This is a genomic window from Chromohalobacter beijerinckii (genome assembly GCF_023061185.1).
In the GTDB taxonomy this organism is placed as follows: Bacteria; Pseudomonadota; Gammaproteobacteria; order Pseudomonadales; family Halomonadaceae; genus Chromohalobacter; species Chromohalobacter beijerinckii.
Map to the genome: position 1 here is coordinate 1 of NZ_JAKGAK010000012.1, position 57,152 is coordinate 57,152.

Below are 57,152 nucleotides of genomic sequence, written 5' to 3' on the forward strand. Positions count from 1 at the left end.
ATGGCGAGTCCCGGCGCGCCGCCCCGAGTATCGTCAGGCATTTCTTTTAAAACCCCAGCGTCGAAAGAGGCTGGGGTTTTATCGTTTATGGGGCTCTACCCACATGCCTGTCTAAACAGTACAATTCGCGGCAAGAATCCATTCTTTTCAGTCAGATGCTTGATCAGCGCCGACTGCCGCAAATCAGCGAAGTATATCGATGTCAGATACTCAAGTGGCTCAAGAAGCAGAATTACGCCGGACCTTCGCCATTATCTCGCACCCCGACGCCGGCAAGACCACCATTACCGAAAAAATGCTGCTGTTCGGTAACGCTATTCAGCTCGCCGGCTCGGTCAAGAGTAAGCGCGATGAACGTCATGCGACCTCCGATTGGATGAAGATGGAGCAGGAGCGTGGCATCTCGGTGACGACTTCCGTGATGCAGTTTCCGTATAACGGTCGGATCGTCAATCTGCTCGATACGCCTGGCCACGAAGATTTCTCCGAGGACACCTACCGCACGCTGACGGCCGTGGATTCAGCATTGATGGTGATCGATGGCGCCAAAGGGGTCGAGGACCGTACCATCAAGTTGATGGATGTCTGTCGTTTGCGCACGACACCAATTTTGACATTCATCAATAAGATGGACCGTGATACCCGTGATCCGGTCGAGGTGATGGATGAAGTCGAAACGGTACTGAACATTCAGTGTGCTCCGATGACTTGGCCGGTGGGGATGGGGCGCCATTTTCGTGGTGTCTATCATCTCTACAATGATGTCATTCACCTTTACAAACAGGGCCAGGGCAACCGGATCCCGGAAGATTTGCGCATCGAAGGGCTCGATAGCCTCGAGGTCGATGAAACGTTGGGTAAGGATGCTGCGGAGGAATTACGGGCGGAAGTCGAGTTGGTTCGCGGCGCATCTCATACTTTCGATCTTGATGCGTATCGCCGCGGCGAGCTTACCCCGGTGTATTTTGGAACCGCGATGGGGAATTTCGGTGTGCGTGAAATGCTCGATGGCTTCGTCGAATATGCGCCCTCGCCATTAGCGCGCGACACCGATAAACGCACCGTAGAAGCAAGCGATGAACGTTTCACCGGTTTCGTGTTCAAGATCCAGGCCAACATGGATCCTAAGCACCGTGACCGCATTGCCTTCTTGCGGGTGTGTTCGGGCAAGTATGACAAGAACATGAAAATGCGCCACGTACGCATTGGCAAAGATGTCAAAATTGCCGATGCACTGACTTTTATGGCATCCGACCGTTCTCATGTCGAAGAAGCCTGGCCTGGCGACATTATCGGCTTACATAACCATGGTACGATTCAGATCGGTGATACCTTCACGCTGAACGAGGATATGCGCTTCACGGGTATTCCGCACTTTGCGCCCGAGCTGTTCAAGCGTGTGCGGTTGCGTGATCCGCTCAAGATGAAGGCCCTGCAAAAGGGGTTGAAGCAGCTCTCGGAGGAGGGCGCGACGCAGGTGTTCATGCCGATGGATAACAACGACTTGATTGTCGGGGCCGTTGGATCGCTGCAGTTCGATGTCGTCGCGCATCGCTTGAAGCAGGAGTACAAAGTCGATTGTCTTTATGAGCCGGTCAATGTACAAACCGCTCGCTGGGTGTATTGCAACGACGCCAAGATGCTTGATGAGCTAAAGCGCAAGGCCAGCACGAACCTTGCCTGGGACGGTGGAGACTACCTTACTTATCTAGCGCCAACGCGCGTCAACCTGCAGATGACACAGGAGCGTTGGCCGGATGTTGAGTTCCGGGCTACGCGCGAACACTAAGCCCCCGCTAGCATTTCGTCTTCGCCGACTCATCCCCATCGTATGCGTCGGCGAGAGAGGCACACCATGTCTGCGACTCTGATCGATGCCCATTGTCATCTCGATTTCGATGTCTTCGATGAAGACCGCGATGCTGTACTGGCGCGTGCGGCCAAGGCTGGAGTGGGACATTACATTGTTCCGGGGACGACGCGTGAGCGTTGGCCACAGGTAGCCGCTCTTGGGCGACGTTCAGAGATCAGTGTCTGCTATGGGCTGCACCCTTACTTTCTTCAGGCCCATACGCCCGAAGATACTAACGCTCTTGAAGCCCAGCTCGACGCCTACCCGGATACCGTCGCCCTCGGCGAATGTGGCATCGACGCGCGTCTTGATGATCTCGATCGCCAATGGCAACTCTTCGATGCGCAATTACGCATCGCTAAGCGGCGCCACCTGCCGGTTGTGATTCACTGTGTCCAGGCCAACGATCAAGTGGTAAAGCGCTTGCGCCAGCTCGCATTGCCTGCCGGTGGCCTGATACACGCGTTCTCGGGGAGCCCCGAACAGGCTCAAGGCTTCCTGGAGGCGGGCTTCGTTCTGGGGATCGGCGGGGGCGCGACCTATGCACGCGCTAAGCGCCTACGGCGCGCTATACGTTCGCTGCCCGACGATGGTTATGTCCTCGAGACCGATAGCCCGGATATGCCGCTGTACGGCGAGCAAGGGCGACGCAATGAGCCAGCCCGAGTTCATGCTGTGTGTGAAACGGTGTCTGAGCTCCGAGAACAGTCCTATGCCGCGGTGGCAATGCAGAGCACCGCCACCGCGCGCCGCCTATTCGGATTGGTGCCACATCAAGCCTGAAGAGACATACTTTCTGGATCGACGCGTTCGATCGCATAGGGTAACGCTAGACGCTTGAGCGGAACGCCATCGATGTTGAGCTCGCGAGGTTCATCGCGCTGCGTAATGATAGCGAGTACTTCGGCTTTTCCGTCAGCGTTTAGGGCAGCGCACACGACGTCGCCTTGAGATTTGCCGTTAGTGTCGTGCACGGGCGTTCCGAGCGTCGGTAGCGTGTCGCTTTCCAGTTGAGCACGCAGCAGACGTTTCTTGACCTGGCCACGGAAATGCGCCCGCGCGACCACTTCTTGTCCGGTGTAACACCCTTTGCGAAAGCTGATACCACCCAAGGCTTCCCAGTTGATCATCTGCGGGAGATAACTATCACGTTGCGCATCGCCCAACCAGGCGAGGCCGGCTTGGATATCCTGCAGACGCCATACGGCGTTGCCGACGGGCGTTGCGATGTTCTCGAAAGCCTTCCATAGGGACAAGGCCGTAGCCTCGGGAGCGACGATCATGAAGCGAGGCATCGGGCCTGGGTGGTGTAGTATGACCGCTGCATGGCTTTGAGCCATAGCCCATGTGGCGGGGGCAGCTACATCGAGCTGAGTCTCGACCTGAGCAGCTGCGTCTTCGCCCAGTACACCGAATACCCGCGTTGCCGGCCGCGTGATCTCGACCTTGTAAAAGGGCGCGTATTTCGCGAGGTGCGCGTGCAACGGGTCTACTACGCCGATATCCAGCAGGAGCCAATAGCGTGTCTCGTCCACACGCATCAATTGGCCGTTGGCCAGCATGCGCCCCTTGGGCGAGCAAAATGCCGTTAAAGGCGCGAACTCGCCATTGACAAGTTCAACCTGGGCGCTGGTCTGCCCCTGGAGAAAACGTTCGGCATCGGGACCGGCAATTTCCATGATCGAGTACTGTGGCAACGGGGCAATTGCCGTGGACGACAAAGGCACGCGAGCCTGGGACACGGCCTCGCCGAAGTGCCACTCATTCTCTGCTGCGCGCACTAGCCCTTGCGTTTCAAGATGACTAATCCAATCGTTCATGGAATAACTCCGTATCGCGAACGCGGCGGTCGCTCGACTGTATTCAAATGTCACCCTCGAATATCAGGGCGGGCAAGGGATTTTCCAACCACCGCGGCACCGTCGTTGTGCCATGATAAACTCCCCGGCAAACGAATGAACGAATGGAGAAGACCCCATGGCGCGTATAGCACTGACCTTCGAGCAGGTCGACAGTGCCGAGGATGTCAATCGCATCACCACGGCCCTGATGGAGATGGACGGCGTCGAGGAGGCCGAGGTCGGCCGTCATGGCGCCGACGTGGAAGGGCGCGTGCGGCGCGAGGCGTTGCTGCAAACCATCCAGGCGCTGGGGTACAAGGCACACTGACTGTCACACGAGAGGTAGCCATGACGATCACGGTCATCACGCAGCGCGACGGCTCGCTTCGCCAGCAGGCGACGGTAAAGGAATTTTCGGCGTTGGCGGTGGATGCTCCGCGAGAGGTGGGTGGGGATGAAAGTGCGCCTGATCCGCACGACTATTTCGATCTGTCGCTCGGTGCGTGCAAGGCCATGACGGCCCTGATGTACGCGCGGCGTAAGCAATTGCCCGTGGAAACGATCACCGCGACCGTCGAGCGCGACGCCAGCGATGAGGCTCGGGGTCATTATCGGCTTACCGTGACCCTGGCGTTCGAGGGCATCGATGATCCTGAAACGCTGAACCGTCTGCTCGAGATTGCCGATCGCTGCCCGATACAACGCCTGATGACCGCCAGCGAGGTGGACATCACTACGCGCCCGGCCTGACCGCAACCGCGGTCAAGGCTTGAACGGCCCTTACCTCGCCCTTATGTGAGACTCATGAGCAAACCCTTTCGCATTCAGTCGCAATTCCAGCCTGCAGGCGATCAGCCGGCGGCTATTGAAGGCCTGATACATGGCTACAATGCTGGACTTGCGCATCAAACACTGCTCGGTGTCACCGGGTCCGGGAAAACGTTCACCATGGCCAACGTGGTGGAGCGCCTACAGCGTCCGACCATTGTCATGGCCCCGAACAAGACGCTAGCCGCCCAGCTTTACGGCGAGTTCAAGAGCTTTTTCCCCGATAACGCGGTCGAGTATTTCGTTTCGTATTACGACTACTATCAGCCGGAAGCCTATGTGCCGTCGTCGGACACCTTCATCGAGAAGGATGCCTCGATCAACGACCATATCGAGCAGATGCGTCTCTCGGCGACCAAAGCGCTTCTGGAGCGTCGTGATTCGCTGATCGTGGTGTCCGTCTCGGCCATTTACGGCTTGGGGGATCCCGATCAGTACTTGAAGATGCGCTTGCACTTCAACCGTGGCGAACTGATCGATCAGCGTACCTTCCTGCGGCGCCTCGCCGAACTGCAATATACCCGCAACGACATGGATTTTCGCCGCGGGACCTATCGGGTTCGGGGCGATGTCATCGACGTTTTCCCAGCGGATGCGGAAGACGAAGCGGTGAGAGTGGAGCTGTTCGATGACGAGATCGAGACCATCAGCCTGTTCGACCCGCTGACCGGCGAGGTGCGTGGCAAGGTGCCGCGCATGACGATTTATCCCAAAAGCCACTACGTGACACCGCGCGAGACGATTCTCGGCGCCGTGGATGACATCAAGGCTGAGCTGGCCGAGCGGTTGGAGTGGTTGCGCAAGAACGACAAGCTCGTCGAAGCTCAGCGTCTCGAGCAGCGTACGCTTTATGACATCGAAATGATGCTCGAACTGGGATATTGCAACGGCATAGAGAACTACTCGCGCTATCTATCGGGGCGCGCGCCGGGTGAGGCTCCCCCGACGTTCTTCGATTACCTTCCGGACGACGCGCTGTTGTTCATCGATGAATCCCACGTCAGCGTTCCCCAGGTCGGCGGAATGTATAAAGGGGACCGTTCACGCAAGGAAACATTGGTCGAATACGGGTTCCGATTGCCCTCGGCGCTGGACAACCGTCCCATGAAATTCGAGGAATGGGAACGCATTTGCCCGCAGGCAACCTTCGTTTCCGCAACACCGGGCAAGTATGAGGCCGAACATGCCGGTCAGGTCGTTGAACAGGTCGTACGTCCCACCGGCTTGGTCGACCCCGAAATTGAAGTGCGGCCGGCGGGTACGCAGGTAGATGATCTACTCTCCGAGATTCGGCTGCGCACTGACGTGGGGGAGCGCGTTCTGGTCACCACGTTGACCAAGCGCATGGCCGAGGATCTCACCGAGTATCTCGGCGAGCACGATATTCGGGTCCGCTACCTGCACTCCGATATCGACACCGTCGAGCGCATAGAGATCATTCGCGATCTGCGCCTGGGTAAATTCGACGTCCTCGTAGGTATCAACTTGCTGCGCGAGGGACTGGACATACCAGAAGTCTCGTTGGTGGCGATTCTCGATGCCGATAAAGAAGGCTTCCTGCGCGCCGAGCGGTCGTTGATCCAGACTATCGGGCGTGCGGCGCGTAACGCACACGGCAAAGCGATTCTTTACGGTGATCGGATAACGGATTCGATGCGTCGGGCGATGGATGAAACCGAGCGCCGTCGTGATAAGCAGATCGCGTTCAACGAAGAGCATGGCATCACGCCCAAGACGGTAACGAAGTCGGTTGCCGACATCATGGAAGGGGCTCAGACACCAGGTAAGAAAGTAGGACACAAGCGTCCCGACAAGCGTGTTGCCGAAGCACCGGGCGACTATAGTGCCGAGCAGCTCAACCAGATGGATGCCGCAGGCTTGACGCGGGAAATCGGCAAGCTCGAGGACGCCATGCACGAAGCCGCGCAAAATCTGGAGTTCGAAGAAGCCACGCGCCTGCGCGATCAGTTGCAATCCCTGAAGTCACGGTTGATTGAGTTAGGATAACGCCAGTTTATACCGTTATCTTTCTGCAAAAACTCAAAATAAAATAGATCGTCACGCAGCCTTTGAGCGATCCACCTTAAGCGTGATCGCTCATTTTCGGTATAATCCCACGTTTGTGTTTCTCGCGATGTTTCTTACGGAACCTCGCGAGGTATAGACCATAATAAGGAGTCTCTTTCATGACCGTGATACGCCAGGATGATGTAATCCAGAGCGTGGCTGATGCCTTGCAGTTTATTTCTTATTACCATCCCAAAGACTTCATCGACGCCATGCACGAGGCGTATCAGCGTGAGGAGAATCCCGCCGCTCGCGATGCTATCGCTCAGATTCTGATCAACTCTCGAATGTGTGCCGAGGGTCATCGACCGATCTGTCAGGATACAGGCATCGTGACAGTATTCGTCGAGATCGGTATGAACGTGCGCTGGGAAGCCGATATGAGCCTCGACGACATGATCAACGAGGGCGTTCGCCAGGCATATAAGCTCCCCGACAATGTCTTGCGTGCCTCGGTATTGGCCGATCCTGATGGCAAGCGTCAGAATACCGGCGACAATACGCCAGCCGTCATCCATCACAAGCTGGTCCCCGGTGATAAGGTCGAGGTCCACGTCGCAGCAAAAGGGGGCGGTAGCGAGGCTAAGTCCAAGTTCGCGATGCTCAATCCTTCCGACAATGTCGCCGAGTGGGTCCTGGAGCAGTTGCCCAAGATGGGAGCGGGTTGGTGCCCGCCAGGTATGCTGGGCATCGGCATCGGTGGCACCGCCGAAAAAGCCATGCAACTCGCCAAGGAAGCCTTGCTCGATCCCATCGATATTCAGGATCTCAAGGCACGTGGTGCCGAGAATCGTGCCGAAGAACTGCGTCTTGAGCTCTTCGAGCAAGTCAACCGGACCGGTATCGGCGCACAAGGGTTGGGCGGGCTGACCACTGTACTCGATATCAAGGTCAAAGATTATCCCACCCACGCTGCCAACAAGCCGGTCGCTATCATTCCCAATTGCGCAGCCACGCGGCATGTGCATTTCACGTTGGACGGTAGCGGTACAGCGTCACTGCCCGTTCCGACGCTGGAAGACTGGCCGCAAATCACGCGTGAAGCGGGTGACAATGTTAAGCGGGTAAATCTGGATACGGTCACGGCTGAAGAGGCGGCTTCCTGGCAACCGGGCGATACGCTGCTACTCAATGGAAAGCTGCTGACAGGGCGTGATGCCGCGCACAAACGCATGGTCGATATGCTGGCCAAAGGCGAGTCTCTGCCGGTCGACCTGCGTGGGCGCTTCATCTATTACGTAGGGCCTGTCGATCCGGTTGGTGACGAAGTCGTCGGGCCTGCTGGCCCCACGACGGCTACGCGCATGGACAAATTCACACGGACTATGCTCGAGCAGACCGGTCTCCAGGGAATGGTTGGCAAAGCCGAGCGGGGACCGATGGCGATCGAGGCAATCCGTGACAACGGGGCCGTTTACCTGATGGCAGTGGGAGGTGCTGCGTACTTGGTGGCGCAAGCGATCAAGAAATCCCGCGTGGTCGCCTTCGAGGATCTCGGAATGGAAGCGATTTATGAGTTCGACGTCGAAGACATGCCGGTGACCGTTGCCGTCGATAGTCAAGGCGAGTCGGTCCACCAGATCGGTCCGGCGAAGTGGAAAGAGATTATCGCCGCGAGTGCATGATCATGCGATGATCGTCGCTTCAGGCCCCGTTCCACGCGGGGCCTGATTTTTAACCAGCGAGCGCTTCGAAGGTTTCAGGGAGGAACCGACATGACATCCGGACTGATCGGTATCCTGATCGTGACGATCCATGTGCTGGGCGTGTTGTCCGCCGTCATGGCATTGATGTCGAGTCGTACCTCGCAAGGGGCGGTTGCCTGGATCGTTACGCTTTTGACCTTTCCCTACCTGGCCGTTCCCATCTACTGGATCTTCGGACGTCCGCGTTTTTATGGTTACACCTCTGCGCGCGGCGAACGCGACACCGTACTACGTCAGGTCCTATTGCGTTTCAGGCCCCGGCTCGAGCCTTTCTTTTCTCGTCCCTCATTTGACACCACGCGCATTCAGGCCGTCGAGCGTCTGGCCATGATGCCCATGAGCACGGGCAATCGCGCCGAACTGCTCATCGATGGGGAAGAAACCTTCCAGAGCTTACTAGAGGGAATCGATGCCGCGCGCGAATACATCCTCGTGCAGTTTTTCATTTTCCGCGCCGATGAAATAGGCACCTTGTTCAAGCAGCACTTGATGCGTCGGGCAGAGCAGGGGATTCGGGTTTGCTTGCTTTACGACGAAATCGGCAGCCGCAGTCTACCCAATGACTACTTGCACGAGTTATCGCAAGCGGGCATCGAGGTCACGGCCTTCAACTCGTCGCGCGGCTGGCGTCACCGTTTCCAGATCAATTTCCGCAATCATCGCAAGATCGTGGTCGTCGACGGGCGTGAGGGGTGGACCGGTGGCTTCAATGTGGCCGATGAATATCTAGGGCGGGTGGCGCGTTACGGCCCCTGGCGCGATACTCATCTCAAGCTCACCGGACCGAGCGTCATGGGATTGCAGGAAGCCTTCTGGGAAGACTGGTACTGGGCCACTGAAGAAATACTGCCCTTGAACTGGGAACCGTCGATTACCTGCGATGAGTGCCAGCACGTGGTGATTGTGCCTTCCGGGCCGGCTGATAACTGCGAGACGGCAAGCCTATTGATTCAACATGTCATCCACGGGGCCCATGAACGACTGTGGGTGACCAGTCCATACTTCGTCCCGGATCAGGGAGTGCAAGATGCCTTGAAGCTTGCCGCCTTGCGTGGTGTCGATGTACGCGTGATGATTCCCGAGCGTCCCGATCACTTACTGGTTTTCCTATCGGCTTTTTCCTTCTTGCCCGAGATGATTCGTCACGGCGTACGTATTTTTCGCTATCAGCCGGGGTTCCTGCACCAGAAAGTCGTCCTGGTCGACGACGAGACAGCGCTGGTCGGTTCAGTCAACCTCGATAACCGTTCGTTTCGGCTCAATTTCGAGATTACTGCGTATGTACCCGATGCGGTATTTGCCGGCCAGGTAGAGGACATGCTACGTCGGGATTTTGCGGCATGCCGCGAGGTATCGCTGGACGAACTCAACAATCGCCCCATCTGGCGTAAACTCGTCTCGCGGGCGGCCTATCTGCTAGCCCCCATACAATGACATCCGTTGCGTATCGAGACGCGATGTTCGTATGCTCGCGGCTGTCGTACATTTATTGCGTGACCACCAGGAGTGCCGGTGAATCTTGAAACCAAGTGGCTCGAAGATTTCGTTGCCCTCGCCAATACACGCAGTTTTTCCGCGTCGGCGAGACAACGGCATGTCACCCAGCCTGCTTTTAGCCGACGCATCCGCTCCTTGGAACAAGCCGTGGGTGCCACCTTGGTCGATCGTTCCACGACGCCTATCGGGTTGACCCCGGAAGGGCAGTTATTCCTGGTCACGGCACGCAGTATGGTCGAGCAGTTGAGCGAATGCCTTGCCCATTTGCGCGGTCTGTCGATGGCCAACGAAGCACTCGATATCGTCGCCGCGCATTCGCTGGCGTTGACGTTTTTCCCGCGCTGGATTTCACGTTTACAAAAGGGCGTGGGTGAACTTCCGACGCGGCTGGTCGCCATGAACGTCGGGGATGCCATTCATGTGTTGCGCGAAGGCAACTGCGATCTGATGCTGGCCTATTACGATCCCTACGCTAGCATGCAGCTCGACGGCGAGGCCTTTCCTTCATTTTCCATCGGCCAGGTGAAAATGCTGCCGGTTTGCGTACCTAACGCCGATGGCACCCCACGCTTTGCACTGGACGATGAGGCGGGTATCCCGTTTCTCGCCTATACCCAGGGCGCCTTTCTGGGACGTAGCGTACGCATGCTGCTCAAGAACGATCCGCTACGCATGCGCCTCAAGACCGTCTATGAGACCGCCATGGCGGAAGGCCTCAAGGGTATGGCCCTGCAGGGGGTCGGTATGGCATGGATTCCCGATTTTTGCATACGAGAAGAACTCGCCGCAGGGCGCTTGATCCGCGCGGGAGATCCGCAGTGGGACATTCCACTCGAGATACGTCTTTACCGGTGTTCGCTGGTACACAAGCCCGGCGTCGAGAAGCTCTGGCGACAGATGATGAAGTTACCGCGCGACTTCCTGCAGGCATGAATAGGTGGCAGCGACTTGCGTCATGGCGTGGCCATGCCGGCCGGCAAGCCCAGAAAGTTCTGAATGATGAAGAAATGGTCCTCGAACAACGCCTCGGGATCGAGGTCGGCCAATGCTACCCAATGGGCTTGCTCGCCACTGCGTGAAGGCTTGAGCTGGGGCAGTTGCTGTTCGGGTCGCAGGGCAAAATAGAAAGCCTGCGCCAAGGTGCGCCCTCGCCAGCTGCGATGGGGATCATCGAACAAGCGCTGACCACGTAGCGAACCTTTGAGCACGGCTTCGGGGATCTTGAGGCGCACACGCTCACGCAGCTCGCGCAAGCAAGCATCAAGCAAGCGCTCCTGGGGCTGAATGAAACCTCCCGGCAAGGCAAGTAACCCCTTTCCGGGTGCCGCTCGACGCTCGACCAGCAGCACATGCCCGGACTGCACCACGACGGCATCGACGGTCACGAATACCGGCGGATAAGGCGCCTGCGCCCAGGCTTTACGATACTCTTCGAGTAGGTGCTGTTCTTCCCACAGTTGCGCACATTCCGGCGTTTCAAGAAAACGCCGCAACACGTCGCGGACCGGTTCCGACAGGCCGCTACGTTCCCCGCGCGCCAAATAATCGTCTGCCAATGCCGGTTGGCCAAACAACGCTTCGCGAATTCGACTGGCCGAGACATCACTGACTAGCGGGACGCTGACCGACTCCCATTGCGGAAACAGCGTGAGATAGTAGCTAGACTGACCGCGACTGGCACCGATCAAGCCGATTCGGGGTAACCGCCCCTGTTGGGGGACGACCACGTCGCGCACCCGACGCTGCACATCGCGTACCCAGACATCGTTGTTGTAGAGCGCATCCAATAACGGCGTGATTTCGAGTCGCGCGTTATCATCGTCATCGAAGCATTCGCGCAGCATGTCTCGACGCTCCGCGAAGCGCCAGGGATTGCGCAGCGAACGGGCCTGCCAAGCGGACCCCACCATGACGATCACCTGCCGCGCTTGTTGCAACGCCTCGCGAATGACAGTGATATGCCCCAGGTGCGGCGGCTGAAAACGCCCGATGAAGACCAGACAATCGAAGGCATAGGGTGTATCGGAGGAGGGCAAAGACGTGGTGGCGTTGGACATGAAAGCTCCATCAGCAGGGCCGAGCCATTATGGGCAGCCACTCGGGCCTCTGCAATATAAGCAGTAGCCGGGGCATCTGCGCTATCCTGAGACCCAGCAACGGTGTGCTCATCATTCATCATGTCCGACAAGGAGAGTCCGTGATCAACCTTTCGCCGCGCTATTGGTACCGAATCGTCGTCAACGCCGCCACCTTATGGCTTGAGCACAATGCGTTCAGCTTCGCGGGTTCCTTGGCGTTTTACACCCTGTTTTCACTGGCGCCGACGATCATCATCGCCGTCACGGTCATTGGTCTGGTACTGGGAGAAGACGCCGCGCAAGGCCAGATCGTGGCGCAGTTGCAAGACACCATGGGGCAGGACGCCGCCACGGCGATTCAGCAAGCGGTGTCTCAGTCCCGCATCGAAAGCTCCGGTATCTTGCCGACGTTGCTCGGCATTGGCGCGCTGGTGGTGGGGGCCACGACCGTCTTCGCACAGATGCAATTCTCCCTCAATACGCTCTGGGGCGTGACAGCGCGTCCCGATCGCAACGGGCTTTGGCTATTCATCAAGAAACGTCTTCTGTCGCTGACCGTGGTGCTAGCGGTGGGTTTCATCCTCATGGTGTCGTTGGTGTTGAGCGTGATGCTGCGTGCCTTCTTCCGGTATGCGAGCGACTGGCTGCCAGGCGTCAACGCGCTCTTGGGAAGCGCCGAATTCCTCGTCTCGCTGGCGGTGATAGCACTGTTTTTCGCCGCTATTTTCAAGGTGTTGCCGGATGTCGTGGTGAGCTGGCGAGATGTTATCGTCGGCGCGATCGTAACGGCAGTGCTGTTTGCGATCGGGCGCTACGCCATCGCTGCGTATCTAGCTTATACCGCTACGGCGTCGACATACGGCGCGGCGGGGTCGGTCGTTCTAGTATTGCTGTGGGTTTACTACAGTTCGCTGATTTTACTGTATGGCGCCGCTTTCACCCGCACGCATCTCGAAGCGCGTGGCAAGCGTATCGTACCTCGCAACTCCGCGGTCTCGGTCAAACGCGAATTCGTGGATCCACCCGAATATTCCGCAACCCAAGCGACGCCCGCAAGCAAAGGAGAGGGCCATGCATGAATATTGTCTCAAGGCCTGGGTTACCGGCCGTGTGCAAGGCGTTGGATTTCGCGCCGCGTCACGCGATCAAGCGCTAATGGAAGGGCTTACCGGGCATGCCAGGAACCTCGGCGACGGCCGTGTCGAGGTGCTGTTATGCGGCGAGCGGGCGGCCGTCGACCGTGTCGTACGCTGGTTATGGCAAGGGCCACCGGCGTCGCGCGTTACTCATGTCGAATGCGAAGAGGTTGACGTCACGCATCCGAGTGTCTTCGAGCTCGGTTAGAACTGCCCCCGAACCGTTCCTATACAGACCGGGAAGATGGGGGCAATTGCCTTCAGCGAGTCAGTGTTTCGACGATCCAGTCTACGACGGCCTCGCCGTCGGCGTTCATGCACACATCGACGAGCGGCGTACGTGCCCAGCGTGGATCGATGAAAGCACGCTCTTGTGGCGCAAAGAGCGTCTGGCCTTCGGCGTCGCCCTCTGTGACGACATTCAAGTGCCCGCGTACGGTCGTGAAGAGTTCTGGACGCATCAACCATGCCAAGGCACAGCTGTCGTGTGGGCAACAGCCATCGATATCCAGCGCCGTGCGGTAGAATGCGCGATAAAATGCATAGCTACCGGCCAAGACTTCGCCCAGCTTGCCTTGGGCCGAGGCTATCTTGTCCATCTGCGCGGGGCCCAGTACGCAGCGATGCGTAGCATCGAGCCCCACCAGGGTCAGTGGCCAGCCCGCCGTCAAAACACGTGCGGCAGCATGTGGGTCATTGAAGATATTGGCCTCGGCGACGGGCGTGACGTTACCCCCCTCACGAATCGATCCCCCCATGACGACAACCTGTTTGACGCGATCGACGATGCCCGGGTCGAGCTGCAGCGCGGCGGCTAGATTGCCCAGCGGGCCCACGGCGACCAGCGTGACTTCGCCGGGGCGGGCATTGACCTGTTCGACGATGAACTGTGGCGCACTGATCGTCTCGGCGCGATGGCTCGGAGCAGGTAAGGGATGGTTGCCCAGCCCGTTGTCACCGTGGATATGCGCCGGCGCCGGATGCTTGAGCTTGACCAGGGGCGCTGCTGCGCCTTGTGCGACGGGGACTCGCTGGTCGGCGAGCTCAGCAAGCAGCAGCGCATTGGTCGTTGCCGTATCGATATCGACATTGCCGTAGGTCGTGGTCATGCCGAGAAGCTCGATCTCGGGATGTGCTAAGGCGATGGCAATGGCTTGGGCGTCGTCTACGCCAGGATCGGTATCGAAAATCAGAGGTGTGATCATGAGGTTCCTGTATCAAATAACGGTCAAGTAACAAGCAAACGGTGCCGAAGGGGATCAGTGACGCAAGACATCGCGTGCTGGCCAGTCACGGGAAGCCGCCGCAACCTCGCTGGCATGCGGGATACTTGGTGCCGCGCCGCTTTTTTGCACGCACAAGGCAGCGGCCGCGCTCGCTTCATGCAGGCAGGTTTCGATGGAGGCATCTCGTTGCCGTGCGGCCATGAAGTAACCGATGAAAGTATCGCCGGCCGCGGTCGTATCCACAGCTGTAACAGGAAACGCAGGCAGCTCGAGGCGCTGCGCGCCATGCTGATAACGCACGCCATCACGTCCCAACGTCAACACCAGCTCGACCTCGGGTAGGCGTTGATAGAGGGCATCCATGAGCTCGGCGACTCCGGCATGTTCGTCGAGCCCCGCTAGGGCCGCGGCTTCGCCACGATTGAGGAATAGTATCTGACACAATTCGAGCGGCAACGCGTGCACATTGGCCCCTAGGGGGGCGGGATTGAAAGCGATCCGCATGCCATGGCGCGCGGCAAGTGTCATGATGCTCGCGAGCGCATTGCATTCGTTTTGCAGCAACAGCCAATCATCCGGCGTTACCGAGGTCATCAGGGCGTCGAGGTGACGCTCGTTGAAGCCATGGTTGGCCCCGGGATTGAGAATAATGGCGTTCTCGGCGTGGTCGTCGACCTGAATGATGGCATGCCCGCTAGCATCGGCAGTCAGCTCGATCAGGGATGTGTTGACGCCCGCCTGGTTGAGGATTTCCAACACCCAACGATCGTTCTGTGATACACGCCCCCAATGCGTCACGTCACCGCCTGCACGGGCCATGGCCAATGACTGATTGGCGCCTTTACCGCCCAACCCCTGTGTAAAACTCTGGCTGGACAATGTCTCGCCGGGACGTACCAGGTGACTGACGCGGTAGACGTAATCGATATTGATTGAACCGTAGTTATAAAGCATGCAGGCTCCCGACCATAAAAATCATGTATTAAGCGCGCGAAGCGAGCCATTGATGCAGGTTGTCGCGCGTCAGGCTGACGACGTTGGCGCGCGCTTCCGGCGAGATCCAAGCACTGTGCGGCGTGACGATGAGGTTGAGCGCCTCGTCCAAGGCTTCGATGAGCGCATGCCCCTGACGCGGCGGTTCTTCGGGCAGGCTGTCGACACCGAGCCCGCCGATTGATCCGCCCCGAAGCGCGTCCAGTGCTGCTTTTTCATCTATGATACCGCCCCGTGCGCAATTGATCAGCAAGGCGCCGGGCTTGAAGCGGGACAGCATCTCGGCGTCGACGAGATGCCGTGTCTGATCGGTGAGCGGGCAGTGTAAGCTCAATACATCGAGCTCGCCCGCCAGTGACGCAAGGGAAGGGCGCGAATCCTGCGCTTCGTTGCCTGGGCGCGCGGCAAAGGTGACGCGCATGCCGAAGGCCTCGGCCAAGCGCGACACGGCGCGGCCGAGCTCACCATGGCCGACGATAACGAGATGCTTGTCGGCCAATTGCAGGGTGCGGTGATCGAGCAAGCAGAACAAGGCGCTTTCTTGCCAACGCCCAGCGGCAACATCGCGCATGTAAAGCGGCAAGCGATTGGCGAGGGCAAGCATCAACATCAGAGTATGTTGCGCCACGCTCGCCGTGCCGTACGCAGAGACGTTACGCACCTCGATACCTCGATCGCGAGCGGCTTGCATGTCGATATTGTTGGTACCCGTCGCCAACACGCAGATCAATTTAAGGTTGGGCAGGGACGCGAGCAGGTCGCCGTCCAGCACCACCTTATTGGTGATGGCAATATCCGCGTTGTCGAGACGCGCCTGACGTTCGTCGTCGGGGGTATACGCATGGACCTCGAGGTTATCGACCGCCGCGTGCAACGGTGAGAGATCAATATCGTCGCCGAGGCTGGCGGCATCGAGAATCACGGCTTTCATGCGACGTCCTTTTCTTTTGACGAATAATAAAGTGAGTCTGGCATCGTGGCGGCAAGCTGCATGATATCGAGCCCCGATACGCTTGCCCGCTGGGTGGCGCAACGCGCTATAATGAGCGGCTTTCGGAAAAGGCTTGGAAAGTGCGATCTCCGGCCCTATATCCCTGCCACCGCGCGAGCGTCGCGCGGGCGCTTCTTGATGACATGAATGGTGAGAACCATGCCCATCTACGAGTATGAGTGCAAGGCCTGCGGCCATCGCCTGGAAAAGCTGCAGAAAGTCAGCGCGGCAGCGCTGACCGATTGTCCACGCTGCGAGCGCGCAGAATTATCACGCTTGATCTCCGCGGCGGGCTTTCGCCTGGCCGGCGGCGGATGGTATGAAACCGACTTCAAATCGGGGCAAAAACGCAATCTCGCGGGAGAGGCTTCCGCGCCCTCCACGTCTACCGAGACCGGCAACAAGACGCCCGCCTGACGTGTTCGGCGCCGCTCGGCGGCGCCGAATCGCCCCATGAAATACGCAACGAAACAGGATAAGACATGCGCAGTCACTATTGCGGTCAATTGAACGAAACCCTGGTGGATCAGGAAGTCGCTCTCTGCGGCTGGGTACATCGTCGGCGCGATCACGGGGGAGTGATTTTCCTCGATTTGCGCGACCGCGATGGTATCGCCCAGGTCGTGGTCGATCCCGATACTCCCGAGGCCTTCGCCAATGCCGATCGTGCCCGCAACGAGTTTGTACTGCGCATTCGCGGACGCATTCGCCTGCGCCCCGAAGGCACCCAGAACCCCAACATGCCCACCGGCATGATCGAGGTGCTGGCATCGGACGTCGAAGTGCTCAACACGGCGGCCACACCCCCGTTCCAGCTCGACGAGCATGGCAAGGTCGGTGAAGAGACTCGTCTCAAGCATCGTTACATCGATCTGCGTCGCCCGGAGATGATCGACAAACTGCGGCTGCGTTCGCGGATCACACATAGCGTGCGCGCGTATCTGGAATCCCAAGGTTTTCTGGATATCGAGACGCCGATTTTGACACGTGCCACGCCGGAAGGGGCTCGTGATTACCTGGTGCCGAGCCGCACGCATCCGGGTGAGTTCTTCGCCTTGCCGCAGTCACCGCAGCTGTTCAAGCAGCTATTGATGGTGTCGGGCTTCGACCGTTATTACCAGATCGCCAAGTGCTTCCGCGACGAAGATCTGCGTGCCGATCGCCAACCCGAGTTCACCCAGATCGACCTGGAAGCCTCGTTCGTCGAGGAAAGCGACATCATGTCCTTGACCGAAGACATGATTCGTCAGCTGTTCCAGGACGTGCTCGATGTCAGCCTGCCGGCGTTCCCCAAGATGCCGTACAGTGAAGCGATGAACCGTTACGGCTCGGACAAACCCGACCTGCGTATCCCGCTCGAGCTGATCGATGTCAACGACCTGATGCGCGATGTCGACTTCAAGGTGTTCTCCGGTCCGGCCAAAGCCGATGACGGGCGCGTGGCAGCGCTCAAGGTCACCGGTGGCGCCAAGCTGTCGCGCAAGGAAATCGATGCCTACACCGACTTCGTCAACATCTACGGCGCCAAGGGGCTGGCCTGGATCAAGGTCAACGAACGCGCCAAAGGTATCGAAGGGCTGCAGTCGCCGATCGTCAAGTTCATGGAAGGTATAATCGAGTCATTGCTCGATCGGGTAGGCGCCGAGGATGGCGACATCATCTTCTTCGGTGCCGACAAGGCACGTATCGTCAATGAGGCGCTGGGCGCTCTGCGCGTCAAGTTGGGCGAAGACCTCGATCTGTATACGCAGGAGTGGGCGCCGTTGTGGGTCGTCGACTTCCCCATGTTTGAAGCTGACGACGCCGGTCGCCTAGCCGCCTTGCACCATCCGTTTACCGCGCCTTCGAGCTCGCCGGAGGCGTTCAAGGCAGACCCCGCCAATGCGCTGTCGCGTGCCTACGACATGGTCCTGAACGGTACTGAGCTGGGTGGCGGCTCCATCCGTATTCACGATCAGGCGATGCAGCGGGCGGTCTTCGAGGTACTGGGCATCGGTGAAGAAGAAGCCGAGGAGAAGTTCGGCTTCCTGCTCGACGCCCTCCGGTTCGGCGCGCCGCCTCATGGTGGCCTGGCCTTCGGCCTCGATCGTCTGGTCATGCTGATGAGCGGCGCCAAGACGATCCGCGAAGTGATCGCCTTCCCCAAGACGCAGAGTGCCGCCTGCCTGATGACCGATGCTCCGGGCGAGGTCAGTGCCGATCAGCTCAAGGAGCTCAACATTCGCTTGCGTCAGAAGGCTCAGCAAGGTGGCAACGGCGAGGCCTGATGCGCGCCGTTTGCCCCACGTTCTTCTCGTTTTCCCGGCGTCGCCTCGGCGCCGGGTGTCCTGCGAACACGAACGCCTGTTTTTTTCAAGGAGTGACGTCGACATGGCAGGCCATAGTAAATGGGCGAACATCAAGCACCGCAAAGCCGCCCAAGATGCTAAACGCGGCAAGATTTTCAGCAAGCTGATCCGTGAACTAACGGTTGCCTCCCGGCAAGGCGGCGGTGAGGTGGCGGACAATCCCCGCCTGCGCGCCGCCATCGACAAGGCGCTGTCCAACAACATGACCAAGGACACCATCCAGCGCGCCATCGAGCGCGGCGCCGGCAATAACGACGGCGACGAGATGGAGGAAACCGTCTACGAGGGCTACGGCCCCGAAGGCGTCGCGGTGATGGTCGAATGCATGACCGACAACCGCAATCGCACGGTCTCCGAGGTGCGTCACGCCTTCAACAAGAACGGCGGTAATTTGGGCACGTCCGGGTCCGTCGCTTTCATGTTCCATAAGCAGGGGCGTTTGACGCTGCCGGAGGGCACCTCCGAAGAGGCCGCCATGGAGGCCACGCTGGCCGCCGAACCCGAGGACATCATCACTCAGGACGACGGCACGCTCGAGATCGTGACCTCCGTGGAAGGCTTCGGTGCTGTCAAGGACGCGCTAGTCGAGGCGGGCATCGAGCCCTCCGCAAGCGATGTCGGGTCCTATCCCGATAATTACTCCCCCGTCGACGATGTGGATACGGCGCGCAAGGTCCTCAAATTATTCGACATGCTCGAAGACCTCGACGACGTGCAGAACGTCTATTCCAACGCCGATTTCTCCGATGCCGTCATGGCGGAACTCGAGTGAGTGGCGTGACGCGGGTGAGTGGCGGCACGGAGATGATGAGTCGATGATCCTGCTGGGAATCGATCCCGGGTCGCGCATCACCGGTTACGGCATCATAGATGTCGCTTCGGCGACGCCGCGTTACGTCGCCAGCGGCTGCATCCGCATCAAGAGCGACCAGTTGGCTCAGAAGCTCGCCCAGGTGTATGCCGGCGTCGGAGAGTTGATCGGCGTGCATCGTCCGCATGAAATCGCCATCGAGCAGGTCTTCATGTCCAAGAATGCCGACTCCGCACTCAAGTTGGGGCAGGCACGCGGCACGGCGATCGTCTGTGCCGCCAATCACGGCCTCGAGGTCTTCGAATACGCCCCCACCCAGATCAAGCAAGCGGTCACCGGCACCGGCGCGGCGACCAAGGATCAAGTACAGCATATGGTGACGGCGATTCTGGGGCTCGACGGCACGCCACAGGCCGATGCCGCCGACGCACTGGCCATCGCCTTGACCCATGCCTATGCGCGCCAGGGCCGCTCGTTGTCAGCAGCGCGCGGGCGGCGGCGGAGCGGTTCCCGTCAGCGTTGGCGCGACTTCCGCCCCGACTGAGACGCCGCATGTCGGGTGCTGGTCAGTTGCGAGGCGGATCAGTATAGTGTCAACCCAGTCAATCGAAGGACTCGATGTGCATGATTGGACGCTTGCGTGGCACCCTGTTGGAAAAGCAACCGCCGTGGATCGTCGTCGATGTCGGCGGCGTCGGCTATGAGCTGGAGACCTCTATGACCACCTTGCTGGCATTGCCGGCGGTGGGCGAAGAGGTTCAACTCCACACGCATATGGCGGTGCGCGAGGATGCGCATTTACTGTATGGCTTCGCACGCGGCGAAGAACGTCAACTCTTTCGCGCGCTGATCAAGGTCAACGGGGTAGGGCCCAAGCTAGCCTTGGCGATTCTCTCCGGCATGGATCAGGAAGCCTTCATCCGCTGCGTCATGGAAGACGACAGCAAGGCGCTGACACGTCTCCCCGGCGTCGGCAAGAAAACCGCCGATCGATTGGTCGTGGAAATGCGTGACCGCTTCCCCCATTGGCAGCTCGAGCAGGAAAACGGACTGCATGCTCTTGAGTTGGGTGCCTCACCCGCAGCACCTGCGGCCGATCCTTTCGCCGATGCGGAATCGGCCCTCGTCGCCTTGGGCTACAAACCTACCGAAGCCTCGCGCATGCTGTCCGGGCTGGACGATAGCCTCTCCACGGAAGGCCTGATCAAAGCCGCCCTGACACGCAAGATGGCAGGTTAAGGACCGCGAATGATCGATACCGACCGTCTAATCGCGGCGCAACCTCAGGGAAGCGAGGTGCACGTGGATCATGCCATTCGTCCGCAGCGACTGGCCGAGTACATCGGCCAGCCCCGCGTGCGCGAGCAGATGGATATCTTCATCAGCGCGGCCCGTCAGCGCAGCGATAGCCTCGATCATACCCTGATCTTCGGGCCGCCTGGCCTTGGCAAGACCACGTTGGCCAACATCATCGCCGCCGAGATGGAAGTCGATATCAAATCGACTTCCGGCCCCGTACTCGAGCGCGCCGGTGACCTCGCCGCCATGCTCACCAACTTGCAAGCCGGTGATGTGCTGTTCATCGACGAGATACATCGCCTTCCCGCCTCGGTGGAAGAGGTGCTGTATCCCGCGATGGAGGATTATCAGCTCGACATCATGATCGGCGAAGGCCCCGCCGCGCGTTCCATCAAACTCGACCTGCCTGCCTTCACTCTGGTGGGCGCTACCACGCGTGCGGGGCTGCTCACATCGCCGCTGCGCGATCGTTTCGGTATCGTGCAACGACTGGAATTCTATGCGGTCGACGAATTGACCGAGATCGTGGTGCGTTCAGCGCATTTATTAGGGGTCGAGGCCGACCGTGACGGTGCGGCCGAAATTGCCCGCCGCGCGCGTGGCACGCCACGCATCGCCAATCGTCTACTGCGGCGCGTGCGCGACTTCGCCGAAGTGCGTGGCGATGGTCGCCTGAACGAAGAAATTGCCGATCAAGCTCTCAACATGCTGCATGTCGACCGCCATGGGCTCGACCACATGGACCGACGCCTATTGATGGCGATGATCGAGAAGTTCGATGGCGGCCCGGTCGGCGTCGACAGCCTCGCGGCCGCAATCAGCGAGGAACGCGATACGATCGAGGATGTCCTAGAACCGTACCTGATCCAACAGGGATTCATGATGCGCACCGCGCGTGGACGTGTGGTCACACGTCTGGCTTACGAACACTTCGGCCTGACGCCGACCGATGCCGTTGTCGCAGCGCCATCGCTTGATGACAAGCGACAGGAGAGCGATGTATGAGCGGCTTCACGCATACGGTCAAGGTCTACATCGAAGACACCGATGCCGGCGGTATCGTCTATTACGTCAATTATCTCAAATACATGGAGCGGGCACGCAGCGAGTGGTTAAACCACCACGGCCTGGCCCAGCGCGACTTGCTCGCACAGGGTATCCAACTGGTTGTGCATCACCTTGAATGCCGTTATGCCAAGCCCGCCCACCTCGACGACGAGCTGCACATCACGGCGGACGTCGTCGAATCCACTGCCTGCCGCGCGACCTTCGCCCAGACAGTGACACGTCGCGGGGAACGACTGTGCGAGGCCCGGGTGGACATCGTCTGCCTCGAGGCTTCTCGGCTTAAACCCTTGCGTTGGCCGGATGCGCTGCAGCCGCTAATGCACGGATAAACCAAGCGAAACGAACTCTCAAGCGACACGAGGACTGCCGTGAACGACTCCATGTCCATTCCGCATCTGATCATGAACGCCAGCCTGATCGTTCAACTGGTCATGCTCCTGCTCCTGGCTGCCTCAATAGCCTCCTGGATCATCATTTTTCAGCGTAGTATTGCGCTGCGGCGCGCCGAAAAGGCCTATCAGGATTTCGAAGACCGTTTCTGGTCCGGCGTCGATCTCAACGAGCTCTATCGCGAGCTGCCCGCTGAACAAGAATCTCACGGCGCGGAGCACGTTTTCCGCTCCGGTTTTCGTGAATTCAACCGTCTTATGCCCAAGACCCAAAGCACCGATGCGGTGCTCGAAGGCGTGCAACGTGGCCAGCGCGTCGCCCTGTCGCGTGAAGAAGATCGCCTACAACTGCATCTCACTTTCCTCGCCACGGTCGCTTCGGCAAGCCCTTATATCGGCCTGTTCGGGACCGTATGGGGCATCATGGGGTCGTTCCAAAGCTTGTCGATGGCTCAGCAAGCGACGCTGTCCACTGTCGCGCCCTGGATCGCGGAGGCGTTGGTCGCCACGGCCATGGGCCTGTTTGCAGCTATTCCTGCGGTGATCTTCTATAACCGACTATCCGCCCATGCGGGACGCTTGCTCGGCAAATACGAAAACTTTGCCGAGGAATTCCACGCCATCCTGCACCGTAATCTGCAGGGGCGCAGCGAACGCGAGGCATCCTGAGGGAGGAAACATGTACGGATCCTATCATCATCGCCAGCGGCGCAAGCCGATGGGTGAGATCAATGTCGTGCCGTTCATCGATGTGATGCTGGTGCTGTTGGTGATCTTCATGATCACCGCTCCCATGCTCAATCAGGGGGTCGATGTCGAGTTGCCACAAGTGTCGTCCGAGCCTATCGATACCGAGGAGCAAGAGCCGCTGATCGTGTCGGTGGATCGTGAAGGGCAGTACTACATTTCCCTGGAGGATGAAGAGACCCCCGTCGCCCTTGATGAACTTGGGGAAAAGGTCAAGGCCATGTTGAGCCGCAACGCGGATACGCCGGTCATGGTGCGTGGCGATCGCAATGTTTCCTATGGTCAGATCGTGACTTTGATGAGTACGCTGCAAGGTTCGGGAGTGGGTAACGTCGGACTTATCTCCGAACCCCCTTCCGGCGGTGAAGAGTGAGGCATCGACATGGCGAAACGTGAACGCCGTGTAGGCTATGGTTGGCCGGTGCTGCTGGCCATTGGCGTGCATGTCGCGGCGCTGATGCTCACTCTCATCAAATGGCCTGAAAGCGAGTCCGACCCAACCTCTTCATCAGTGGTCCAGGCGACGCTCGTTCGCGCTGAAACGGCAACGGATCAACCCCAGCAGACCGAGGATTCCACTCCGCCCGCCTCTCAGTCGGAAGAAGAGGATGCGCCGGAACCCGAAGAATCGGCGCCTTCGGAAGCGTCTGAGGAACCAGAACCCGATAGCGAGGCCGAGACAACGGATAGCGCGGTGGAAGAAGCCAAAGCCGAAGCACAGCGCTTGCAGGAAGAAGCGCAACGCGCGGCGGAACAGCGAGCCGAAGCCGAGCAGCAGCGCCAGGAAGAGGCTGAAGCCGAGCGGCAGCGTCAGGAAGAAGCCGAAGCCGAGCGGCAGCGCCAGGAAGAAGCTGAAGCTGAGCGGAAGCGCCAAGCAGAGGCCGAAGCTGAGCGGAAGCGCCAGGAAGAGGCTGAAGCCGAGAAGAAGCGCCAGGAAGAGGCTGAAGCCGAGAAGAAGCGCCAGGAAGAGGCCGAAGCCGAGAAGAAGCGCCAGGAAGAGGCCGAAGCTGAGCGGAAGCGTCAGCAAGAGCTCGCCGAACGGGCGGCTCAGGCCAATAACTCATCACTGGACAGCATGATCAGTGATGAAGAACAATCCATTGCTAACGCAAAGCAGGCCAGCGAAGCTGCCAATGGCTTCAAGAACCTGGTTCGCCGATACGTCGAACAAAGCTGGAATGTACCTTCCAATGCATCTTCGGAGTTACGCGCCATCGTGCGAATCCAATTGCTGCCCACTGGCGAGCTGGTAAACGCCACAATCATACAAAGCAGTGGCAATTCCGCTTTCGATCATTCCGTGATCAATGCCGTCGAAAAGGCGGCGCCATTCCGTGCGATGCGCGAACTCGACGCTTCGGTAAAAGGGCAGTTCCGTGAATTCAATCTGGACTTCAACCCAGAGGACATCCGCTGATGAAACGACTCAAGTTTTGGACAGCCGCGCTGCTGATGTTATGTGCCGGAATGGCGCATGCCGAGCTGACCATCGAAATCACCAAGGGCAGCGATCAGGCCATCCCCATTGCCATCGTGCCGATGGAAGGCGGGGATGCACTACCGCAAGAGATCTCGCGTATCGTCGGCAACGACCTGGAGCGCAGCGGTCGTTTCAAACCATTGTCGCGAGATTCGCTGATTTCCCGGCCCAGTAGCAGTGATGATGTTTACTATCAAGATTGGCAGCAGTTGAATAGCGACTACCTGGTGGTGGGCAAGGTCGAGAACCAAGGCCAGAATGGCCAGTACCGCATTCAGTATGAGCTTCTCGACGTTAATGGCGAAGACCGTATGCTCGGCGAGGTCGTAACCGCCAGCCGGGATCAACTGCGCGACAGCGCGCACTATATCAGCGATCAGATCTTTGAAGAGATCACCGGAATTCGTGGCGCTTTCTCTACGAGCATCGCCTATGTCACGGCCAATGGCGTCGATGACAACATCAAATATACTTTGAACATCGCCGATTCCGACGGGCACAACAACCAAGAGATTCTCTCCTCAGATGAGCCCATCATGTCACCGGCGTGGTCACCGGACGGTCGCAAGCTGGCCTATGTCTCGTTCGAGACGGGGCGGCCCTCCATCTATGTCCAGAACCTTTCGACAGGGCAGCGTATCCAGCTGACCTCCTTCGAAGGAATCAACGGTGCACCGGCATGGTCACCGGATGGACGCAAGCTGGCAATGTCGCTTTCCAAGGATGGCCAGCCGGAGATCTACGTCATGGATGTCGGCTCGCGAAATCTCACGCGCCTGACACATAGCGATGCGATCGACACCGAACCCGAGTGGGCGCCGGACGGTCGTAGCTTGATTTTCACCTCCGATCGTAGTGGCAATCCGCAGATCTATCGTTACAACCTGGGTGATGAGCAGGCCCAGCGGATCACCTTCACCGGCAGCTATAATTCACGTGGCCGTTTCAACCCGGACGGCGATGCGATATTTATGGTGACCCGCGACGACGACGGTTTCCACATTGCTCGCCAGGACCTGGATACCGATCGCATGACGGTCCTCACCGATTCCAATTGGGATGAATCTCCCAGTGTCGCGCCGAATGGCACCATGGTAATCTTCGCCACGCAAGAAGGGACCCGCGGTGTATTGGGGGCCGTATCGGACGATGGTAGTGCTTCCTTCCGGCTGCCGTCGCCGCAAGGGGACGTGCGCGAACCTGCATGGTCACCCTTTTTAGACTAAACCGCGATAGAGTCATTTGACTTTCAAGCAAGGAGAAAACAATGCAATTCAAACCATATGCTCAAGGCCTCGCCGTCGCCATTTCACTCGCCGTTCTCGCGGGTTGTTCCAGCACTGGCGGCACCCAGGATGGCAGCATGGATGGCACGTCCGGAACAGGCGCCGGTGGCTCAGACTCCGCCTCCAGCCAAGGCATGGAAAGTGGACAAGGCACTTCAGGCAGCGAGATGGGCGACCGCAATGCCATTCCTGAAGAGCGCACCATCTACTTTGCCTTCGACCGCGACACTATTCGTCCGGAATTCGAGTCAGTACTCGAAGCGCATGCTCAATATCTCAAGAATCACCCCAACACCGATGTCGTCTTGGAAGGGCATGCCGACGAGCGTGGCACCCGCGAGTACAACCTGGGGTTGGGTGAGCGTCGTGCGCAAGCCGTCGAGCAATATCTCAGTGTGGAAGGCGTCTCGTCCTCACAAGTCGAAATCGTCAGCTACGGCGAAGAGCGTCCTGCGGTACGCGGTCACGATGAAGAGTCGTATGCCCAGAATCGCCGCGTCGTCTTTTCCTACTAAACGTCGCCGGAGTCAGGTATGAAACACGGTCTGAAAAGACTGTGCGGCGCGGGAGCCTTGGTGCTCCCGCTGTCCGTATGGGCTCAGCCCTCGGTCGATGACTTGACCGACCAGTCCAGCAGCATTTATAGCCAGACCGCCGTGCGTGACGAATCGGGCGGCGGTGGTGGCAATCTGGCCTTGTTCAATCAGTTGAAGGACAGCCAGCGCGAGATCAAGCAATTGCGCGGCCAGCTCGAAGAGCTGCGCTACCAGCTCGAACAGCAGAAGAAACTTTCGCAAGAACGGTTTCTGGATCTTGAAAAGCGCGTCGATGACATGGCGTCGCGTTCTAATGCCTCCAGAGATGCTGCCGGCGTCGATAGCGATGCCGCCGAGTCGATCACCGGTGATGCCGGTGCCAACGAATCGCAAGCAGGTAGCACTCAAGAGGGCGCGTCAGGCGACCAAGGGCGTGAAGATTATCAAGCGGCTTTCAAGAAGGTGCAGGCGCGTGAGTTCGACCAGGCCATCCAGGCTTTCGAGGATTTCCTCAGCGACTACCCGAACTCCGATTTACGCCCCAACGCGCACTACTGGCTAGGCGAGTTGTATTCCGCGCAATCGCAATTGGACGCGGCCGCCGAGTCTTTCCAGACGGTCATCGATGACTATCCCGACAGCAACAAGGTCGCGGATGCCCTCTACAAGCTGGGATTGCTAAAAGCACGCCAAGGCCATCCCGATGAAAGTACAACGCTCCTCGAGCGCGTCCGCGACGACTATCCTGATAGCAACGCGGCTGATATGGCCGAGGATTTCCTTAACCAGTCAGACTGATTGACGCCGCAAGATGGGGGATGCGTCATGGAATGCCATATTGATTATCATCCGCCAGCGAACCTGCTAGAGGGTCGTGTTGTACTCGTGACCGGCGCGGGGGCCGGCATCGGGCGTGCTGCCGCGCGCTCTTTTGCCGAACACGGCGCCACTCTGGTACTGGTTGGGCGTACGCTGACCAAACTCGAGGCGGTCTACGATGAGATCGAAACCGCTGGCGGGCCGCAACCCGCGATTTACCCGCTCAACTTCGAGGGGGCGACACTCAAGGAATATCGTGATCTAGCCAAGACACTGGAACGCGAGTTCGGGCGCCTCGACGGTCTTCTGCACAACGCCGGCCTGCTCGGGGAATTGATGCCTTTCGCGCAATACGACTCGGAGCTCTGGGAACGGGTGATGCAGGTCAATGTCACCGGTCCGGTCTGGATGACGCAGGCATTACTGCCATTACTCGAGGCATCCCGCGATGCCTCGGTGGTGCTAACTTCCTCGAGCGTCGGGCGTAAGGGCCGCGCGCGCTGGGGTGCTTATTCGGTTTCGAAATTCGCGACGGAAGGCTTCATGCAGGTGCTGGCCGATGAACTCGAGCCCACTTCGTCGGTACGTGTGAACACCCTCAATCCCGGGGCGACCCGCACGGCCATGCGACAAGGGGCATATCCTGACGAGGATCCAGCGACGTTACGCACGCCGCTGGATATCATGCCGACTTACTTGTGGTTGATGGGTCCCGCGAGCCGGGGACATACGGGGCAGGCATTCGATGCCCAGCCGCCCAAAGGTGTGTCACCGGGAACCGCATAAGCAGTTCCGTCAACCTGGGCGGCCAACCGTTTCGTCTTCGCCGGGCCAAAGCGCCTGCGTCAAGCTTTCCGGCGTTTCGAACCAACGATCCACCGGCCAGGTGTCAGGTGTTTCTGCGTCATCGATGTAGCCATAGCGTACTGCGATGGCGTACATTCCAGCAGCACGCGCCGCCTGCATGTCCCGCAGATGGTCACCGATGTACCAGCAATCCCCGGGCGCGACGCCCAGACGTCGCGCGGCCTCGAGTAGTGGCGCGGGATCAGGTTTCTTGAGTGGCAAATCATCCGCCGCCAGCAATACACCATGGGTCAGACTCAGTGCCTCGACCAACGGCGCAGCATAGGCGCGCGGTTTGTTGGTGACGATTCCCCAGGGGCGTTGGGCCAGGTCCCAGGCTTCTAGCAGGGGCGTTAGACCGGGGAACACACGGCTATGCACCGCAATATTGCGACCGTAGGTCTCGAGCAGGAAACGCCTCGCCTCGCCATGATCGGCATGCGTAGGTGCCAATCCCAGTGCCAGTTCTACCAGCGCGCTACCGCCGTTCGAAACCTGCCCCCGTATAACGTCATAGGGCAATGGCGCGAGTCCATGATGTGTTCGCAAAGCGTTGGTGGCGTAGGCCAGATCGGGGGCCGTATCGACGAGCGTGCCGTCGAGATCGAAAAGCAACGCCGCCGGTCGGGCGTGACTCATCGTGTCTCTCCAGTGCCCGTCCATTCCGGCGTGCAGTGCATCATGTAATTCACGGACACATCGTTAGCTACCAGGCGATAGCGCTTGGTCACGGGGTTGTATGTCAGTCCGGTCTGACGACGCACGCGTAAGCTGGCGTCACGGCACCAGGCCGACAACTCCGCCGGACGAATGAACTTGTTGTAGGTATGCGTTCCGCGGGGCAATAGCTGCAACACGTACTCGGCGCCTAGAATGGCGAACATATACGCCTTGGGATTGCGGTTGATGGTCGAGAAGAACAAGTGGCCACCGGGCTTGACCAAGGTCGCGCATGCCCGTACGACCGCCGCCGGATCGGGAACATGCTCGAGCATTTCCAGACAGGTGACGACATCGAACTCACCGGGGTGCTGAGCCGCCATTTCTTCGGCGCTGATCTGACGGTAATCGACCGTCACCTCGCTTTCCTGCTGGTGCAGACGCGCGACGGCAAGCGGCGCTTCGCCCATGTCGATGCCCGTGACCCGAGCGCCGCGATGGGCCATCGCTTCGCTAAGGATACCGCCACCACATCCCACATCGATGGCGGTCTTACCCGCCAGGTTGGCCTGCTCATCGATGAAGTTCAGGCGCAGTGGATTAATCTCATGCAGCGGCTTGAACTCGCTTTCAGGATCCCACCAGCGGCTGGCAAGCGCTTCGAACTTGGCGATCTCGGCGTGATCCACGTTGTTACCGAACGTCTCGCTCATGGGGTTTCCTCTTGGAGAAATGATCGAACCGATGCCGCAGCATACGTATCGAAATCTATGTCTTTATGTGTCGTCACGTGCCGGCACGCCAATAATGCACATTCTACAATGTTACGCACGGATGTTGAGGGGCGCATTCTGCCAACCTCGACACTGCTAGACAGTGCGAACCTCTTTGCCTGAATACCATCAAAGGAATGCCGAATCGTTGGCGCCGTCACGCTTTTCACTATGGCATACTGCCAACACTCGACCCTAGAACGCTAAGGAAGGATTCCTCATGATCAAGAAGGCCGTACTCCCCGTTGCTGGACTCGGTACGCGTTGCCTACCAGCCTCCAAGGCCATTCCCAAGGAAATGATCACTATCGTCGACAAGCCGGTCATTCAGTATGTCGTCGAAGAGGCGGTGGCTGCCGGCATCAAGGAAATCGTGCTGGTAACGCACTCCAGCAAAAGCGCCATCGAGAATCATTTCGACAAGAACTTCGAGCTCGAGGCGATGCTCGAGGCCAAGGGCAAGGATGAATTGCTCGCGGAAGTGCGCAACATCGTCCCCGAGGATGTGAGCATCATCGCCGTACGCCAACCGGTCGCACTGGGGCTTGGGCATGCCGTACTGTGTGCGCAGGCAGTGATTGGTGACGACCCCTTTGCCGTACTGCTTCCCGATGTGCTGGTAGATGCTGGCGAGCTACCGCAGAACGACCTAGCCGGCATGATCGAAGCTTATGACAAGAGCGGCCAAGCACAGATCATGGTCGAAAATGTGCCACAAGAGATGACCCACAAGTATGGGATCGTCGCGCTCGAGGGCGAGGCACCGGCCCCTGGCGACAGCGCACCGCTGACGGGCATGGTCGAAAAACCCAAGGTGGAAGAGGCACCTTCCAGCCTGGCGGTGATCGGACGTTATTTGCTGCCGGCGGCTATCTTCCCGCTGCTGGCCGAAACCAAGCCCGGGGCGGGGAATGAGATCCAGCTTACCGACGCCCTCGAGACGCTGCGCCAGCAGCAGGGCGCCGAAGCTTATCGCATGCGCGGCAATACCTACGATTGCGGGCACCAACTAGGCTACCTGGAAGCCACGCTGGCACTCGCCAAGCGCCATCCCCAGCATGGCGAAGGATTCCGCTCCCTGTTGGGCCGTTACGCAAACGAGGGCTGATGCCATGCGCGTGAACGTGTATGGAAGCGAGCTATCGGCGGCCGTGGCAGCAGCAGCGCTTTCCTCGGTGGGGCATCAGGTCGACTGGTGCCCACATCCTGAGGTGCCTTGGCAACGTCTGGAACATGCCGAATGGCTGCTTCGCGAACCGGGGCTCAAGGCCCAGATCGATGCGGGATGTCGTTCGGGTCTGCTACGCCTGACCGATACGCCCACACGGGAAGATGTCGAGATTCATTGGCTAGCCTTGGCCCCGGACCAACGTGAAGCTGCCGAGGCCTATGTCGCCGATATTCCCGCAGCGCAAAGCAACCCGCTGGTGATCGTCAATAATTCGACGTTTCCGGTCGGCCACACCGAACGCCTCGAAGCGTTGCTCGGTCACGCCGGCCAATCAGCCGTCGCCTTGCCGGACATGCTGGAAGAAGGCCGTGCCTGGGAGACTTTCACCCGCCCGGCACGCTGGTTGCTCGGCAGTGAAGATAGCCAGGCCACCGCGCAGGTACGCGAGCTGCTACGCGCCTTCAACCGTCGCCAGGATGTGTTCCAGCTCATGCCGCGCCGCGCTGCGGAGCTCGCCAAGCTGGCGATCATCGGGATGTTGGCGACACGCATAAGCTACATGAATGAGCTAGCGGGCCTGGCCGACTCGTTGGATGTCGATGTCGAACACGTCCGCTTGGGCATGGGTGCCGATAGCCGTATCGGTTTCGAGTACCTGTATCCCGGCTGTGGTTTTGGCGGACCCAGTTTTTCGCGTGATCTCATGCGCCTGGCCGATGTCCAGCATGCCTCTGGTCGCGAGTCGTTGCTGCTCGAGCATGTTCTCGACATCAACGAGCAGAAAAAGGAGACGCTGTTCCGCAAATTCTGGCACCACTTCCATGGCCAGCTTTTCGAGCGGCGCGTTGCAATCTGGGGAGCGGCGTTCAAGCCGGGGACCACTCGCATCGATCAAGCGCCGGTGCTCACCTTGCTTGATGCGCTGTTGGCGCAAGGGGTCAACGTCAGCGTTCACGACCCCGAGGCGTTGCCGGCACTGCGTGATCTCTACGAGCAGCATCCTCGCGTACGCTTTTGCGACGATGACTTCTACGCTGCTTGCGAGGGAGCGGATGCTCTGATGCTGGTCACCGAATGGAAATGCTACTGGAACCCCAATTGGCGCCGACTAAGCGAGCTCATGGCCACACCACTGATCCTTGATGGCCGCAATATCTTCGATCCCGACTATGTCGCGGCACGTGGCTTGATCTATCGTGGTATCGGTCGGCGAGCGGATCCGACCAACGCCTGAACGACACACGCCCCGTCGAGGCGGGGCGTGCATGATACGCGTCGATGTCACCGCTTATCTCGAGGGGCGATCAATCATTGAAGTTCTGGGCGATGAAGTCCCAGTTGATGACGTTCCACACGGCGTCCAGGTATTTTGGACGCGCATTGCGATAATCGATGTAGTAGGCATGCTCCCAGACATCGATGGTCAGCAGAGGCGTTTGGCCGTGCGCGATGGGACAGTCGGCATCGTCGGTGTTGCTGATGTCCACGCCGCCGTCGTCGGTCTTGATCAGCCAGGTCCAGCCTGAGCCGAAATTACTCGCCGCTTTGGCATTGAACGCCTCCTTGAATTGTTCGAAGGAACCGAACTTCGTCTTGATCGCATCGCCCAACGCACCTTTGGGCTCACCACCCCCCTGAGGAGAGAGGCAGTGCCAGTAGAAAGTATGGTTCCATACTTGGGCCGCCTGATTGAACATGACGCCCGAAGCCGATTGAATGATCTCTTCGAGTGACTTGTCGTCGTCTGCGGTGCCCTGGGTCAGCTCGTTGAGCTTGTTCACGTAAGCCTGATGGTGCTTACCGTAGTGATACTCCAGTGTTTCGGCGGAGATATGCGGTTCGAGTGCGTTTTTCTCATACGGCAAGGCGGGTAGTTCGAATGCCATGGTGTATCTCCTTTTATCGTCATCGGCCGAGAAGCAACGCAGGACCGCTGGGGCATCTCGGCGTGAAGCTTTTTACTATCGGGGTCACTCTATCCACTAAAAAACCTTACAATACCAAGCATCTGCGTTCTCAACGGCGCCCGGTATCTTAGCACCGGCCCCGGTAAGCGCCAATTTCGCCATACGCATGTGATACGCCAGGGTATTGATAAATAACGTAGTCGAGACGAGAGCCGAGCATGTCTGAACGACCGGAAGGAACACGTCAGGAACCGCGTATCGTGCCCGAGCGCGATACTGATCCCATTGCCGAGGGACGCCTCGACAGCCGTCCACGCCGTGCCAGCAACGGTACCCGGCGTCGACGCTCACGCGTCTGGCCACTGTGGTGCCTGACGTTACTTCTCATCGTCGCCCTGGCAGGAGTCGTGAGCTTTTACTGGCACGAGCGCCAAGCCTGGCAGGTACGGCTTTCCAATCTCGAGGCAAGGCAAAACACCTTGACCGACCGCCTCGACGCCACGGGTAGCTCGTTGGATGCCTCTGGCGACAGCCTGCGCGATGAACTGGACCGGCTGCGCTCCGAATTGGATTCCTCCCGCGCCGTGATCGGCAATCTGGAAAACAAGGTTGGCGAGCTGGAGGAAGGTACGGGCTCGGGCAGTGCCCTGGAGGATTTGCGTGAGACGCAGGACGCGCAGCAAACGCTCATTGCCGCCCAGCAATCCTCTCTCAAGGCCCTGGAAAGTACCGGAGAGGATGCGCGCGCCACCCTGTCGTCACGCTTAGAGTCGCTCTCCTCGCGCCAGGAAGAGCAGGGCGGTGGGCTCGAGACGTTGAAACAGCGTATTGAGGAGCTCGCCGACACACGTCAGGCCCGTGGCGAAACGCTTGACGACCTACAAGAGAACCTCGACGATCTGAGCGCTCGGCTCGCATCATTATCCGGCGATCACGATGACGTCACCAATGAGGTCGCTAGCATTCAGGACGATCTACGGGAACTTCGCCAGGGACAATTGGCTCTCAATGCCAACGTGGAAGCGCTTTCCGCTTCACAGTAATGCCGCCGTCGACTAATCACGCGATCTCACGACAAGGATTGAGTCATTGGAAATCAGCCGAGATCAATGCCCGGGGTTTATCGCCTCTTCACTGGTGGACGTTGTCGATCAGCAACGCTGGGGAGGCTGACGTCGATGCGCCACTCCATGACACGGCGCATCCTGTGGGGAGCGGCATTGAGTGTCGTCACGTCCGGCGCCTATGCGCTGGACGCGTCCGTCGAGGGGCTCGAAGGCCCCGCCGCCGAGAATGTCGTTACCTTCCTGCGTGCGGTGGATACCCAGAACATCAGCGAGGAGCGCCTGGATAGCGAGGTTCGCGATCGCACCCAGCGCGCATTGCGTGCCTTCGGTTATTACTCACCCCAGATCGAAACGGCGTATCCCGACGGAACGTTCGATGCCGACGCCGTTATCTCCATCGATCCTGGTCCACAGACGCATATTACCCAGCTCGATGTAGGTATCGATGGCGACGCTCACGATGACAGGGCCTTTCAGCGCGCACTCGATCAAGTGGCGCTCAAGGAAAGCGATGCATTACGCCATGATCGTTACGAAAGCGCCAAGAGCCGCTTTTCCACGTTGGCGCTCGAGCGCGGCTATTTCGATGCCGGCTTTACTCAACGGCGAATGGAAGTGCGCCCCCGGGAAGCCAGCGCCCGTATTTTCCTGAGGATGAATAGCGGGCCGCGTTACCATTTCGGTGACATTCGTTTCTCGGGTAGCCAGATCGAAGAAGCCCGCCTGCGCCGCATGCTGCCGTTTGAGGACGGCGATCCCTACCTCGCCGGGCAATTGGCCGAGTACAACCAGCGCCTGGGAGAGACCGACTGGTTTCGCGGTATCGCCGTGCGTCCACGTATCGACAGCGGCGGACGTGGCGCAAACAGCGGACAATGGTGGCAAGAAGCCACCGGGCGTAGGCCTCCTTTGACGAGTGGTCCGGGCCTTGCCGCCGTGCGCCAGCTTCATGGCCAGCAGCGCACCGACGTGCCGGTCGACGTCGATGTCATTCCCGCCGACCGCCATCAGTTCGAAACCGGGATCGGCTATGCCACCGATGTGGGGCCACGCGTTCAATTCAGTTGGGATATGCCCTGGCTCAACGATCGTGGCCACAGCCTGTCGAATGCCTTGTATCTCTCGGGTCCCGAGCAGCGCTTCGACGGTGAGTATCTAATGCCGCTGGCAGACCCGCTGCGCGATAGTTACCGTCTCGGCTATGGCCTGCGTAAACTCGACAACGAGGACACGCAAAGCCTGGAGAGTTCGGTCGAGTTGGCACGGCGCTGGGAATTCGACAACGACTGGGTGCAAGAACTCTATTTCCGTACCACGTACGAGGATTTCACCCAGGCAGACCAGGACGAACAAGTCCTGCTGCTTTATCCAGGCATCAGTTGGACCCGTACCCGTACGAGGCAACCCAATTTTCCCATGTGGGGCGATCGACAACGGCTGGCATTGGAGGTTTCCGATACCAAGTGGGGGTCAGACGCGCGCTTCTTGCGTACCACATTCGACTCGCAATGGATTCGCTCGCTGGGGCAGGACAATCGCTTCGTCGGCCGTGTTGGCGGTGGCGCCATGGCGACCGACACCTTCGACAAGATTCCTCCGTCACTGCGTTTCTTCGCCGGTGGCGACCAGAGTGTGCGCGGCTACAGCTACGAGAGCTTATCGCCGGAGAACGACGACGGCGAACTGCTCGGTGGCCAGCACATGTTGACCGCCAGCGCCGAGTATCAGCGTCGGGTCACTGGCAACTGGTGGGGAGCAACCTTCATCGATACCGGCAACGCCTTCAATGAATGGTGGCCCGAGGAACTCAAGACCGGCGCCGGTATCGGTGTGCGGTGGATTTCGCCCGTAGGGCCCGTACGTTTCGATATCGCCCATCCTTTCGATAATGAGGAGGACGCGTGGCGTCTGCACTTCGCCATCGGACCGGAATTCTGATCCGTGCACTGATTTACGTACCACTGTGGCTCTTGGGACTGACGTTGTTGTTGCTCGGGGTAGCTTTGTCGCCCTGGGGGACTGCGTGGCTGGCCGATCAAGGTCAGTCACGTGGCTGGTACGAGGTCGAGGAGATAAAGGGAGCGCCGCTGGACACGCTGACGTTACGTGGACTGCATCTCGATGTTGGCCCTCTCACCCTCGATGTCGAGCGCTTGCATCTGAGCTGGGCCGACGACTGTCTGCTGGACGGCAAACTCTGTCTTCAGGGACTGCAGGTCGAGGGCGCACACATCGTGTTGGCGTCCGGCAATGCTAGTGACGATGCCCAGTCTGATACATCGTCAGGCGGGGGCATGCCCGCACTCTGGTTTCCGTTTCCCATCGAGATACGCGCCCTCGGGCTCGAGGACGTTCGCGTCGATCTGGCCGATGGCACACAACTGCAATGGGATGACTTCACCACCGGGGCGCGCGTTTCCGGCAACGACCTTACATTACTGCCAACCCGCCTGGAGGGGACGCAACTCTACCTGCCGATGAGCGAAGGGCAGCGTCTGACCCAAGGGATGACATCGCCGGCCATTCCTGCCGGTAGCATCGATGCGGCTTCACAAGCGGCGGGGGACAGCTCTGCCGAGGAATCCGCAACCGATGAAACGCCTGTGGCTGAGAGTGAGGCATCCGATAACGACGCCGAACGCCGCTTGGCGTTGCCCGAGATCGAATTGCCACTCGATATTCGAGCCCCGAGCCTGGTGGTCGACGACTTTCAGTTGCGTGGCGCGACGTCCTATAACCTGACGCAGGCGACGCTGTCGCTATCCACCGAAGGCAGCGATGTCGCCATTCATCGGCTACACGTGCGCAGCGATGACGGTGAGGCGGAACTTGCCTTGCAGGCCACACTAACCGGTGATTACCCCCTCCACGGTAGCCTGGAAACGCATATCGCACGAGCTCCGTTGGCCGGTCAGCGGGCGTCCTTGACGCTGGATGGCTCTCTGGCCGATCTGGCGCTCGATCTCGACGCCAGTGGCCCCGTCACAACCACGCTGACGGGCAAGGTGGATGCGCTGGCACCAACCTTGCCATTTGGCCTGTCGCTCGATGCCAGCGACATCACTTGGCCACTGGCGGGCACGCTCACCGCGCCTGAACTTGCTGCGGGAGGGCATCTGGATGCCGCCGCAGTGTCGGCATCACAGCACGTGGGCGCAGGCCAGGCAGCCTATCGGCTCGACACACTCCATCTCGACGCCGATGGCTCCTTAGAGGATTATCGAGTCGCACTCGACTTGACGGCACGCGGAGACGGCCTTCCCGAAAGCCGCTTGACGCTCGATGGTCATGGCGACGCCTCGCACTTCGCTTGGGAACCGCTCACGCTCCAGGCCGAAGGCGGCACCTTGAGCGGTCGTGGCCAAGTAGACTGGGCCTCGGCGCTATCGGTCGAAAGTGACCTCCAACTCGACCAGCTTCCCATCGGAGCCTTCACCGAGGCCGTGGATGGAACGCTCAACGGCAAGGCGCGCGTCGGCTTTGATATGCAGCCTCAAGGCTGGCGACTGCGCATACCGCAGCTGGCCATCGACGGCACCTTGCAAGATAGGGCGCTGCGCTTGAACGCCAAACTCAGTGGCAATAGCCAGATGCAATGGGCGATCGATCAGCTCGACCTTCGCCAAGGCGATAACCGCATTACCGCGGAAGGCACTATCGGTCAGCGTCTGGACCTGCGCAGTCGTATCACGGCACCGCGACTTTCTACGCTGTGGCCCGGGCTCGGTGGCACCTTGCAGGGCGATCTCGACGCCCAAGGCTCCCTCGAGTCGCCACGTCTCGATCTCGACATGACCGGTGAGGCACTGCGCTACCAGACGCAACAACTCGAGTCCCTATCGCTGAAGGCGCATAGCGAAGGGGTCGACGACCCACGTGTGAAGGCCGACGTATCTATCGAAGGACTCGAGGCCGGTGGCCAACGTGTCGACGCACTGAACCTCGCATTGGCAGGGCGCCTCTCCCAGCACACGCTGGAGCTCGATGCTCAACTAGGAAGCGGCATGCCGCTCTCACGGGCGAGTCTCACGCTCGACGGCCAGTATGACGCAGATGCCCAACGCTATCGCGGGTCGCTGGTGCCGCTCGAGCTGGCGACCGAATACGGCGATATCGCGCTCGATGACGCACTGGACTTCGATGCCGATATCGCCGCCCAACGCGTGACACTCTCGCCGTTTTGTTTGGTTCGACAGCAGGGAGGCGAAGCGTGTCTCGTCGACCGAGCGCGGCTCTCCGCCGATACCGGCGACGCGTCGCTGGCCTTGCGCGACATTCCCATGGACCTGCTGGCCGACAAGCTGCCATCGGGATGGCGCGTGGATGGCGAGACCCAGGGCGAGGCCAACATGAGCTGGCAACAGGCGGGCCAGCAGTGGCATGCCGAGGGCCAGATTGATAGCCAACTGGACGTCACTGGAGAAGATGCGCGTGGCAATCCCTGGGAACTGCCGGACAGCCGCCTCGCAGTGACGTTCGATGCCACGCCATCTCGCGCCGATACACGACTGACACTCGATCAGGGCGACACCGGACAACTGGCATTGTCGTTGGGCATTGACGACCCGCTGGGTGAGGCCGCCTTGGAAGGGCGACTGCAAGTCAACGACATTGCCTTCACTCCGTATCGTGCTCTCGTCGAGGGCTTGTCCAACCTCGAAGGGTCGCTCGCCGGCGATGTTACCTTCGCGGGGACGTTACGCCAGCCCGACCTCGATGGCGAACTCACCGCCGAAGGCGTAAAAGCACGTGGCCCGGCGATTCCCGTCGCGATACGCGATGCCCGTATGAGCATCGACTTCGCCGGACAACGCGCCGACATCGACGGATTCGTGGCTGGTGAGAAAGGCCAGCTCAACCTGGATGGTGAGGCCGGTTGGCAGGATCCTTCGGCCTGGCAGGCGCGTCTAGGCATCGAGGGGCAGGACGATCCGCTGGAGGTTAGCCTGCCGAACTTCGGGCGTTTGCGTGTCGCCCCTGATCTGCGTGTCGATGCCAATCCAGACCGCTTGCGTGTACGTGGCGATGTCGATGTACCCTGGGCGCGCCTGGAGGTGGGTAAGATTCCGCCTTCTGCAGTGGCACCAAGCAGTGACGAGGTCATCATCACGCGTGAGGAAGATGCTGCCCAGCAAGAAGCCTCAGCATCCGGCGAGCAGGGCGAAGCAACGGCCCAGGCGCTCTCCGAGGCTGGCATGGCACTGGATATCAGCGTCATGCTGCATCTCGGCGCGGACATGAGCCTCGAAGCCTATGGCCTCGAGACACAATTGGAAGGCCAGCTCGAAGTACGCCAGGGCAGCGGGCCCGTGCAGCTGTTCGGCGATGTTAACTTGGTCGACGGCAGTTATACCGCGTTCGGACAGGACTTGATCATTCGTCAGGGGCAGATTCTGTTCAGCGGGCCGGCGTCCCAGCCACGCCTGCAGTTCGAGGCGATTCGTAACCCCGACACCATCGAGGACGATGTGACTGCGGGGCTACGCGTCACGGGCCGTGCGGAGAACCCCCAGTTGAGCATTTTCTCGGAACCCGCGATGTCCGAGAGCCGGGCCCTTTCCTATCTTCTCAGGGGGCGAGCGCCGGGCGACGACGGCGGCGATGGCGCGCTGACCTCGGCGCTGATCGGGCTCTCGCTGTCGCAGAGCGGCCGCGCCGTGGGCCAACTCGGCCAGGCATTCGGTGTCGATGATTTAAGCCTCGACACCTCGGGCTCGGGCGAGGATAGTCAAGTCGTCGTCAGTGGCTATGTCTTCGATGACTTGAAAGTTGGCTACGGCGTTGGCATTTTCTCACCCATCGCCGAGCTGACACTGCGCTATCGACTGATTCAGAACCTGTATCTGGAAGCAGTATCCGGCGCAGCTCAGGCACTCGATTTGATCTATACCTTCAGCCTTGGGCGCAGCAGCGCTTCGCCTTGAGGCCACTGCCGCAGGGACACGCGGCATTGCGACCGATGTCGAGGCGGCGCCACTGGGCGTCGCCATCGACATAGAACCACTGGTCGGCATGGGAGACGAAACGAAAGCGGCTGGTTTCGGAAAGACGCTGAAAGCCATCGGCGTCGATGAAATCGGCGCTGAATGTCACCGTGCCTTTCTCGCCTTGTTGGGTGCTGTCATGGACGAACAGCTTTAGCCAGCGTGCTGTGCTCGTGGCCAGTGAGTCGCGAGTGGGGCAGGTGGCGGGGTCCCAGGTAACGATCAACGCGTCGTACGCATCGCGTGCGAAGGCGCTATAGCGTGCTCGCATCAGCGCCTCGGGTGTCCTCGCGCGGCGCGGATCCTCATGGATCGGCGCGCAGCATTCATCGAAGCGCCGTGGCTCCCCGCAGGGGCAGGTGTCGGACGCTTTTTTACTCATCGTCATGCGAGAATTTTCCTATGTTGTCACAAAAATCGCTCGAGCTTCCCACGGCGGAAACCGCACTCGAGGGGCGTGATACGCCCATACGTATCAGCGGAACTCATAATGTCAACGGCCGCTCGATGTTGCCGCCGTTCCCAGAAGGGCATGAGGAAATCGTGCTAGGGCTTGGTTGTTTCTGGGGAGCCGAGCGTCTGTTCTGGGAAATGCCGGGCGTTTACGTGACCGCGGTGGGTTATGCTGGTGGCTATACGCCTAACCCAACCTACGAGGAAACCTGCACTGGACATACCGGACATGCCGAGGTGGTCCACGTCGTGTTCGACCCCACCGAAATCGGGTTGCCCGAATTGCTACGTGCTTTCTGGGAAGCGCACGATCCGACGCAAGGTATGCGACAAGGCAACGACATAGGCAGCCAGTACCGGAGCGTCATCTACACCACGGATGAGCTGCAGCGCCCACTGGTCGACAAGAGCTGGCAGGAATACGACCAGGCTCTACGTCAGCAAGATTTGGGGCATGTCACCACTGAAGTCGCACCGCTCGAGGCCTTTTACTACGCGGAAGAGTATCACCAGCAGTATCTAGCCAAAAACCCGGCGGGGTATTGCGGCCTCAAGGGTACCGGAGTGGCCTGCCCGGTAACGTGAAGCGCAGGCACTTTTCTGGCATCAACCATTAGGGCCCGGTCGCCAACGTGCGATGGGGCGCCAGATGCTGGGCCCAGCATTCCAACTGCCATGCAACACGCCGTGCCAGCCAGGAGCCGAGTCGGCCTTGGCGTGACTCGACAAAGCCGACATGCCCGCCCTGATGGGCGATTTCCAGGCGCACGGCATCGCCTGGGGCCGGCAGCCGGGAGAACAAATCGGCGGGCATGAACGGGTCATCCGCGGCGTGCAGGATGAGGGTCGGCAGTTCTATGTCGCCCAGCAGGCGGCCGGCGGAGGCGCGCCGATAATAGTCACTGGCCGACTGAAAGCCGTGTAAAGGTGCCGTGACTGCATTGTCATATGCCCAGAACGTCTCCAGCCCCGCAAGCTGTCGCGCGCTGAGTGCGATCGGCAGGGGGCCGGCCGCCAGCTTGGTGGTGACCTTGCGTTTGAGGGCGTGAAGCAGGTGACGCTGATAAATGCGGGAAAAGCCGCGGTTGAGTGCATCGGCACTGGCCGCCAGATCGAGTGGCGCGCTGATGGCGATGGCCCCGGCCAGATCGAGACCGTCACCGCCTTGCTCGGCCACCAACTTGAGAAGCATGTTGCCTCCCAAGGAGACACCGGCCGCCACTTTGATGGCGCGTGGATAACGTAGCGCCAACTGTCCAATGACCCAGTAGGCATCCGCCGTATCGCCCGAATGATAGGCCCGGGCGAGCCGATTGGGTGCCTGCCCACAGCCACGAAAGTGCATCAGTACCGCTCGCCAGCCCATTTCACTCGCCATGCGCATTAACTCACGTGCATACGGGGAGTCGAACGAGCCTTCCAAGCCATGAAATAGCAAGAAAATCGGTGCGTCCGCCCGCGTAGGAGCTGGAAGGGCCCAGGCAAGCTCGACGAAATCGCCATCGGGTAGGTTAATGATTTCCGTTTCACGCGCTAGCGGGGGCAAACGGCGAAGGCGGGGCAACAGGGTCTGCACATGGCGATTACCCAAGCCTCTTGGCGCGCAAAAATCGGCGGAAAACAGCGTGCGTGACATCAGTGTGGCTCTTGCGAATCTATCTGTAGCTTAACGCGTTGCGCTTGCTCGGCAAGTACCTTCAGGCGTTGGAGTACGTTGCCTCGAGTTGTTGCCATAAACCGGGCAAACCGGGGTGACGTGAATCCTTGCGCGCGTACAAACGCAGATCCAGCGGGACATCCCAACGCTCATCGCCAGCACGCACCAATTCACCATTGGCCATTGGCGTGATGACGCTGCGCTGCGGCAGCCAGCCAAGCCCGTAGCCTTGTACTACCAGCTCGCGAATATTGGTGGCCTGCACACTTTCATTGAGCGTGGTCAGGTAGACAGGGCCCGGTTGGCGGCCGAGGTGCGCCTCGAGCGCGGCCGCCATCAACCCGCGTGGATGAAAGGCGATCAGCGGTTGGGGCTGGCGGCGTGCTCCCGGCAACGAGAAGCGCGAACGCCCCTCGGCATCGGGGGCGCTCACCGGGACGAGTCGCTCTTCGCCCAGACTCAGATATTTAAGCTCACTCATTTCAAGATCGAAGGCGATCCGTCCGCGCGGCCAATACAATAGCGCCAAGTCACATTCGCCACGTTCCAGCCCATGCAGATAATCGCCGATCAACCAGCTCGTAGCGCGCAAGTAGGGCGATATCGACGGTCTCAGGGCGTGCTGATCGAGCCAACCAGGCAAGAAGTTCGACACCAAACTCTGTGGCGCGGCCAGTAGGATGCGCCTGGCCTCGTCGGTGGCGATTGACTGCAAACGGTCACGCGTCAATCGCACGCGCTCGGTGATCTGCTCGCAAAGCGCTAGAAACTCCTCGCCGGCGGGCGTCAGGCTCAACGGCAGGGTTTGGCGATTGATCAATGTGGTGCCCATTTCCTCCTCGAGCAGTTTGATACGCCGCGAGAAGGTTGGTTGGGTCACGTTCTGGGCATCGGCGGCCCGGGAAAAATGGCGTTCCCTGGCCAGCACGATGAAGTCTTCGAGCCAGCGAATTTCCATCTTCAGACGCCATCCATCATCGTTAACGCCGCACGCCAGCCGAGGCGTGTGGCGTTGCATGGCAGCGCCCCGTCACGCGCAGGTGGGCGGGGCGCTGCAAGTGTCTTGCTCCACGATACGCTCAGATTCGGCCTTCCTCGACCGCATGACACGCCACTTGGTTGCCATCGTCGGTGACGATGAGCTGAGGGACTTCCTGGCGACAGCGTTCCATGGCGTGTGGACACCGGCCATGAAAGACGCAGCCCGAGGGCAGGTGAACCGGCGTGGGTACTTCGCCGGAAAGGCGTACATGCTCGGGGCGGTCGTCTTCGAGACGGGGAATCGCCGAGAGCAGTGCTTGCGTATAGGGGTGCTTGGGGCTCGCGAACAGCGAGCGCGTATCGGCTAGCTCACACACCGTCCCCAAGTACATGACGGCTACACGCGTGCCGAAATGCTCGACGACCGCCAAGTCATGGGTAATGAACAGATACGTCAGGTGACGTTCGGCCTGTGCGTCCATCAGCAGGTTGAGCACCTGGGCCTGGATCGACACATCGAGCGCCGAGATCGGTTCATCAGCGACGATGAACTCGGGGTCGACGGCCAACGCCCGGGCAATCGCGATCCGCTGGCGCTGACCGCCGGAGAATTCGTGCCCGAAGCGCTTACCCCATTCGGGGTCGATGCCTACCGACGCCATCACGTCGGCCACTTTGTCTTGAACCTGCGGTGTCGTCCAATCCGGGTGGTGAAAGCGCAGGGGTTCTTCCAGCGTCTGTTGAATCGTCATGCGTGGGTTAAGCGAGGCATATGGATTCTGGAAGATCATCTGCATGCGCTGACGATAGGGCAGCAGCCGCTTGCCACGCATATTATCGATGCGTTGACCGTCATAACTGATTTCCCCGGCGCTGGGGGACAATAGCCCCATGACCAGTCGCGCCACGGTGGATTTGCCGCAGCCGGACTCGCCGACTACGCACAAGGCCTCGCCTCGGTGAACGGTGAGGTCGACACCGTTGATGGCATGCACCTGCTCATTGCGCCGCACCAGACGGCCTTTTTCGAAGTGCAACTGTTCAAGAAAACCATCGGCCAGCGGGAAATGCTTGTACATCCCGCGAACCTCCAGCAGGGACTCAGCCTTCGCGTGGTTCTGTGAGGCGGTCGCGGGTGATGCTTGGGTGGCAACGGCGTTCATGAGGCCTCCTTGGCGAGCATGTCACGCACCATGTGGCACGCGACGTCGCAATTTCCCGAGGTAACGAACTCGGGGACCTCTTCAAGGCAATCGCGACGCGGCTGCCCCGAAGCGTCGTAACGATATTGGCAACGTGGATGAAATGCACAGCCGCTCGGTGTATTGGCAAGTGATGGCATCGAGCCGGGAATCTGATTGAGACGACTGCCTGGCGTGGTCATCTGTGGCAGAGCATTGAGCAAGCCTTGTGTGTAAGGATGCTGGGCATTGTTGATGATCTCGCGCGTTGGGCCCTGCTCAATGACGCGTCCGGCATACATGACCAGCGTACGCTGAGTCATCTGGCTGACCACGCCCAGGTCGTGGGTGATCAACACCAGCCCCACGTTGTGCTTCTCGCACAGCTCACGCAGGAGCGTCATGATCTCGGCTTGAATCGTCACATCCAACGCCGTAGTGGGCTCGTCAGCGACGATGATATCCGGGTCCAGCAGGAGCGCGATCGCAATGATGATTCGCTGGCGCATGCCTCCGGAGAGCTCGTGAGGATACTGATCCAGACGCGTTTCCGGCGATGGGATATAAACCTGCTTGAGCTTGTGCAGGGCGATGGCGCGCGCTTCGCGTGTCGAGATACGCCGATGCGCTTTGAGGCTCTCGACCATCTGCTCGCCAATGGACAGCACGGGATTGAGCGTCATCATCGGATCCTGAAAGATCATCGAGATCCGGTTACCCCGCACTCGGCGCAGCTCGCGTGCCGACATTCGCGCCAGGTCGTTGCCCTCGAAGCGAATGCTGCCGTCGGCGATATACCCCGGCTTGGCGATAAGATTGAGCAATGTGAACGCGGCCACCGATTTGCCCGCGCCGGATTCGCCGACAATGCCCAGACGCTCGCCACGATCCAGCGTGAAGCTGACGTCGCGCAAGGCGCGCACCTCACCTTGGCGCAGGGCGAAGCGCACATCGAGATTGGAAACTTCGAGTAAAGCCATGTGCGTTATCCCTTGTAGAGCCGAGGATTCATGACGTCGCGCAGCCAGTCGCCAAGCAAGTTGACTACCAGCACTAGTACCACGAGGACTGCGCCTGGGATCAGGGTGATCCACCAGGACCCGGACTGTAGATAATCGAAGCCGGACTTGATCAATGAGCCCAGAGAAGGCTGAGTTTCCGGCATGCCCAAGCCCAGAAAGGAGAGGGCAGCCTCGGAAATGATGGCGTTGGCGATCTGCACGGTCGAGATGACGAAAATCGGCGAGAGCGTGTTGGGTAAGATGTGGCGGAACATGATCCGACGGTCGCGATACCCCATGACGCGAGCGGCATCCACGTATTCCTTGGAACGCTCGGCCAGCACCGAAGCACGCACCGTGCGGGCGTATTGCGGCCATTCGGCAAGCCCGATGATCAACACCAGCAGCCAGACGGCGTAGTCGCTATATACGGCACCACCGAACACAGCCTTGATCAACGCCCCGACGATGATGGCGACCATCAATGTCGAGAACGACAGCTGAATGTCCGCCAGACGCATCAGAAACGCATCGATCCGGCCACCCAAGTAACCGGCCAACAGCCCCACAGTAACGCCGATCAGCGCCTGGAGCATCACTGCACCGAAGCCGATGATCAGCGAGACGCGCGCGCCATAGAGAATCGTCGACAGCAGGTCACGCCCCTGGGCATCGGTGCCCAAAGGGAAGAGGGCATCAGCGCCGTCGATCCATATGGGAGGAAGCTCGGAGTTAAGGATATTGATCTGGGTGAGATCGTAGGGGTTCATCGGTGCGAGCCACGGCGCGCAAACCGCCCCCAAGAGAATGCATAGGAAAATGGCCAGGCAGAATTGCGCGATCCAATCACGCTTGAAGCTGTAGACCAGATAAGAATTACGGAAACGCTTCCAGCGGGAAGGCGTTGTTGCGGTCGTTGTCGTCATGCCGGCTTCCCTGTCAGTTTCACTGTCGGATTGACCAGCCCGTAGATCAGATCAACCAGCGTGTTGGTCACCACGAAGATCAAGCCGACAATCATCAGGTAAGTCACGATGAGCGGAATATCTGAGCGCTGGATGGCTTCGAGGAACATCAGGCCCATACCCGGCCACTGGAAGACGGTCTCGGTCAGGATGGTGTAGGCCACCATGGTGCCGAGCTGCACACCGCCGACGGTAATGACCGGCAACATAGTGTTCTTGAGTGCATGCACGAAGTAGATACGCTTGAGCGAGATCCCTTTGGCCGTAGCGAACTTGACGTACTCCGACTGCAGTACCTCGAGCATTTCGGCACGTATCAGACGAATGAACAGCGGCAGCATGATCGACGCCAACGAAACGGCGGGCAACACCAGGTACGTCAGGCCATCGAGGGAGAAGAAGTTGCTATCCCATGTGCCGAAGAGATGCGTCAAGTCGTTGCCACGCCCGTATGACGGCATTCCGCCTTCGGTGGACAGTAAACCGTTGAGCCATTGCCCCCATCCCGTACCCGACGGAAATGGTGAGAAGTCGACGCCGATCGCGAAGAGTTGAATCAACATGATGGCCGTCAAGAAGACGGGGATCGAAATACCGATGATAGACACGCTCATGAAAAAGCGTGACAAGGCTGATCGCGGGCGTATGGCACAGTAGACCCCGATGGGCACCGAGAACACCACTATGATCAGTGTCGCAGCAATCACCAGTTCCAGCGTCGCCGGTAAATGGCGCTGAATGACCTCTGTCGTCGGTTCATTGAAAAAGTATGAATAACCGAAATCGCCTTGTAGAGCGTTGACTGCGAAGCGGCCGTACTGCACGAGGAAGGAGTCGTTGAGCCCCAGTTCTTCTCGCAGTTCGGCCCGCTGGCTCTCCGGCACGGACTGTCCCACCATCTGCTGGATGGGATCGCCCAGATTGCTCTGGATGGCGAAACTGATAACGCTGATGACGAACATGACCACGAAGGCATGCATCAGTCGCTTGATCAGAAAAGCGATCATGGATGGCGTGTCCTGTTAAACGGGCATCTCCGTCCCATGCCCTGAGAGGGCCGGGGCGGAGAAACATCGTGGATGGGAATAGGGCAACGCCGCCCAATGGCGGCATTGCATGGTCGCGCCCTTACTGCTCGACCACGAGATCCCCGAGATACGGGAAGTTCATGACGTTCACCACGGGCTCGAGCTTGACGTTTTTCTTCGCCGCCCAAGCGAGGTCCTGCCAGTGCAACGGCATGAAGGCGGCGTCGTCATACAGCGCCTTCTCGACTGCTTGCAACATCTCGGCACGCTTGGCGCGGTCCGTCTCGACATTCGCCTGCGCCACTTTCTCGTCGAGCTCTGGGTTACAGTAGTTAGCCGCGTTGTACTGGCCGGCTCCCGTCTCGGGGTCCGGGCACTCGGTGAGATACTGGAACAAGTTGGCGGAATCCTCTGTATCGGCGTGCCAGCCGATCATCATGATATCCGCGGCGCGGTCGTCGAACTCTCCCCAATACTGAGCTTTGGGTAGCGTCTTGAGGTCCACGTCGATATTGATGCGCGACAACATCGTGGCCACCGCTTGGGCGATTTTGGCGTCGTTCACATAGCGGTTGTTGGGCGCCATCATGGTGACCGAGAAGCCATCTTCGTAGCCGGCTTCCTTCATCAGCTCCTTGGCTTTCTCGACGTCGTAGCGCGGTTCCAGGCTGTCGTTGTAACCGTCGTAGCCCTTGGGAGAGAGTTGCGCGGCGGGAGTCGCAAAGCCTTTCATCAACCGGTCGGCGATGGCCTGCTGATTCACTGCGTAGTTGAAGGCCTTGCGGACACGTGGATCCTCGAACGCTTCCACACGCTTCTGGTTGAGCTGCATGAGGATGATGCGAGTGCCAGACATGGTGGTCAGCTCAACATTCTTGTCGGCTCTGACGCGGTCCAGATCATTGGGCGGCACGGGCGCGATGAAATCGACATCACCGGACAGCAATGCCGACACACGCGTGGCGTTCTCGCCGATCGGCGTCAGTACGAGACGGTCGACATTGCCCGGGGAATCTTTGTCCCAGTAGTCATCGAAACGTTCGAACTCGACCTTCACCCCTTGCTGGCGATCCACGACTTCGTAAGGTCCCGTACCGGAAGAGTGGCGAGATGCGAAAGAATCGCCGTTCTTGACGATTTCATCCTTGGGGTCGCCGTCTTCCGTTTCGCCCGAGTAGTACTCGCTATCCATGGGAAAGATATAGGTCGCGAGGTTGAGAACGAGCGGGTAGGGCTTATGCGTCTTTATTTCGACGGTGTGCTCATCGATGGCCGTTGCCGAAGCGATGGGATCGAAGATCGCCTTGAAATCGGCACTACGCTTCAGACGATTGATGGTCCAGACCACGTCCTCGGCAGTAAAGTCGTTACCGGTATGGAACTTGACGCCATCACGCAGCGTGAAGCGCATCGTCTTGTCGTCGATGCGTTCCCAGTCCGCCGCCAGGCGCGGTTCGAATTTGACATCTTTCGTCCAGCGCACGAGGGGATCGTGCGTCAGATGTGAAAGCTGCAGGATGCCACCGGAGAGCTGTTCATGGATGTCCAACGACACCGGGTCGGCATCGTAGGCCATACGCAATGTCACGGGGTCGCTATCGCTGGACGAATCTTGCGCCAGTGCGGGTAGGGGAAGCACGACGGAGGCGCCCAGCAGCGAAGCCAGGAGAGTCTTCTTATCGATCATGTTGAAGCCCTATTGTGTATTGTTATGCGACGAGAATCGTCAGCTTCAACATAAAGAGCTTTGCTGGCAGACGACAATCGAAATCTTGATGGTCGCCATTCGTTAGATGAATAACTCCGCTCCGGCGGCTTCTTCTGAGTAGCTTAGACGCGGTCGAAACGGTGAATGTGTGAGGCTTCGTCGAGTTGCGATACCGTGCACTCGAGATCGGTCACACAGCCATCGGACAAGCCGTAGACCCAGCCATGGACCGATAGGTTCTGGCCCCGCTGCCAAGCACGTTGCACAACCTTCGTGCGGCACAGGTTGGCAACTTGCGCGCGCACGTTGAGCTCGCACATCCGGTCGACCTTTTCGTCGAACGATAGTGGCGCAAGAGCCTCGCGGTTGACGCTGTATAGCTCGCGTACGCTGTGCAGCCAATAATCGATCATGCCGTTGTCGCCATCGGAGATCGCGGCACGCACGCCACCACAACCATAATGGCCCACTACCATGATGTGCTCGACCTGCAACACATCAACCGCGAACTGCACTACCGATAGCGCGTTCATGTCATTGTGGTACAGCAGGTTGGCCACATTGCGGTGCACGAACACTTCGCCCGGTGGCAAATCGATGATCTGGTTAGCGGGCACGCGGCTGTCCGAGCACCCGATCCACAGATAGTCGGGATTCTGCTGATGCGACAAGCGCTCGAAGAATTCCGGGTCACGCTCACTTACGCTGGCGGCCCATTGGCGATTCTGTTCCAACAGCTTCTTGATATCGCTCATGTAAATCTCTTCATGCAGGGGGTATCCAAGCAACTTTTACCCCCTGTGCCACCAAGCGTCAATCTAGCCCCTCCCTGAGCGTTCGCCGGACTGTTATCATCTGCGTCATCGAAAAGTCAGGAGATCGACGTGGCTCAGTACGATTACGACCTATTTGTCATCGGCGCGGGCTCCGGTGGAGTACGCGCCGCACGCACGGCGGCTGCTACAGGGGCGCGCGTCGCCATTGCCGAAGACCGCTATCTGGGTGGCACCTGTGTGAATGTCGGGTGTGTGCCTAAGAAGCTTTATTCCTATGCGGCGCATTTCCATGATGCCTTCGAGGATAGTGCCGGCTTCGGTTGGACGCTGCCCGAAGCACCGCGCTTTGACTGGGCGACGTTGCGCGACAACAAGGTCGAGGAGATCAAGCGCCTCAACGGTATCTACGGGCGTTTGCTCGAAGGTGCCAACGTCATGCTACTCAATGGTCGCGCTCGGATTACCGGGCCTCATAGCGTCGAGATCAACGGCGAGACGGTCTCCGCCGAAAAGATTCTGGTAGCGACCGGCGGCTGGCCCTGGGTTCCCGATATCGAGGGGGCGGAACATGCCGTGGATTCCAATCGCGTCTTCGATCTGGAAACCTTTCCCGAGCGCTTCCTGGTACTCGGCGGCGGTTACATTGCGGTCGAGTTCGCCAGCATCTTCAACGGGCTCGGTAGCGATGCACACCTGGTTTATCGCGGCGAACTGTTCCTGCGCGGCTTCGATCGTGAAGTCCGTGAGTTCACCCGCGACGAGATGCAGAAGAAGGGCGTCAACCTGCACTTCGAGACCACCATCGAGCGTATCGAGCCGGTCGGCGATGCCTACCGCGTGAGCCTGACTAACGGCGAAACACTGGAAGTGGACGTCGTGCTGGCGGCCACCGGACGCCGCCCGAACCTAACCGGTCTGGGACTCGACGAGCTGGATATCGCGCTCAATCCCGATGGTACCGTGAAGGTCGACGAGCGTTATCAAACCTCAGAACCGTCGATCCTGGCGCTGGGCGACGTAACCGGTGGTCCCGAACTTACCCCTGTGGCGCTTGCCGAGGCCATGCATCTCGTTCAGCACCATTACGGGGATGCAACGCCGGGGCCCTTGGATTATCAGGACATCGCCACGGCAGTCTTCTGTCACCCCAATATCGGCACAGTCGGTCTGAGCGAAGAAGAAGCGCGCGAGCAGTGCGAAGCTGGAGTGCGCATCTATCGCGCTGACTTCCGCCCCATGAAGCACACGCTCTCAGGCAGTCAGGAACGTTGCCTGATGAAGTTAGTCGTTGATGACGCAACCGATCGTGTAGTCGGCGCTCACATGGTGGGCGACGATGCCGGCGAACTCATCCAGGGGATTGCCATCGCCGTGCGCGCACGCCTGACCAAGACCGACTTTGACGCCACGGTGGGCATTCATCCCACGAGTGCTGAAGAGTTCGTCACCATGCGCTCCTTGTCACGTCGCTAGCGATGTGATGCAGTTTCGGATAGCAAACGGGCCACCTCGGTGGCCCGTTTGCGTTGATACCCGACAACGAGGCCTCTTCACGCAATGCATGCATACGACTCATGATTGACTAAACTAAGAGCAGTCGGAGTTACATGAGCTCAGGATAGCGGCGCATTCCATATGCGCATATCCAAGTATAATGTGTGTTTATGTGATTACGACATGACGATAACGACTTATTTGATCAATGCATAAGCCGCTGTTATTATTGCGAACACATTCGCCATTAGCGAAAAATGGATATGACACCCACGACCGAGAACTTCACGCCTTCCGCCGATCTCGCGCGCCCTAGCGTCGCCGACACCGTGATTGGCAGTGCACAGAAGACTCTTTTCATCCGTAAACCTACGACCGACGACGGGTGGGGGATCTACGAGCTCGTCAAGGCATGCCCCCCATTGGATGTCAACTCGGGCTACGCCTATCTATTGCTCGCGACGCAATTTCGCGATACCTGTGCCGTCGCCACGGACGAAGAAGGGGAGATCGTCGGTTTCGTCTCCGGTTATGTGAAGCGCAACGCGCCGGATACCTACTTCCTATGGCAAGTGGCCGTGGGTGATAAAGCTCGCGGAACGGGCTTGGCTCGGCGCCTCGTCGAAGCCGTATTGATGCGCTCGGGAATGAGCGGTGTCCGTCATCTTGAAACTACCATCACACCCGATAATGAGGCATCGTGGGGGCTGTTCAAGCGCCTTGCCGACCGTTGGCAGGCACCTTTGAACAGCCGTGAGTATTTCTCCACGGGGCAACTGGGTGGCGAGCACGATCCGGAAAATCTCGTCCGAATCGGCCCGTTCGAGCCGCAACGAATTTGACACGCTTAAAGAGGCAAGCTATGCAGACTGAGATTCTCGAACGTATGGAATCTGAAGTTCGGACCTATTCGCGTTCGTTTCCCACCGTTTTCACCGAAGCCAAGGGTGCCCGACTGCACTCTGAAGACGGTAAGCAGTACATCGACTTTCTCGCGGGCGCCGGCACGCTGAATTACGGCCACAATAACCCCCACATCAAACAGGCGCTGGTGGATTACATCGCGTCCGACGGCATCGTTCATGGCCTCGACATGTGGAGCAAGGCCAAGCGCGAATATCTGGAAACCCTCGAAGAGGTAATCCTCAAGCCGCGCGGGCTGAACTACAAGGTTCAGTTGCCGGGGCCGACGGGGACTAATGCCGTGGAAGCCGCCATTCGCATAGCACGCAATGCGAAAGGGCGTCATAACATCGTCGCCTTCACCAATGGTTTCCATGGGGTCACCATGGGGGCGCTGGCTACCACCGGTAACCGCAAGTTCCGTGAAGCCACCGGTGGTATCCCGATGCAGGGCGGAAGCTTCATGCCCTTCGATGGCTACATGGGTGAAGACACCGACACCCTGAGCTATTTCGAAAAGCTGTTGGGCGACAACTCCAGTGGTCTCGACATTCCCGCCGCCGTGATCGTCGAAACGGTGCAGGGCGAGGGCGGCATCAATCCGGCCAGCATTGCGTGGCTACAACGTCTGGAAAAAATCTGCCGCGCCCACGACATCCTGCTGATCATTGATGACATCCAGGCGGGCTGCGGACGTACCGGCAAGTTCTTCAGCTTCGAGCATGCCGATATCAAGCCGGACATCGTCACCAATTCCAAATCATTGTCAGGCTACGGGCTGCCGTTCGCACATGTGCTGATGCGCCCGGAGCTGGATATCTGGAAGCCCGGCCAATACAACGGCACATTCCGTGGATTCAGCCTTGCGCTCGTGACGGCCGCCGCCGCCATGCGCCACTTCTGGAGCGACGATACCTTTGAGCGTGATGTGCAGCGCAAAGGCGGTATCGTTGAAGAGCGCTTCCAGAAGATCGCTACCTTCATGACCGAGAAAGGGCACAAAGCCAGTGAACGTGGCCGTGGCCTGATGCGTGGTCTGGATGTCGTCGACGGAGATATGGCCGACAAGATCACAGCCCAGGCCTTCCAGAACGGCTTGATCATCGAAACGTCGGGTCACTCCGGCCAAGTCGTAAAATGCTTGTGCCCGCTGACCATCTCCGACGAAGATCTCAATGAAGGTCTGGATATCCTTGAGCGAAGCGTCAAGGAAGTTTTAGGTTAAGCCGGAATGCATTGTTCGTTAGTTCACTAAGTTGTCATCGTCACATGCGTTACAGTGGACATTGGATGCGGCCCGCGAGATCGCGGGCCCTTTATTGAGACCATAGAGGATTGCGCTACATGATCGTCCGTAACCTGGAAGAGTGCCGCAAAACCGAGCGTTTCGTTGAAGCCGATAACGGCAACTGGGATAGCACGCGACTGGTGCTGGCCAACGATAACGTTGGCTTCTCGTTCAACATTACCCGTATTCATCCGGGCACTGAGACACACATTCATTACAAGCATCACTTCGAGGCGGTTTTCTGCTACGAAGGCGAAGGCGAAGTCGAAACGCTGGCCGATGGCAAGATCCATCCCATCAAGGCCGGCGACATGTACTTGCTCGACCAGCATGACGAGCACCTGCTGCGTGGCAAGGAAAAAGGCATCACCGTAGCATGCGTGTTCAATCCTGCCTTGACCGGCCGCGAAGTGCACCGCGAAGATGGCTCCTACGCGCCAGTCGACGAATAAGCGCTAGCGTCTAGTATGTCCGCAAAACGCTGCCTTATCCGGCAGCGTTTTCTTTTTGTGCGTGAGTGGGCGATGAAACCATCGAAGACGCCGCTCAACACTATGATGGGCCGCTCAACACTATGATGAATCGTGTTGGTGATTGTACCCATAAAGACAAACCCTCGAGTTCGCATAATATATATTATGTTAAATTCTATATTTATCTTGTGCCAGTAATGGACATCCCAGCAACCAACTCCGTATGATCAAGCGCGATTTTGTTCAGGTGCCTGAGCCCCACGCCCTCTCGTTTCGTTTCAATGCGTTGCCAAGATGGCCCTAGACAGGAAAATGCTATGCGCTCCCGCTCGTTATTTATTTCCGCTTTGTGTGTTGGTGTACTGACACTCGCAGGCTGTGCCGTACCACAAGCGACACATCATACCGACGACTTGACCGAGACGGCTTTCAACCAACGTCTGGAGAGCCTAGAAAGTAATCTGGCGCTACGCTGCTCGACTCAAACCGAGCTATTACGCGTTCAAGCCGAGCGTGCGCAGCGCATCGGTGACAATGTGCGGGCTAATGGCAAGCTGCTGCGTCATTTACGCGCCGATGTCGAGAATATCGGCCAAGAACCTCGCGTAGTGACCACATGCCCCATCGAGCGCAGCGATACTGCCAGCAAGGAAATGCTGGGTCGCAATGAATGGGTTGGCTTCCCCACGGTCGGCACCTACCTCAAGGCTCGTGTGGACTCCGGTGCTAATACATCCTCGCTCTCGGCGCATGAAGTGACGGAATTCGAACGCGATGGCGAAAGCTGGGTGCGTTTCAAGTTGGCACTCGAAGATGACGAGCCAGCCGTCGACGGTATACGTGATGACGCGATCGAGGCACCGGTGACACGCCGCGTCAAAATCATTCAAGCTTCGGGGACCGACAGTCGCCCCGTGATCAGCCTGCTGATGACTCTGGGCCCCCTCAAGCAGCGCGTCGAGTTCACGCTCAACGACCGCTCGCATCTCGATTACCCCGTCTTGCTGGGGCGGCGTTTCTTCATGGATATAGCGCTGATCGACGTCAGCCAGGCCTACATCCATCCGCGGCCGGAATTTCCCGGTGGCAAGAGCGCGTCAGAGGCGGAAAAGGATCAGCAAGACAACGATAGCGAGGAAGAAGCTCGCTGAGTCGGCGCCCCATGGCGCATCTCGATAACCTCAAGTGGACGGCGTCACGGCGCGCCGCTTTGTCGACAAGGATAATGCATGTCCCGAGTGCCCTTTTACCTCTTGGTCGGCGCCTTGCTGGTCATTGGTATCATCTTGACCATCTTCCGACATTTTCACTACGACGTTCCCTTCATGCCGGGCGAGCAACGCCAGATATGGGAAGTCGAGGCACAGGTCAACTTCGATGCCGAGAACGGCCCCGTCAGAATCGATCTTGCCCTGCCCTCCAACCAGCCAGGCTTTCGTCTGCTGACGGAAAACACCGCCTCTTCGGGGTTCGGACTATCATATCTGCGTGACGACAAAGCACGCCATGCGCAGTGGGCAATCCGGCAAGCCAATGGGCCCCAGCAGCTTTATTACTCAGCGCAGTTGCTGGTGACCGATGGCGAGGAAGAGTTTCTGGCCGAACCTCCAGCATTGCAACGCGATATCGGCTGGGAGCGGCCCTACGATACCGCTGCGAGAGAAGTCATCGACCAGGCACATGAGCGCTCGGCGGATGCCTTCACGTTCACGCGTGAGTTGATCAAGGAGTTCACCGATCAACGCCAGGGGGAAAACGCTCGACTTCTGCTCTCTCAATACGAGCGCCCTGTCTTGCTGACCCGCTTACTCAATCAAGCCAATGTTCACGCTCGGATCGTCAATGGGCTGAGGCTGGAAGACGGCCGTCGTCGACAGTCGCTGACCCCGTGGCTGCAAGTGTTCGAAAATGAGAAATGGGTACTGATCAATCCCCGGACGGGCGAGCAAGGCAAGCCGGATGATCTCTTGCTGTGGGAGCGTCACGGCAATGCCGTGCTCGAAGTCCAGGGGGGCAGCGACTCTCGCGTGAGTTTCTCCATGTTGCGTCATAACGAGCCGGCATCGGTTGCGGTGCGCAATCAGTTTGCCGACGATACCCTGCTGAACTTCTCTATTCACAGCTTGCCCATCGAAGAACAGGCCCTTTTCAAGACGATCCTTTTGATTCCCATTGGGGCGCTGGTCGTCGTGCTGCTGCGCGTTCTCGTGGGGCTCGAGACCTCCGGTACTTTCATGCCGGTGTTGATCGCTCTGGCCTTCATCCAAACGACCTTGATCACCGGGTTGGTCGGTTTCCTGCTCGTCGTCGCCGTAGGCCTGGTGATTCGCAGCTATCTATCGCGACTCAATCTATTACTGGTGGCGCGAGTGTCGGCGGTGATCATAACGGTCATCGCCATCATTTCGTTGTTCTCGGTCATGGCCTATCGCTTCGGCCTCAATGCGGGGCTGACCATCACCTTCTTCCCGATGATCATTCTCTCCTGGACCATCGAGCGGATGTCGATCCTATGGGAGGAAGAAGGCCCGAAAGAAGTCCTCAAGCAAGGATTCGGCAGCCTGCTGACTGCCGTGCTGGCCTATCTAGCCATGAACAATCCTTGGGTCCGCCACATCACCTTTAACTTCCTGGGCGTACAGCTGATTCTCATGGCCATGATTCTGCTGCTGGGGAATTATACCGGATACCGTTTGCTGGAATTGCGACGCTTCCAGCCCCTGGCGAAGGATGACTGATATGTGGGCGACTCCAGCCAGGTTGCAGGCCAAGGGCGTCATTGGCATGAACCGCCGTAACATACGCTACATCGGTCGTTATAACGATCGCCGGCTCTATCCTCTCGTCGACGACAAGCTGCAGACCAAGCTCCTGGCCAAGCACCATGGAATTACTACGCCAGACTTGATCGGTACCGTGAGCACGCAATTCGACGTGAAGCACGTCGTCGAGATGGTGAAAGACGCACCAGGTTTCGTCATCAAACCCGCCAAGGGCAGTGGCGGCAAGGGCATTCTCGTCGTCGAACGCCAACAGGATGGTGGTTACGTCAAGCCCAGTGGTGCGCGTATCGAACGGGTGGACCTGGAACGTCACGTTTCCAATATCCTGTCCGGGCTTTATTCACTGGGCGGCACGCCCGATGTCGCGGTTATCGAGTCCTTGATCGCCTTCGACGAAGTCTTCGCCGCGTATACCTACGAAGGCGTGCCCGATATCCGCGTCATTATTTTTCGCGGGTATCCAGTCATGGCGATGATGCGCCTTTCCACGGCGGCGTCGGATGGTAAGGCAAACCTGCACCAGGGCGCCGTCGGCGTAGGGCTCGACATCACCACGGGTGCGGCCTTGCGAGGCGTGCAGTTCAATCGCCCGCGCGAAGACCATCCCGACACCGGCCACGGCCTGGCCTCCTTGTACGTTCCAGGTTGGGATGCCCTGCTCCACCTGGCAGCCAGCTGCTATGAAATGACCGGACTCGGTTACTTGGGCACCGACATGGTGCTCGATCGCCACCACGGCCCAATGCTCCTCGAACTCAACGCACGCCCGGGGCTAGCCATTCAGATGGCCAATGGCGAAGGGTTAAGGCGGCGACTGGACCTGATCGAGAAGCAAGCCGAGACACGCTCGGTCGAAGCACGCGTCGCTTTCGCACAGCGGCATTTCGCGCGCGAGGGAGAGCTGGCCAGTTCCGCATGACCGGAGCGGAAGGCCGGGCACGTCTGGCCCCGCCCGGGGCAACGGCGTAGAATGCCCCGCACTACCGAGAACGATGGTGTTGCGATGCTCGACTCCCATGCGCTACTGACTCAGGCGGAACGCCAGTGCCACAAGC

General features: G+C 59.1%; 55 protein-coding genes (1 of these 55 running past the window's edge). 38 read left to right on the top strand and 17 right to left on the bottom strand.

Features of this window, described 5'->3' with window-relative positions:
• Nucleotides 1-199: 199 nt before the first annotated feature.
• Nucleotides 200-1,789, top strand: coding sequence for a peptide chain release factor 3 (locus L1075_RS10190; protein ID WP_040241055.1), 1,590 nt, complete (start codon nt 200-202; stop codon nt 1,787-1,789).
• A gap of 66 nt (nt 1,790-1,855) precedes the next feature.
• On the top strand, nt 1,856-2,635 hold the full coding sequence (locus L1075_RS10195; protein ID WP_097023731.1) for a TatD family hydrolase: 780 nt from the start codon (nt 1,856-1,858) through the stop codon (nt 2,633-2,635).
• Here L1075_RS10195 and ygfZ read toward each other — a convergent pair.
• On the bottom strand, nt 2,626-3,672 hold the full coding sequence (ygfZ, locus tag L1075_RS10200) for a CAF17-like 4Fe-4S cluster assembly/insertion protein YgfZ (protein ID WP_246895277.1): 1,047 nt from the start codon (nt 3,670-3,672) through the stop codon (nt 2,626-2,628). The genes L1075_RS10195 and ygfZ overlap by 10 nt on opposite strands.
• Nucleotides 3,673-3,829: 157 nt before the next feature.
• Here ygfZ and L1075_RS10205 point away from each other — a divergent pair, with 157 nt between their 5' ends.
• The 6 genes from L1075_RS10205 (at nt 3,830) to L1075_RS10230 (ending at nt 10,724) form a co-directional block, all read left to right on the top strand.
• Complete coding sequence (locus L1075_RS10205; RefSeq protein WP_040241062.1) at nt 3,830-4,021, top strand: copper-exporting P-type ATPase CopA; 192 nt, start codon at nt 3,830-3,832, stop codon at nt 4,019-4,021.
• A 20-nt stretch (nt 4,022-4,041) separates the two neighbouring features.
• Nucleotides 4,042-4,443 carry an OsmC family protein gene (locus L1075_RS10210; protein WP_040241064.1) on the top strand — a complete coding sequence of 134 codons (402 nt, stop codon included), beginning with the start codon at nt 4,042-4,044 and terminating at the stop codon, nt 4,441-4,443.
• A 54-nt stretch (nt 4,444-4,497) separates the two neighbouring features.
• Entirely contained in the window at nt 4,498-6,528 is a 2,031-nt protein-coding gene (gene uvrB, locus L1075_RS10215) for an excinuclease ABC subunit UvrB (RefSeq protein WP_040241066.1), read from the top strand.
• Between the two features lie 179 nt (nt 6,529-6,707).
• Nucleotides 6,708-8,213, top strand: a complete 1,506-nt coding sequence (locus L1075_RS10220; protein ID WP_246895276.1) for a fumarate hydratase — start codon at nt 6,708-6,710, stop codon at nt 8,211-8,213.
• Between the two features lie 90 nt (nt 8,214-8,303).
• A complete protein-coding gene (cls, locus tag L1075_RS10225; protein WP_246941693.1) occupies nt 8,304-9,728 on the top strand; it encodes a cardiolipin synthase in 1,425 nt (474 codons plus the stop codon).
• Nucleotides 9,729-9,806: 78 nt separating this feature from the next.
• A complete protein-coding gene (locus L1075_RS10230) occupies nt 9,807-10,724 on the top strand; it encodes a LysR substrate-binding domain-containing protein (protein ID WP_178998634.1) in 918 nt (305 codons plus the stop codon).
• Between the two features lie 20 nt (nt 10,725-10,744).
• Here the strand turns inward: L1075_RS10230 and L1075_RS10235 are convergent, their stop codons facing one another.
• The gene (locus L1075_RS10235; protein ID WP_075369329.1) at nt 10,745-11,848 is read right to left on the bottom strand and encodes a bifunctional nicotinamide-nucleotide adenylyltransferase/Nudix hydroxylase; all 1,104 of its coding nucleotides are present in this window, start codon (nt 11,846-11,848) and stop codon (nt 10,745-10,747) included.
• A gap of 140 nt (nt 11,849-11,988) precedes the next feature.
• Between L1075_RS10235 and L1075_RS10240 the strand changes: the two genes are divergently transcribed.
• Together L1075_RS10240 and L1075_RS10245 are read left to right on the top strand one after the other, a co-directional pair.
• A complete protein-coding gene (locus L1075_RS10240) occupies nt 11,989-12,948 on the top strand; it encodes a YihY/virulence factor BrkB family protein (protein WP_246941696.1) in 960 nt (319 codons plus the stop codon).
• Nucleotides 12,941-13,213 carry an acylphosphatase gene (locus tag L1075_RS10245; protein WP_246941699.1) on the top strand — a complete coding sequence of 91 codons (273 nt, stop codon included), beginning with the start codon at nt 12,941-12,943 and terminating at the stop codon, nt 13,211-13,213. Before L1075_RS10240 ends, L1075_RS10245 begins: the two co-directional genes overlap by 8 nt.
• Nucleotides 13,214-13,265: 52 nt before the next feature.
• On the opposite strand, the gene L1075_RS10250 is transcribed toward L1075_RS10245, so the two are convergent.
• Genes L1075_RS10250 through L1075_RS10260 form a run of 3 tightly spaced genes read right to left on the bottom strand, consistent with a single transcriptional unit; the run spans nt 13,266 to nt 16,155 of the window.
• Entirely contained in the window at nt 13,266-14,210 is a 945-nt protein-coding gene (locus L1075_RS10250; protein ID WP_246941702.1) for a nucleoside hydrolase, read from the bottom strand.
• Nucleotides 14,211-14,264: 54 nt separating this feature from the next.
• Nucleotides 14,265-15,185, bottom strand: a complete 921-nt coding sequence (locus tag L1075_RS10255; protein WP_040241077.1) for a ribokinase — start codon at nt 15,183-15,185, stop codon at nt 14,265-14,267.
• A 28-nt stretch (nt 15,186-15,213) separates the two neighbouring features.
• Nucleotides 15,214-16,155, bottom strand: coding sequence for a D-2-hydroxyacid dehydrogenase (locus tag L1075_RS10260; protein WP_246941705.1), 942 nt, complete (start codon nt 16,153-16,155; stop codon nt 15,214-15,216).
• 219 nt (nt 16,156-16,374) lie between these two features.
• Here L1075_RS10260 and L1075_RS10265 point away from each other — a divergent pair, with 219 nt between their 5' ends.
• From L1075_RS10265 to L1075_RS10330, 14 genes are all read left to right on the top strand, one after another.
• Entirely contained in the window at nt 16,375-16,632 is a 258-nt protein-coding gene (locus L1075_RS10265; RefSeq protein ID WP_040241082.1) for an FmdB family zinc ribbon protein, read from the top strand.
• Between the two features lie 65 nt (nt 16,633-16,697).
• Complete coding sequence (gene aspS / locus L1075_RS10270) at nt 16,698-18,482, top strand: aspartate--tRNA ligase (protein WP_246941707.1); 1,785 nt, start codon at nt 16,698-16,700, stop codon at nt 18,480-18,482.
• A 103-nt stretch (nt 18,483-18,585) separates the two neighbouring features.
• Entirely contained in the window at nt 18,586-19,335 is a 750-nt protein-coding gene (locus L1075_RS10275; RefSeq protein ID WP_040241087.1) for a YebC/PmpR family DNA-binding transcriptional regulator, read from the top strand.
• A gap of 43 nt (nt 19,336-19,378) precedes the next feature.
• Nucleotides 19,379-19,918: a crossover junction endodeoxyribonuclease RuvC gene (gene ruvC, locus L1075_RS10280; protein WP_040241091.1), complete on the top strand. Its 540-nt coding sequence runs from the start codon at nt 19,379-19,381 to the stop codon at nt 19,916-19,918.
• A gap of 80 nt (nt 19,919-19,998) precedes the next feature.
• A complete protein-coding gene (ruvA, locus tag L1075_RS10285) occupies nt 19,999-20,613 on the top strand; it encodes a Holliday junction branch migration protein RuvA (RefSeq protein ID WP_040241095.1) in 615 nt (204 codons plus the stop codon).
• A gap of 9 nt (nt 20,614-20,622) precedes the next feature.
• Entirely contained in the window at nt 20,623-21,678 is a 1,056-nt protein-coding gene (gene ruvB, locus L1075_RS10290; protein WP_040241097.1) for a Holliday junction branch migration DNA helicase RuvB, read from the top strand.
• Complete coding sequence (ybgC, locus tag L1075_RS10295; protein ID WP_040241100.1) at nt 21,675-22,070, top strand: tol-pal system-associated acyl-CoA thioesterase; 396 nt, start codon at nt 21,675-21,677, stop codon at nt 22,068-22,070. Before ruvB ends, ybgC begins: the two co-directional genes overlap by 4 nt.
• A 51-nt stretch (nt 22,071-22,121) precedes the next feature.
• Nucleotides 22,122-22,799 (top strand): protein TolQ, encoded by a 678-nt coding sequence (gene tolQ / locus L1075_RS10300; RefSeq protein ID WP_281504148.1) that lies wholly within the window; start codon nt 22,122-22,124, stop codon nt 22,797-22,799.
• Nucleotides 22,800-22,809: 10 nt separating this feature from the next.
• A complete protein-coding gene (gene tolR / locus L1075_RS10305; RefSeq protein WP_040241104.1) occupies nt 22,810-23,250 on the top strand; it encodes a protein TolR in 441 nt (146 codons plus the stop codon).
• A gap of 9 nt (nt 23,251-23,259) precedes the next feature.
• Nucleotides 23,260-24,294, top strand: coding sequence for a cell envelope integrity protein TolA (tolA, locus tag L1075_RS10310; RefSeq protein WP_246941711.1), 1,035 nt, complete (start codon nt 23,260-23,262; stop codon nt 24,292-24,294).
• Nucleotides 24,294-25,583, top strand: coding sequence for a Tol-Pal system beta propeller repeat protein TolB (gene tolB / locus L1075_RS10315; protein WP_040241107.1), 1,290 nt, complete (start codon nt 24,294-24,296; stop codon nt 25,581-25,583). Before tolA ends, tolB begins: the two co-directional genes overlap by 1 nt.
• Before the next feature lie 41 nt (nt 25,584-25,624).
• Nucleotides 25,625-26,158, top strand: coding sequence for a peptidoglycan-associated lipoprotein Pal (pal, locus tag L1075_RS10320; RefSeq protein ID WP_040241110.1), 534 nt, complete (start codon nt 25,625-25,627; stop codon nt 26,156-26,158).
• An 18-nt stretch (nt 26,159-26,176) separates the two neighbouring features.
• The gene (ybgF, locus tag L1075_RS10325; protein WP_040241112.1) at nt 26,177-26,977 is read left to right on the top strand and encodes a tol-pal system protein YbgF; all 801 of its coding nucleotides are present in this window, start codon (nt 26,177-26,179) and stop codon (nt 26,975-26,977) included.
• Nucleotides 26,978-27,004: 27 nt separating this feature from the next.
• Nucleotides 27,005-27,784 (top strand): YciK family oxidoreductase, encoded by a 780-nt coding sequence (locus L1075_RS10330; protein ID WP_040241114.1) that lies wholly within the window; start codon nt 27,005-27,007, stop codon nt 27,782-27,784.
• Nucleotides 27,785-27,793: 9 nt separating this feature from the next.
• Here L1075_RS10330 and L1075_RS10335 read toward each other — a convergent pair whose 3' ends face one another.
• The gene (locus L1075_RS10335) at nt 27,794-28,483 is read right to left on the bottom strand and encodes an HAD-IA family hydrolase (protein WP_040241118.1); all 690 of its coding nucleotides are present in this window, start codon (nt 28,481-28,483) and stop codon (nt 27,794-27,796) included.
• Nucleotides 28,480-29,217 carry a bifunctional 2-polyprenyl-6-hydroxyphenol methylase/3-demethylubiquinol 3-O-methyltransferase UbiG gene (ubiG, locus tag L1075_RS10340; RefSeq protein ID WP_040241120.1) on the bottom strand — a complete coding sequence of 246 codons (738 nt, stop codon included), beginning with the start codon at nt 29,215-29,217 and terminating at the stop codon, nt 28,480-28,482. Before ubiG ends, L1075_RS10335 begins: the two co-directional genes overlap by 4 nt.
• Before the next feature lie 280 nt (nt 29,218-29,497).
• Between ubiG and galU the strand changes: the two genes are divergently transcribed.
• Nucleotides 29,498-30,385, top strand: a complete 888-nt coding sequence (gene galU, locus L1075_RS10345) for a UTP--glucose-1-phosphate uridylyltransferase GalU (protein ID WP_246941713.1) — start codon at nt 29,498-29,500, stop codon at nt 30,383-30,385.
• Nucleotides 30,386-30,389: 4 nt separating this feature from the next.
• On the top strand, nt 30,390-31,682 hold the full coding sequence (locus tag L1075_RS10350; protein WP_040241123.1) for a nucleotide sugar dehydrogenase: 1,293 nt from the start codon (nt 30,390-30,392) through the stop codon (nt 31,680-31,682).
• A gap of 70 nt (nt 31,683-31,752) precedes the next feature.
• Here the strand turns inward: L1075_RS10350 and L1075_RS10355 are convergent, their stop codons facing one another.
• A complete protein-coding gene (locus L1075_RS10355; protein WP_040241126.1) occupies nt 31,753-32,334 on the bottom strand; it encodes a superoxide dismutase in 582 nt (193 codons plus the stop codon).
• Between the two features lie 239 nt (nt 32,335-32,573).
• Here L1075_RS10355 and L1075_RS10360 point away from each other — a divergent pair, with 239 nt between their 5' ends.
• The 3 genes from L1075_RS10360 (at nt 32,574) to tamB (ending at nt 39,346) form a co-directional block, all read left to right on the top strand.
• Entirely contained in the window at nt 32,574-33,398 is an 825-nt protein-coding gene (locus L1075_RS10360) for a coiled-coil domain-containing protein (RefSeq protein ID WP_246941716.1), read from the top strand.
• A 135-nt stretch (nt 33,399-33,533) separates the two neighbouring features.
• Nucleotides 33,534-35,360 (top strand): autotransporter assembly complex protein TamA, encoded by a 1,827-nt coding sequence (tamA, locus tag L1075_RS10365; protein WP_246941718.1) that lies wholly within the window; start codon nt 33,534-33,536, stop codon nt 35,358-35,360.
• Nucleotides 35,324-39,346, top strand: coding sequence for an autotransporter assembly complex protein TamB (gene tamB / locus L1075_RS10370; protein ID WP_246941720.1), 4,023 nt, complete (start codon nt 35,324-35,326; stop codon nt 39,344-39,346). Before tamA ends, tamB begins: the two co-directional genes overlap by 37 nt.
• Here the strand turns inward: tamB and L1075_RS10375 are convergent.
• Nucleotides 39,315-39,794, bottom strand: coding sequence for a YchJ family protein (locus L1075_RS10375; RefSeq protein ID WP_246941723.1), 480 nt, complete (start codon nt 39,792-39,794; stop codon nt 39,315-39,317). The two genes, tamB and L1075_RS10375, sit on opposite strands and share 32 nt — an antisense overlap.
• 14 nt (nt 39,795-39,808) lie before the next feature.
• Between L1075_RS10375 and msrA the strand changes: the two genes are divergently transcribed.
• Nucleotides 39,809-40,444 carry a peptide-methionine (S)-S-oxide reductase MsrA gene (gene msrA, locus L1075_RS10380; RefSeq protein WP_246941726.1) on the top strand — a complete coding sequence of 212 codons (636 nt, stop codon included), beginning with the start codon at nt 39,809-39,811 and terminating at the stop codon, nt 40,442-40,444.
• 28 nt (nt 40,445-40,472) lie between these two features.
• On the opposite strand, the gene L1075_RS10385 is transcribed toward msrA, so the two are convergent.
• From L1075_RS10385 to can, 8 genes are all read right to left on the bottom strand, one after another.
• Nucleotides 40,473-41,495, bottom strand: coding sequence for a hydrolase (locus L1075_RS10385; protein ID WP_246941728.1), 1,023 nt, complete (start codon nt 41,493-41,495; stop codon nt 40,473-40,475).
• Nucleotides 41,496-41,556: 61 nt separating this feature from the next.
• Nucleotides 41,557-42,474, bottom strand: coding sequence for a LysR family transcriptional regulator (locus L1075_RS10390; RefSeq protein WP_246941788.1), 918 nt, complete (start codon nt 42,472-42,474; stop codon nt 41,557-41,559).
• A gap of 121 nt (nt 42,475-42,595) precedes the next feature.
• Nucleotides 42,596-43,660: an ABC transporter ATP-binding protein gene (locus L1075_RS10395; RefSeq protein ID WP_246895260.1), complete on the bottom strand. Its 1,065-nt coding sequence runs from the start codon at nt 43,658-43,660 to the stop codon at nt 42,596-42,598.
• The gene (locus L1075_RS10400) at nt 43,657-44,658 is read right to left on the bottom strand and encodes an ABC transporter ATP-binding protein (RefSeq protein WP_246941731.1); all 1,002 of its coding nucleotides are present in this window, start codon (nt 44,656-44,658) and stop codon (nt 43,657-43,659) included. The genes L1075_RS10395 and L1075_RS10400 overlap by 4 nt, the downstream gene beginning before the upstream one ends.
• A gap of 5 nt (nt 44,659-44,663) precedes the next feature.
• Nucleotides 44,664-45,605 carry an ABC transporter permease gene (locus L1075_RS10405; protein ID WP_178998665.1) on the bottom strand — a complete coding sequence of 314 codons (942 nt, stop codon included), beginning with the start codon at nt 45,603-45,605 and terminating at the stop codon, nt 44,664-44,666.
• A complete protein-coding gene (locus L1075_RS10410) occupies nt 45,602-46,651 on the bottom strand; it encodes an ABC transporter permease (protein ID WP_246941734.1) in 1,050 nt (349 codons plus the stop codon). Before L1075_RS10410 ends, L1075_RS10405 begins: the two co-directional genes overlap by 4 nt.
• Nucleotides 46,652-46,772: 121 nt before the next feature.
• The gene (locus tag L1075_RS10415; protein WP_246941737.1) at nt 46,773-48,359 is read right to left on the bottom strand and encodes an ABC transporter substrate-binding protein; all 1,587 of its coding nucleotides are present in this window, start codon (nt 48,357-48,359) and stop codon (nt 46,773-46,775) included.
• A 143-nt stretch (nt 48,360-48,502) separates the two neighbouring features.
• On the bottom strand, nt 48,503-49,135 hold the full coding sequence (gene can, locus L1075_RS10420) for a carbonate dehydratase (protein WP_040241145.1): 633 nt from the start codon (nt 49,133-49,135) through the stop codon (nt 48,503-48,505).
• A gap of 129 nt (nt 49,136-49,264) precedes the next feature.
• Here can and gorA point away from each other — a divergent pair, with 129 nt between their 5' ends.
• The 8 genes from gorA to L1075_RS10460 all read left to right on the top strand — a co-directional run.
• Nucleotides 49,265-50,629: a glutathione-disulfide reductase gene (gene gorA, locus L1075_RS10425; protein WP_246941740.1), complete on the top strand. Its 1,365-nt coding sequence runs from the start codon at nt 49,265-49,267 to the stop codon at nt 50,627-50,629.
• Nucleotides 50,630-50,913: 284 nt separating this feature from the next.
• On the top strand, nt 50,914-51,492 hold the full coding sequence (gene ectA / locus L1075_RS10430) for a diaminobutyrate acetyltransferase (protein WP_040241148.1): 579 nt from the start codon (nt 50,914-50,916) through the stop codon (nt 51,490-51,492).
• A gap of 20 nt (nt 51,493-51,512) precedes the next feature.
• Nucleotides 51,513-52,778, top strand: a complete 1,266-nt coding sequence (ectB, locus tag L1075_RS10435; RefSeq protein ID WP_246941743.1) for a diaminobutyrate--2-oxoglutarate transaminase — start codon at nt 51,513-51,515, stop codon at nt 52,776-52,778.
• Nucleotides 52,779-52,897: 119 nt separating this feature from the next.
• The gene (locus L1075_RS10440; RefSeq protein ID WP_075369299.1) at nt 52,898-53,293 is read left to right on the top strand and encodes an ectoine synthase; all 396 of its coding nucleotides are present in this window, start codon (nt 52,898-52,900) and stop codon (nt 53,291-53,293) included.
• 338 nt (nt 53,294-53,631) lie between these two features.
• Complete coding sequence (locus L1075_RS10445; protein WP_246941745.1) at nt 53,632-54,465, top strand: ATP-dependent zinc protease family protein; 834 nt, start codon at nt 53,632-53,634, stop codon at nt 54,463-54,465.
• 78 nt (nt 54,466-54,543) lie between these two features.
• Nucleotides 54,544-56,052, top strand: a complete 1,509-nt coding sequence (locus tag L1075_RS10450; protein WP_246921927.1) for an inactive transglutaminase family protein — start codon at nt 54,544-54,546, stop codon at nt 56,050-56,052.
• 1 nt (nt 56,053) lies between these two features.
• Nucleotides 56,054-57,016, top strand: coding sequence for an alpha-L-glutamate ligase-like protein (locus tag L1075_RS10455; RefSeq protein WP_246941748.1), 963 nt, complete (start codon nt 56,054-56,056; stop codon nt 57,014-57,016).
• Between the two features lie 84 nt (nt 57,017-57,100).
• Nucleotides 57,101-57,152, top strand: the start of a protein-coding gene (locus tag L1075_RS10460) for a Fur family transcriptional regulator (protein WP_040241161.1). The gene runs 398 nt beyond the window's last position; only the first 52 of its 450 coding nucleotides appear in the window; the start codon lies at nt 57,101-57,103; its stop codon lies off the right edge, out of view.

Coding starts and splice junctions, on each gene's coding strand:
- L1075_RS10330 (WP_040241114.1), top strand. CDS start 27,005: ATGGAATGCCATATTGATTATCATCCGCCAGCGAACCTGCTAGAGGGT.
- L1075_RS10450 (WP_246921927.1), top strand. CDS start 54,544: ATGTCCCGAGTGCCCTTTTACCTCTTGGTCGGCGCCTTGCTGGTCATT.
- L1075_RS10335 (WP_040241118.1), bottom strand. CDS start 28,483: ATGAGTCACGCCCGACCGGCGGCGTTGCTTTTCGATCTCGACGGCACG.
- ubiG (WP_040241120.1), bottom strand. CDS start 29,217: ATGAGCGAGACGTTCGGTAACAACGTGGATCACGCCGAGATCGCCAAG.
- L1075_RS10400 (WP_246941731.1), bottom strand. CDS start 44,658: ATGGCTTTACTCGAAGTTTCCAATCTCGATGTGCGCTTCGCCCTGCGC.
- ectA (WP_040241148.1), top strand. CDS start 50,914: ATGACACCCACGACCGAGAACTTCACGCCTTCCGCCGATCTCGCGCGC.
- ybgC (WP_040241100.1), top strand. CDS start 21,675: ATGAGCGGCTTCACGCATACGGTCAAGGTCTACATCGAAGACACCGAT.
- tamA (WP_246941718.1), top strand. CDS start 33,534: ATGCGCCACTCCATGACACGGCGCATCCTGTGGGGAGCGGCATTGAGT.
- L1075_RS10220 (WP_246895276.1), top strand. CDS start 6,708: ATGACCGTGATACGCCAGGATGATGTAATCCAGAGCGTGGCTGATGCC.
- can (WP_040241145.1), bottom strand. CDS start 49,135: ATGAGCGATATCAAGAAGCTGTTGGAACAGAATCGCCAATGGGCCGCC.
- L1075_RS10245 (WP_246941699.1), top strand. CDS start 12,941: ATGCATGAATATTGTCTCAAGGCCTGGGTTACCGGCCGTGTGCAAGGC.
- ybgF (WP_040241112.1), top strand. CDS start 26,177: ATGAAACACGGTCTGAAAAGACTGTGCGGCGCGGGAGCCTTGGTGCTC.
- L1075_RS10235 (WP_075369329.1), bottom strand. CDS start 11,848: ATGTCCAACGCCACCACGTCTTTGCCCTCCTCCGATACACCCTATGCC.
- ruvA (WP_040241095.1), top strand. CDS start 19,999: ATGATTGGACGCTTGCGTGGCACCCTGTTGGAAAAGCAACCGCCGTGG.
- L1075_RS10260 (WP_246941705.1), bottom strand. CDS start 16,155: ATGAAAGCCGTGATTCTCGATGCCGCCAGCCTCGGCGACGATATTGAT.
- tolB (WP_040241107.1), top strand. CDS start 24,294: ATGAAACGACTCAAGTTTTGGACAGCCGCGCTGCTGATGTTATGTGCC.
- L1075_RS10410 (WP_246941734.1), bottom strand. CDS start 46,651: ATGATCGCTTTTCTGATCAAGCGACTGATGCATGCCTTCGTGGTCATG.
- ruvB (WP_040241097.1), top strand. CDS start 20,623: ATGATCGATACCGACCGTCTAATCGCGGCGCAACCTCAGGGAAGCGAG.
- L1075_RS10265 (WP_040241082.1), top strand. CDS start 16,375: ATGCCCATCTACGAGTATGAGTGCAAGGCCTGCGGCCATCGCCTGGAA.
- msrA (WP_246941726.1), top strand. CDS start 39,809: ATGTTGTCACAAAAATCGCTCGAGCTTCCCACGGCGGAAACCGCACTC.
- ectB (WP_246941743.1), top strand. CDS start 51,513: ATGCAGACTGAGATTCTCGAACGTATGGAATCTGAAGTTCGGACCTAT.
- galU (WP_246941713.1), top strand. CDS start 29,498: ATGATCAAGAAGGCCGTACTCCCCGTTGCTGGACTCGGTACGCGTTGC.
- L1075_RS10375 (WP_246941723.1), bottom strand. CDS start 39,794: ATGACGATGAGTAAAAAAGCGTCCGACACCTGCCCCTGCGGGGAGCCA.
- ygfZ (WP_246895277.1), bottom strand. CDS start 3,672: ATGAACGATTGGATTAGTCATCTTGAAACGCAAGGGCTAGTGCGCGCA.
- cls (WP_246941693.1), top strand. CDS start 8,304: ATGACATCCGGACTGATCGGTATCCTGATCGTGACGATCCATGTGCTG.
- L1075_RS10405 (WP_178998665.1), bottom strand. CDS start 45,605: ATGACGACAACGACCGCAACAACGCCTTCCCGCTGGAAGCGTTTCCGT.
- L1075_RS10395 (WP_246895260.1), bottom strand. CDS start 43,660: ATGAACGCCGTTGCCACCCAAGCATCACCCGCGACCGCCTCACAGAAC.
- tolR (WP_040241104.1), top strand. CDS start 22,810: ATGTACGGATCCTATCATCATCGCCAGCGGCGCAAGCCGATGGGTGAG.
- tolQ (WP_281504148.1), top strand. CDS start 22,122: ATGTCCATTCCGCATCTGATCATGAACGCCAGCCTGATCGTTCAACTG.
- ruvC (WP_040241091.1), top strand. CDS start 19,379: ATGATCCTGCTGGGAATCGATCCCGGGTCGCGCATCACCGGTTACGGC.
- L1075_RS10360 (WP_246941716.1), top strand. CDS start 32,574: ATGTCTGAACGACCGGAAGGAACACGTCAGGAACCGCGTATCGTGCCC.
- L1075_RS10355 (WP_040241126.1), bottom strand. CDS start 32,334: ATGGCATTCGAACTACCCGCCTTGCCGTATGAGAAAAACGCACTCGAA.
- L1075_RS10210 (WP_040241064.1), top strand. CDS start 4,042: ATGACGATCACGGTCATCACGCAGCGCGACGGCTCGCTTCGCCAGCAG.
- L1075_RS10385 (WP_246941728.1), bottom strand. CDS start 41,495: ATGTCACGCACGCTGTTTTCCGCCGATTTTTGCGCGCCAAGAGGCTTG.
- pal (WP_040241110.1), top strand. CDS start 25,625: ATGCAATTCAAACCATATGCTCAAGGCCTCGCCGTCGCCATTTCACTC.
- L1075_RS10390 (WP_246941788.1), bottom strand. CDS start 42,474: ATGGAAATTCGCTGGCTCGAAGACTTCATCGTGCTGGCCAGGGAACGC.
- L1075_RS10440 (WP_075369299.1), top strand. CDS start 52,898: ATGATCGTCCGTAACCTGGAAGAGTGCCGCAAAACCGAGCGTTTCGTT.
- aspS (WP_246941707.1), top strand. CDS start 16,698: ATGCGCAGTCACTATTGCGGTCAATTGAACGAAACCCTGGTGGATCAG.
- L1075_RS10190 (WP_040241055.1), top strand. CDS start 200: ATGTCAGATACTCAAGTGGCTCAAGAAGCAGAATTACGCCGGACCTTC.
- L1075_RS10205 (WP_040241062.1), top strand. CDS start 3,830: ATGGCGCGTATAGCACTGACCTTCGAGCAGGTCGACAGTGCCGAGGAT.
- L1075_RS10445 (WP_246941745.1), top strand. CDS start 53,632: ATGCGCTCCCGCTCGTTATTTATTTCCGCTTTGTGTGTTGGTGTACTG.
- L1075_RS10250 (WP_246941702.1), bottom strand. CDS start 14,210: ATGATCACACCTCTGATTTTCGATACCGATCCTGGCGTAGACGACGCC.
- L1075_RS10275 (WP_040241087.1), top strand. CDS start 18,586: ATGGCAGGCCATAGTAAATGGGCGAACATCAAGCACCGCAAAGCCGCC.
- L1075_RS10350 (WP_040241123.1), top strand. CDS start 30,390: ATGCGCGTGAACGTGTATGGAAGCGAGCTATCGGCGGCCGTGGCAGCA.
- tolA (WP_246941711.1), top strand. CDS start 23,260: ATGGCGAAACGTGAACGCCGTGTAGGCTATGGTTGGCCGGTGCTGCTG.
- uvrB (WP_040241066.1), top strand. CDS start 4,498: ATGAGCAAACCCTTTCGCATTCAGTCGCAATTCCAGCCTGCAGGCGAT.
- L1075_RS10255 (WP_040241077.1), bottom strand. CDS start 15,185: ATGCTTTATAACTACGGTTCAATCAATATCGATTACGTCTACCGCGTC.
- L1075_RS10415 (WP_246941737.1), bottom strand. CDS start 48,359: ATGATCGATAAGAAGACTCTCCTGGCTTCGCTGCTGGGCGCCTCCGTC.
- L1075_RS10455 (WP_246941748.1), top strand. CDS start 56,054: ATGTGGGCGACTCCAGCCAGGTTGCAGGCCAAGGGCGTCATTGGCATG.
- L1075_RS10195 (WP_097023731.1), top strand. CDS start 1,856: ATGTCTGCGACTCTGATCGATGCCCATTGTCATCTCGATTTCGATGTC.